Origin of the sequence: Acinetobacter sp. NIPH 1852 (assembly GCF_022549455.1) — a bacterium.
GTDB lineage: Bacteria > Pseudomonadota > Gammaproteobacteria > Pseudomonadales > Moraxellaceae > Acinetobacter.
The window spans coordinates 1-57,671 of sequence record NZ_JAKZGG010000005.1; the positions used below are offsets into that span (position 1 = coordinate 1).

53 protein-coding genes, 6 tRNA genes, 1 other RNA gene and 1 riboswitch (1 of these 61 running past the window's edge) are annotated in these 57,671 nt (G+C 40.9%); of the genes, 29 read left to right on the forward strand and 31 right to left on the reverse strand.

The window, feature by feature from the left end; translation table 11 throughout:
* From MMO38_RS05345 to MMO38_RS05365, 5 genes are all read right to left on the reverse strand, one after another.
* Window positions 1-698 (reverse strand): GTP-binding protein (locus MMO38_RS05345; protein WP_241322844.1); only part of this gene is annotated, 698 nt, incomplete at its 3' end.
* A gap of 92 nt (window positions 699-790) precedes the next feature.
* Window positions 791-2,929, reverse strand: a complete 2,139-nt coding sequence (gene fusA, locus MMO38_RS05350) for an elongation factor G (RefSeq protein WP_005198082.1) — start codon at window positions 2,927-2,929, stop codon at window positions 791-793.
* 178 nt (window positions 2,930-3,107) lie between these two features.
* Window positions 3,108-3,578 carry a 30S ribosomal protein S7 gene (rpsG, locus tag MMO38_RS05355; protein ID WP_004638185.1) on the reverse strand — a complete coding sequence of 157 codons (471 nt, stop codon included), beginning with the start codon at window positions 3,576-3,578 and terminating at the stop codon, window positions 3,108-3,110.
* Between the two features lie 160 nt (window positions 3,579-3,738).
* Entirely contained in the window at window positions 3,739-4,113 is a 375-nt protein-coding gene (gene rpsL / locus MMO38_RS05360) for a 30S ribosomal protein S12 (RefSeq protein ID WP_004648013.1), read from the reverse strand.
* Window positions 4,114-4,282: 169 nt separating this feature from the next.
* On the reverse strand, window positions 4,283-5,632 hold the full coding sequence (locus MMO38_RS05365; RefSeq protein ID WP_241322845.1) for an EcsC family protein: 1,350 nt from the start codon (window positions 5,630-5,632) through the stop codon (window positions 4,283-4,285).
* Window positions 5,633-5,922: 290 nt separating this feature from the next.
* Here MMO38_RS05365 and MMO38_RS05370 point away from each other — a divergent pair, with 290 nt between their 5' ends.
* The 3 genes from MMO38_RS05370 to MMO38_RS05380 all read left to right on the forward strand — a co-directional run bounded on the left by MMO38_RS05370 (window position 5,923) and on the right by MMO38_RS05380 (window position 8,235).
* Window positions 5,923-7,152, forward strand: coding sequence for a beta-ketoacyl-ACP synthase II (locus MMO38_RS05370; RefSeq protein WP_004670084.1), 1,230 nt, complete (start codon window positions 5,923-5,925; stop codon window positions 7,150-7,152).
* Between the two features lie 32 nt (window positions 7,153-7,184).
* Window positions 7,185-7,637, forward strand: a complete 453-nt coding sequence (locus tag MMO38_RS05375; protein WP_004670082.1) for a CopD family protein — start codon at window positions 7,185-7,187, stop codon at window positions 7,635-7,637.
* 73 nt (window positions 7,638-7,710) lie between these two features.
* On the forward strand, window positions 7,711-8,235 hold the full coding sequence (locus tag MMO38_RS05380) for a hypothetical protein (protein ID WP_004670079.1): 525 nt from the start codon (window positions 7,711-7,713) through the stop codon (window positions 8,233-8,235).
* Between the two features lie 55 nt (window positions 8,236-8,290).
* Here MMO38_RS05380 and MMO38_RS05385 read toward each other — a convergent pair whose 3' ends face one another.
* Window positions 8,291-8,455 carry a hypothetical protein gene (locus MMO38_RS05385; RefSeq protein ID WP_005198086.1) on the reverse strand — a complete coding sequence of 55 codons (165 nt, stop codon included), beginning with the start codon at window positions 8,453-8,455 and terminating at the stop codon, window positions 8,291-8,293.
* Between the two features lie 868 nt (window positions 8,456-9,323).
* Here MMO38_RS05385 and MMO38_RS05390 point away from each other — a divergent pair.
* A complete protein-coding gene (locus MMO38_RS05390; protein ID WP_004670072.1) occupies window positions 9,324-10,949 on the forward strand; it encodes an NAD+ synthase in 1,626 nt (541 codons plus the stop codon).
* Complete coding sequence (locus MMO38_RS05395) at window positions 10,942-11,973, forward strand: hypothetical protein (RefSeq protein ID WP_004670070.1); 1,032 nt, start codon at window positions 10,942-10,944, stop codon at window positions 11,971-11,973. The genes MMO38_RS05390 and MMO38_RS05395 overlap by 8 nt, the downstream gene beginning before the upstream one ends.
* 114 nt (window positions 11,974-12,087) lie before the next feature.
* On the opposite strand, the gene MMO38_RS05400 is transcribed toward MMO38_RS05395, so the two are convergent.
* From MMO38_RS05400 to coaD, 5 genes are all read right to left on the reverse strand, one after another.
* A tRNA-Met gene (locus MMO38_RS05400) sits at window positions 12,088-12,164 on the reverse strand.
* A gap of 261 nt (window positions 12,165-12,425) precedes the next feature.
* Window positions 12,426-12,502, reverse strand: a tRNA-Met gene (locus MMO38_RS05405).
* Window positions 12,503-12,564: 62 nt separating this feature from the next.
* Window positions 12,565-12,920: RNase P RNA component class A (rnpB, locus tag MMO38_RS05410), an RNA gene on the reverse strand.
* A 26-nt stretch (window positions 12,921-12,946) separates the two neighbouring features.
* The gene (locus tag MMO38_RS05415) at window positions 12,947-13,210 is read right to left on the reverse strand and encodes a YfhL family 4Fe-4S dicluster ferredoxin (protein WP_004670068.1); all 264 of its coding nucleotides are present in this window, start codon (window positions 13,208-13,210) and stop codon (window positions 12,947-12,949) included.
* Window position 13,211: 1 nt separating this feature from the next.
* Window positions 13,212-13,703: a pantetheine-phosphate adenylyltransferase gene (gene coaD, locus MMO38_RS05420; protein ID WP_004670066.1), complete on the reverse strand. Its 492-nt coding sequence runs from the start codon at window positions 13,701-13,703 to the stop codon at window positions 13,212-13,214.
* A 130-nt stretch (window positions 13,704-13,833) separates the two neighbouring features.
* Here coaD and smpB point away from each other — a divergent pair, with 130 nt between their 5' ends.
* Window positions 13,834-14,310 (forward strand): SsrA-binding protein SmpB, encoded by a 477-nt coding sequence (gene smpB / locus MMO38_RS05425; protein WP_004670064.1) that lies wholly within the window; start codon window positions 13,834-13,836, stop codon window positions 14,308-14,310.
* Window positions 14,311-14,366: 56 nt separating this feature from the next.
* On the opposite strand, the gene MMO38_RS05430 is transcribed toward smpB, so the two are convergent.
* From MMO38_RS05430 to rluD, 3 genes are all read right to left on the reverse strand, one after another.
* Entirely contained in the window at window positions 14,367-14,933 is a 567-nt protein-coding gene (locus MMO38_RS05430) for a flavodoxin family protein (protein ID WP_004670061.1), read from the reverse strand.
* An 83-nt stretch (window positions 14,934-15,016) separates the two neighbouring features.
* Complete coding sequence (gene pgeF / locus MMO38_RS05435) at window positions 15,017-15,757, reverse strand: peptidoglycan editing factor PgeF (protein ID WP_241322846.1); 741 nt, start codon at window positions 15,755-15,757, stop codon at window positions 15,017-15,019.
* 24 nt (window positions 15,758-15,781) lie between these two features.
* Window positions 15,782-16,831, reverse strand: a complete 1,050-nt coding sequence (gene rluD / locus MMO38_RS05440; protein WP_034595178.1) for a 23S rRNA pseudouridine(1911/1915/1917) synthase RluD — start codon at window positions 16,829-16,831, stop codon at window positions 15,782-15,784.
* A 71-nt stretch (window positions 16,832-16,902) separates the two neighbouring features.
* On the opposite strand from rluD, the gene MMO38_RS05445 reads away from it, so the two are divergent.
* Together MMO38_RS05445 and MMO38_RS05450 are read left to right on the forward strand one after the other, a co-directional pair.
* Window positions 16,903-17,889 (forward strand): outer membrane protein assembly factor BamD, encoded by a 987-nt coding sequence (locus MMO38_RS05445; RefSeq protein ID WP_121930182.1) that lies wholly within the window; start codon window positions 16,903-16,905, stop codon window positions 17,887-17,889.
* A 368-nt stretch (window positions 17,890-18,257) separates the two neighbouring features.
* Window positions 18,258-20,138, forward strand: a complete 1,881-nt coding sequence (locus MMO38_RS05450) for a DNA primase (protein ID WP_004670053.1) — start codon at window positions 18,258-18,260, stop codon at window positions 20,136-20,138.
* A 9-nt stretch (window positions 20,139-20,147) separates the two neighbouring features.
* On the opposite strand, the gene hemA is transcribed toward MMO38_RS05450, so the two are convergent.
* On the reverse strand, window positions 20,148-21,431 hold the full coding sequence (gene hemA, locus MMO38_RS05455) for a glutamyl-tRNA reductase (RefSeq protein ID WP_241322847.1): 1,284 nt from the start codon (window positions 21,429-21,431) through the stop codon (window positions 20,148-20,150).
* Window positions 21,432-21,510: 79 nt separating this feature from the next.
* Here hemA and MMO38_RS05460 point away from each other — a divergent pair, with 79 nt between their 5' ends.
* The 12 genes from MMO38_RS05460 (at window position 21,511) to MMO38_RS05515 (ending at window position 29,654) form a co-directional block, all read left to right on the forward strand.
* Complete coding sequence (locus MMO38_RS05460) at window positions 21,511-23,229, forward strand: tetratricopeptide repeat protein (RefSeq protein WP_004670048.1); 1,719 nt, start codon at window positions 21,511-21,513, stop codon at window positions 23,227-23,229.
* Between the two features lie 4 nt (window positions 23,230-23,233).
* Window positions 23,234-23,815, forward strand: coding sequence for a lipoprotein insertase outer membrane protein LolB (gene lolB, locus MMO38_RS05465; protein ID WP_241322848.1), 582 nt, complete (start codon window positions 23,234-23,236; stop codon window positions 23,813-23,815).
* A 16-nt stretch (window positions 23,816-23,831) separates the two neighbouring features.
* Entirely contained in the window at window positions 23,832-24,665 is an 834-nt protein-coding gene (gene ispE / locus MMO38_RS05470) for a 4-(cytidine 5'-diphospho)-2-C-methyl-D-erythritol kinase (protein WP_241322849.1), read from the forward strand.
* Window positions 24,664-24,738: transfer RNA gene (locus tag MMO38_RS05475), tRNA-Gln, on the forward strand. The genes ispE and MMO38_RS05475 overlap by 2 nt, the downstream gene beginning before the upstream one ends.
* Before the next feature lie 30 nt (window positions 24,739-24,768).
* Window positions 24,769-24,843 (forward strand) — tRNA-Gln (locus MMO38_RS05480).
* Between the two features lie 16 nt (window positions 24,844-24,859).
* Window positions 24,860-24,934: transfer RNA gene (locus tag MMO38_RS05485), tRNA-Gln, on the forward strand.
* An 84-nt stretch (window positions 24,935-25,018) separates the two neighbouring features.
* Window positions 25,019-25,093, forward strand: a tRNA-Gln gene (locus MMO38_RS05490).
* 100 nt (window positions 25,094-25,193) lie between these two features.
* Window positions 25,194-26,147, forward strand: coding sequence for a ribose-phosphate pyrophosphokinase (locus tag MMO38_RS05495; RefSeq protein ID WP_004670043.1), 954 nt, complete (start codon window positions 25,194-25,196; stop codon window positions 26,145-26,147).
* 97 nt (window positions 26,148-26,244) lie between these two features.
* Complete coding sequence (gene rplY, locus MMO38_RS05500; protein WP_004670042.1) at window positions 26,245-26,541, forward strand: 50S ribosomal protein L25; 297 nt, start codon at window positions 26,245-26,247, stop codon at window positions 26,539-26,541.
* An 18-nt stretch (window positions 26,542-26,559) separates the two neighbouring features.
* Window positions 26,560-27,141: an aminoacyl-tRNA hydrolase gene (pth, locus tag MMO38_RS05505; protein ID WP_004670040.1), complete on the forward strand. Its 582-nt coding sequence runs from the start codon at window positions 26,560-26,562 to the stop codon at window positions 27,139-27,141.
* A gap of 147 nt (window positions 27,142-27,288) precedes the next feature.
* A complete protein-coding gene (gene panD / locus MMO38_RS05510; RefSeq protein WP_241322850.1) occupies window positions 27,289-27,669 on the forward strand; it encodes an aspartate 1-decarboxylase in 381 nt (126 codons plus the stop codon).
* Window positions 27,670-27,869: 200 nt separating this feature from the next.
* A complete protein-coding gene (locus tag MMO38_RS05515) occupies window positions 27,870-29,654 on the forward strand; it encodes a patatin-like phospholipase family protein (RefSeq protein ID WP_241322851.1) in 1,785 nt (594 codons plus the stop codon).
* Between the two features lie 16 nt (window positions 29,655-29,670).
* On the opposite strand, the gene MMO38_RS05520 is transcribed toward MMO38_RS05515, so the two are convergent.
* Both MMO38_RS05520 and MMO38_RS05525 read right to left on the reverse strand, forming a co-directional pair.
* The gene (locus MMO38_RS05520; protein WP_241322852.1) at window positions 29,671-30,852 is read right to left on the reverse strand and encodes a hypothetical protein; all 1,182 of its coding nucleotides are present in this window, start codon (window positions 30,850-30,852) and stop codon (window positions 29,671-29,673) included.
* Between the two features lie 5 nt (window positions 30,853-30,857).
* Window positions 30,858-31,079: a hypothetical protein gene (locus MMO38_RS05525; RefSeq protein ID WP_241322853.1), complete on the reverse strand. Its 222-nt coding sequence runs from the start codon at window positions 31,077-31,079 to the stop codon at window positions 30,858-30,860.
* A gap of 184 nt (window positions 31,080-31,263) precedes the next feature.
* Window positions 31,264-31,441, forward strand: a riboswitch (FMN riboswitch).
* Between the two features lie 92 nt (window positions 31,442-31,533).
* Here MMO38_RS05525 and ribB point away from each other — a divergent pair.
* Window positions 31,534-32,193, forward strand: a complete 660-nt coding sequence (gene ribB / locus MMO38_RS05530) for a 3,4-dihydroxy-2-butanone-4-phosphate synthase (protein WP_241322944.1) — start codon at window positions 31,534-31,536, stop codon at window positions 32,191-32,193.
* Between the two features lie 47 nt (window positions 32,194-32,240).
* On the opposite strand, the gene MMO38_RS05535 is transcribed toward ribB, so the two are convergent.
* On the reverse strand, window positions 32,241-32,915 hold the full coding sequence (locus MMO38_RS05535; RefSeq protein ID WP_241322854.1) for an HAD-IA family hydrolase: 675 nt from the start codon (window positions 32,913-32,915) through the stop codon (window positions 32,241-32,243).
* A gap of 93 nt (window positions 32,916-33,008) precedes the next feature.
* Between MMO38_RS05535 and MMO38_RS05540 the strand changes: the two genes are divergently transcribed.
* Together MMO38_RS05540 and MMO38_RS05545 are read left to right on the forward strand one after the other, a co-directional pair.
* A complete protein-coding gene (locus tag MMO38_RS05540) occupies window positions 33,009-33,776 on the forward strand; it encodes a hydroxymethylpyrimidine/phosphomethylpyrimidine kinase (RefSeq protein ID WP_241322855.1) in 768 nt (255 codons plus the stop codon).
* 294 nt (window positions 33,777-34,070) lie between these two features.
* Window positions 34,071-36,125: a TonB-dependent receptor gene (locus MMO38_RS05545; RefSeq protein WP_241322856.1), complete on the forward strand. Its 2,055-nt coding sequence runs from the start codon at window positions 34,071-34,073 to the stop codon at window positions 36,123-36,125.
* A gap of 115 nt (window positions 36,126-36,240) precedes the next feature.
* On the opposite strand, the gene lysM is transcribed toward MMO38_RS05545, so the two are convergent.
* From lysM to MMO38_RS05575, 6 genes are all read right to left on the reverse strand, one after another.
* Complete coding sequence (gene lysM / locus MMO38_RS05550) at window positions 36,241-36,714, reverse strand: peptidoglycan-binding protein LysM (RefSeq protein WP_005198127.1); 474 nt, start codon at window positions 36,712-36,714, stop codon at window positions 36,241-36,243.
* Between the two features lie 208 nt (window positions 36,715-36,922).
* Window positions 36,923-37,159, reverse strand: coding sequence for an acyl carrier protein (gene acpP / locus MMO38_RS05555; RefSeq protein WP_004670020.1), 237 nt, complete (start codon window positions 37,157-37,159; stop codon window positions 36,923-36,925).
* Between the two features lie 86 nt (window positions 37,160-37,245).
* Entirely contained in the window at window positions 37,246-37,980 is a 735-nt protein-coding gene (fabG, locus tag MMO38_RS05560; RefSeq protein WP_004670018.1) for a 3-oxoacyl-ACP reductase FabG, read from the reverse strand.
* A complete protein-coding gene (fabD, locus tag MMO38_RS05565) occupies window positions 37,977-38,963 on the reverse strand; it encodes an ACP S-malonyltransferase (protein WP_241322857.1) in 987 nt (328 codons plus the stop codon). The genes fabG and fabD overlap by 4 nt, the downstream gene beginning before the upstream one ends.
* A 197-nt stretch (window positions 38,964-39,160) precedes the next feature.
* On the reverse strand, window positions 39,161-39,346 hold the full coding sequence (gene rpmF, locus MMO38_RS05570) for a 50S ribosomal protein L32 (protein ID WP_004670013.1): 186 nt from the start codon (window positions 39,344-39,346) through the stop codon (window positions 39,161-39,163).
* Between the two features lie 74 nt (window positions 39,347-39,420).
* Window positions 39,421-39,981 carry a YceD family protein gene (locus tag MMO38_RS05575; protein ID WP_241322858.1) on the reverse strand — a complete coding sequence of 187 codons (561 nt, stop codon included), beginning with the start codon at window positions 39,979-39,981 and terminating at the stop codon, window positions 39,421-39,423.
* A 96-nt stretch (window positions 39,982-40,077) separates the two neighbouring features.
* Here MMO38_RS05575 and MMO38_RS05580 point away from each other — a divergent pair, with 96 nt between their 5' ends.
* Together MMO38_RS05580 and MMO38_RS05585 are read left to right on the forward strand one after the other, a co-directional pair.
* Complete coding sequence (locus MMO38_RS05580) at window positions 40,078-40,740, forward strand: elongation factor P hydroxylase (RefSeq protein WP_241322859.1); 663 nt, start codon at window positions 40,078-40,080, stop codon at window positions 40,738-40,740.
* Between the two features lie 88 nt (window positions 40,741-40,828).
* The gene (locus MMO38_RS05585; protein ID WP_004670005.1) at window positions 40,829-41,446 is read left to right on the forward strand and encodes an L-threonylcarbamoyladenylate synthase; all 618 of its coding nucleotides are present in this window, start codon (window positions 40,829-40,831) and stop codon (window positions 41,444-41,446) included.
* 12 nt (window positions 41,447-41,458) lie between these two features.
* Here MMO38_RS05585 and MMO38_RS05590 read toward each other — a convergent pair whose 3' ends face one another.
* Window positions 41,459-42,178: a GNAT family protein gene (locus MMO38_RS05590; RefSeq protein WP_241322860.1), complete on the reverse strand. Its 720-nt coding sequence runs from the start codon at window positions 42,176-42,178 to the stop codon at window positions 41,459-41,461.
* Window positions 42,179-42,423: 245 nt separating this feature from the next.
* On the opposite strand from MMO38_RS05590, the gene MMO38_RS05595 reads away from it, so the two are divergent.
* From MMO38_RS05595 to rluB, 3 genes are read left to right on the forward strand one after another with little or no spacing between them, the layout of a single operon-like run.
* The gene (locus MMO38_RS05595; RefSeq protein ID WP_241322861.1) at window positions 42,424-43,218 is read left to right on the forward strand and encodes a segregation/condensation protein A; all 795 of its coding nucleotides are present in this window, start codon (window positions 42,424-42,426) and stop codon (window positions 43,216-43,218) included.
* Window positions 43,215-43,814 carry an SMC-Scp complex subunit ScpB gene (scpB, locus tag MMO38_RS05600; protein ID WP_121930164.1) on the forward strand — a complete coding sequence of 200 codons (600 nt, stop codon included), beginning with the start codon at window positions 43,215-43,217 and terminating at the stop codon, window positions 43,812-43,814. The genes MMO38_RS05595 and scpB overlap by 4 nt, the downstream gene beginning before the upstream one ends.
* 41 nt (window positions 43,815-43,855) lie before the next feature.
* The gene (gene rluB, locus MMO38_RS05605) at window positions 43,856-44,800 is read left to right on the forward strand and encodes a 23S rRNA pseudouridine(2605) synthase RluB (protein WP_121930163.1); all 945 of its coding nucleotides are present in this window, start codon (window positions 43,856-43,858) and stop codon (window positions 44,798-44,800) included.
* Between the two features lie 53 nt (window positions 44,801-44,853).
* Here the strand turns inward: rluB and MMO38_RS05610 are convergent, their stop codons facing one another.
* The 6 genes from MMO38_RS05610 to MMO38_RS05635 are packed head-to-tail and all read right to left on the reverse strand — an operon-like array spanning window position 44,854 to window position 54,346.
* Window positions 44,854-46,584, reverse strand: a complete 1,731-nt coding sequence (locus MMO38_RS05610) for an ABC transporter ATP-binding protein (RefSeq protein ID WP_241322862.1) — start codon at window positions 46,582-46,584, stop codon at window positions 44,854-44,856.
* A gap of 14 nt (window positions 46,585-46,598) precedes the next feature.
* On the reverse strand, window positions 46,599-47,741 hold the full coding sequence (locus MMO38_RS05615; protein ID WP_241322863.1) for an ABC transporter permease: 1,143 nt from the start codon (window positions 47,739-47,741) through the stop codon (window positions 46,599-46,601).
* A 7-nt stretch (window positions 47,742-47,748) separates the two neighbouring features.
* On the reverse strand, window positions 47,749-48,687 hold the full coding sequence (locus tag MMO38_RS05620) for an ABC transporter permease (RefSeq protein ID WP_004669991.1): 939 nt from the start codon (window positions 48,685-48,687) through the stop codon (window positions 47,749-47,751).
* Window positions 48,688-48,698: 11 nt separating this feature from the next.
* Window positions 48,699-50,714: a M3 family metallopeptidase gene (locus MMO38_RS05625; protein ID WP_241322864.1), complete on the reverse strand. Its 2,016-nt coding sequence runs from the start codon at window positions 50,712-50,714 to the stop codon at window positions 48,699-48,701.
* 21 nt (window positions 50,715-50,735) lie between these two features.
* Complete coding sequence (locus MMO38_RS05630; RefSeq protein WP_241322865.1) at window positions 50,736-52,547, reverse strand: ABC transporter substrate-binding protein; 1,812 nt, start codon at window positions 52,545-52,547, stop codon at window positions 50,736-50,738.
* 14 nt (window positions 52,548-52,561) lie between these two features.
* On the reverse strand, window positions 52,562-54,346 hold the full coding sequence (locus tag MMO38_RS05635; RefSeq protein ID WP_241322866.1) for an ABC transporter substrate-binding protein: 1,785 nt from the start codon (window positions 54,344-54,346) through the stop codon (window positions 52,562-52,564).
* Window positions 54,347-55,002: 656 nt separating this feature from the next.
* Here MMO38_RS05635 and MMO38_RS05640 point away from each other — a divergent pair.
* Window positions 55,003-57,671, forward strand: partial view of a TonB-dependent receptor gene (locus MMO38_RS05640; RefSeq protein WP_241322867.1) — the 5' portion only. It continues 13 nt past the right edge of the window; 2,669 of the gene's 2,682 nt are visible here — the first part of the coding sequence; it begins with the start codon at window positions 55,003-55,005; the stop codon falls past the right edge of the window.

Genomic DNA, 57,671 nt, shown 5'->3' on the forward strand with positions numbered 1-57,671 from the left:
CGGCCAGTTACAACTGTACCACGACCAGAAATCGAGAATACATCTTCGATTGGCATTAGGAATGCTTTATCGATTGCACGCTCTGGCTCTGGAATGTAAGAGTCAAGTGCAGCAACTAAGTCGATTACAGCTTGTTCGCCATAAGGACCATCGTTACCGTTTAATGCTTGAAGCGCTGAACCACGGATGATTGGAGTGTCATCACCTGGGAAGTCATAAGTAGAAAGAAGTTCACGAACTTCCATTTCTACTAATTCAAGTAATTCTTCATCATCAACAAGGTCACACTTGTTTAAGAATACGATGATGTACGGTACACCAACCTGACGTGAAAGTAGGATGTGTTCACGAGTTTGTGGCATAGGACCATCAGTCGCAGCACATACAAGGATCGCGCCGTCCATCTGAGCAGCACCAGTAATCATGTTTTTAACATAATCGGCGTGGCCCGGGCAGTCTACGTGAGCGTAGTGACGGATTGGAGAATCGTATTCTACGTGTGATGTATTAATGGTAATACCACGTGCTTTTTCTTCAGGAGCTGAGTCGATTTGTGAGTAATCTTTCGCTTCACCGCCGTAAGTTTTTGCACAAATAGTTGCAATCGCAGCAGTTAAAGTTGTTTTACCATGGTCAACGTGACCAATTGTACCCACGTTTACGTGTGGTTTATTACGTTCAAACTTGGCTTTAGCCATGATGATCTTCCTTTATAAACTGCTCATGAGGGTCACCCATGAGCACTTGGTTTTTAACTAAGTTTTAGTTGGGTAATATAATAATCGAAAGATTACTCGTCGTCACCTTTTTTACCGCCAGTCTGGAACTTAGCGATGATGCCTTCAGCCACGTTACGTGGAGTTTCAGCGTATTTAGCGAATTCCATAGAGTAAGTCGCACGACCTTGAGACATAGAACGCATTTGAGTTGCGTAACCAAACATCTCAGCAAGAGGAACTTCTGCTTTAATCGCTTTTGTTCCACCAGGAAGATCGTCCATACCCTGAACCATACCACGACGACGGTTTAAGTCACCCATGATATCGCCCATGTAGTCTTCTGGAGTTTCAACTTCAACTTTCATGATTGGTTCAAGAAGAATCGGATCTGCTTTCATGAAACCATCACGGAAAGCGTAAGAACCCGCCATTTTGAACGACAATTCATCAGAATCGACATCATGGTAAGAACCGTCGAATAATGTCGCTTTGATACCCACAACAGGGTAACCAGCCAATACACCATTCTTCATACGTTCTTGAATACCTTTATCAACTGCGCCGAAGAATTCTTTAGGTACTACACCACCAACAACTTCTTCAACGAATTGGTAATCTTTACCAGCTTCTTCAACATCAAGCGGTTCAAGACGGACATATACATGACCGAACTTACCTTTACCACCAGTTTGACGTACGAATTTACCTTCTTGTTCAACAGACTTTTTGATCGTTTCGCGGTAAGCAACCATTGGTTTACCAATGTTCGCTTCAACGTTAAATTCACGCTTCATACGATCAACAAGAATATCAAGGTGAAGCTCACCCATACCAGCAATAATCGTTTGACCAGATTCTTCATCTGTACGAACGCGGAACGATGGATCTTCCTTAGCCAAACGACCTAAAGCAATTGACATTTTTTCTTGGTCAGCTTTAGTTTTTGGTTCAACAGCCAATGAAATTACTGGCTCTGGGAATTCCATACGCTCAAGTGTAATGATGTTTTTCTCATCACATAATGTATCACCGGTGGTCACGTCTTTAAGACCTACACACGCTGCGATATCACCTGCACGGATTTCATCAAGATCTTGACGTTCGTTCGCATGCATTTGCACGATACGACCGATACGTTCACGCTTAGATTTAACTGGGTTATAAACTGGATCACCTTGTTTAAGCACACCAGAATAAACACGTACGAATGTTAAGTTACCTACGAATTTGTCGTTCATGATTTTGAACGCAAGTGCAGAGAACGGTGCTTCGTCAGATGCTTCACGAATCGCTTTAGTTTCAGCTTTATCGTCAAGGATACCTTCGATTGGCTTAACTTCAGTCGGTGATGGTAAGAATTCAATAACAGCATCCAACATACGTTGAACACCTTTGTTTTTGAATGCAGTACCACAAAGCATAACTTGGATTTCACAAGCTAATGTACGAGCACGTAAACCTGCGATGACGTCTTCTCTAGAAAGCTCACCCTCTTCGAGGTACTTGTCCATTAACTCTTCTGAAGCTTCAGCAGCAGCTTCAACCATGTTAGTACGCCATTCATTAGCAGTATCAACTAAGTCAGCTGGGATCTCACCGTATTCAAACTGCATACCTTGAGACGCTTCATCCCAAATGATTGATTTCATTTCGATCAGGTCAACAACACCTGTGAATGTATCTTCAGCACCAATTGGTATAACGATTGGTACAGGATTACCGCCCAAACGTGTTTTAACTTGTTCAACCGCACGGAAGAAGTTTGCACCAGTACGGTCCATCTTGTTCACGAATGCTAAACGAGGCACTTTATATTTGTTCGCTTGACGCCATACAGTTTCAGACTGAGGCTGTACACCACCAACTGCACAGTAAACCATGCACGCACCGTCAAGAACACGCATAGAACGTTCAACTTCAATCGTGAAGTCTACATGTCCCGGGGTGTCAATTACATTAATACGGTGTTGTGGGAATTGTTTACTCATGCCAGACCAGAAACAAGTCGTTGCAGCAGAAGTAATGGTAATACCACGCTCTTGCTCTTGTTCCATCCAGTCCATTGTTGCTGCACCGTCATGTACTTCACCAATTTTGTGAGATACACCTGTGTAGAACAAAATACGTTCAGTTGTAGTTGTTTTACCTGCGTCAATGTGCGCAGAAATACCGATGTTACGGTAACGATTAATAGGGGTTTGGCGAGCCATGATGTCTTACATTCCTAAATGTTATATTTAAAACAGGGCGCATCAATGAAATTGATGCGCACGAATATTCAAGCAGGCAACTTAAATACCCGCAAAGCCTCCACTTTGATAGAGAGCGATGTTGAATCGAGCTACGGTATGCATGAATATTCTCCTGATTAGGGACTGTTTTATCCGTTTAGAAACGGTAGTGAGAGAAGGCTTTGTTGGCTTCAGCCATACGATGCACATCTTCACGTTTTTTGATCGCAGCACCTTTACCTTCAGCTGCATCAAGCAACTCACCAGCAAGACGTAAAGCCATCGTTTTTTCAGAACGCTTAGCAGCAGCATCTACTAACCAACGCATTGCTAAGGCAGTACGACGGGATGGGCGTACTTCCATAGGTACTTGATAAGTAGCGCCACCAACACGGCGTGCTTTAACTTCGACCATAGGACGAACTTTCTCAAGAGTAGTCTCGAAAAATTCAACTGGATCTACTTTGTTTTTTTCTTGAACACGTTCTAAAGCACCGTAAACGATACCTTCAGCAACAGATTTTTTACCATCTTGCATTACGTGGTTCATGAATTTAGCGATTGTTTGGCTGCTAAATTTTGGATCTGGAAGGATCTCACGAGCAGCGACTACGCGACGTCTTGGCATTTTAATACACCTAATAATATGACACTTCAGGATAATCCAGCAGTTTGTACAAGTGTCATGTACTCTACGCTGGCCTTACTATACGTCGCTTGAATTACAAATCTATGAAGAATTCAAACAAGCGAAACGCTAAAGGATTGCTTGTGCGGGCTTCCTAGAATTACTTCTTAGGACGCTTCGTACCGTATTTAGAACGTGACTGGTTACGATCTTTAACGCCAGCACAGTCTAAAGAACCACGAACGGTATGGTAACGTACACCTGGTAAGTCTTTAACACGACCACCACGGATAAGAACAACACTGTGCTCTTGTAAGTTATGACCTTCACCACCGATGTAGCTAGATACTTCAAAACCTGAAGTCAAGCGAACACGGCAAACCTTACGCATTGCTGAGTTTGGTTTTTTAGGTGTAGTCGTGTAAACACGTGTACATACACCACGACGTTGTGGACAAGCCTTCAACGCAGGAACTTTTGATTTTTCAATCAAAGTTGTACGACCCTTACGGATCAACTGATTTGTTGTTGCCATTTGGCAATTCTCCCGTTATTAAACAACCTCAAAAAGAAAAACACCTCTTTTCAAGGGCACACAATTGTAAGCTAAGAAGTATAAATGGTCAACATTGCAATACACAGCAAATGTTGACCATTCTTAGAATTAAATAGTTTTTTGAGTTGATCGATACATCATCAAAAATTTAACTATGTTTTGTTGAAGCAGGCTCTATATCAATGGTTTTTTTCTCACTCACAGCCTCTTGATCTTCATCCGCAAACAACTCATTTTGCTCTACTTTTAAAGCGGGTTGTTGTTCAGTATGCTCATGTTCAACAACATGTTGCTCAGCAAGTTGTTGGATACCATCCTCGACTTTTTCATCACTTTGAGTTTGCGTTCTCACATCTTCTTTGAATTGGACCGTGACATTGGTAATCACATTATTTTTCACATCATCCGATACAATCGCTTGATGTGACTCAGCACTTGTAGCCCCCAATCGCTTCGGATTCGTTTTTTTCAATAAGTCTTCAGCTTTATAATAGGCCTCTAATGGCGAAATATTCTCTGATGGATGTTCATTTAAATAGAAACGTGCTGCCCCAAAAACCGATTGAGATTTATGTCCAACATCTTCCAAAAACCGCCAACTATAAAAACCACCCAATGCAGCACCTGCAACTGGTATTAATTTTCCGATCACAGAAACTTGTGGAATATGATTTAGCCAACCCCATTTAAATTGGCCATCTTCATCCACCAACCATTTTTTGACGAGCTCAATATCATTATTTGAACCCAATATTTGTTGAAACTGCTGTAAATCATGAGTTTCCAACATGGATTTAAGGGCTTTTAAAGCAAGCAACAATGTCTGTTTCTCAGCAACAATGCCTAAATCAATTTCTTTAAAAATAAAAGCAACAACGTCTTGATCAACTTCTTCGGTTAAGTCAAACCCATGAGAGCGACCTGTTTGATAGATCGTTCTCAGTGCCAAAACAATTGAAGCAGGAATGTCGATCGCGGCACCCCATATACCCGTAGCACCTGTCACTAAACCCTGAGCTGCAGCCAATAGTTTATTTTGTTCAATCAATGCTTGGCTTAAACGTTGTGAACGCCCAGTATCATTGGTTAACTCAGCGATCGCGGTTACGCCAGCTTCCTCTAGGATTTTTTCAGTCATTGAACTATTTGAACTAAATTCATTTAACCATTGAAATAAATAGTCTGAGACTTTTTCACTTAGATCAGGAGATATAAAAGTGGCCACATTATTGACTTTGGTGTAGTGACGACCCAACAGTTGGTGCGATAATTTTGGAAATTGTTGGCGCAACATCTGTTGCGGACTTTCATATTTCTCCACCTCAAACGAGCCCTTCAAACGTGCATTTCCTTCAATCACATTGGATGAATCAAGACCTGCTACACCAGAAGTCGTTGGGGCAACTTGTAATTTTTGCAATTCCGAACTGAGCTTTTTAGCCACTCCAAAGGCTTGTGCAAATAAACCCGAAGATGGTTTGTTTTTAGATTTTGTCATCAAGTACCTCTGTTCTATATTCTGTGCATTTCTAGGTAAATACTAGGTTGAATACAGATTTATCTCAATGTTTATCTGTATACTTTCATCGTGTTTCTGTTCTAGCTCACGGATCATTACGAATATTTACACAACTGAAAATAGACATAAAATTTGCCATAAGAAATAAAAAACCTTTCTGTTATCATGATGTCATTCACTCATAAGCCATTTTAATCATTATATTCTCCTCGTTATTGTTCATAGAGATGATAAACAAGGCTTAGTATTACCATAAAAGGGATCAGTAAATGAAACGTGTTGTAATCACTGGTATGGGCATCAACTCATGCATCGGTAACTCTTTAGAAGAGGTCACTCATTCGTTAAAAAATGGAATCTCTGGGACACGTTTTAACCCAACTTATGCCGAACTGAATTTTAAAAGCCATGTCAGCGCAGCCGCAGAGCAAGATTTTGATGGTATTGACCGTAAAGTAAAACGCTTTATGGGTGTTTGTGCGATGTATGCCTACAATGCGGCTGTTGCGGCTGTTGAACATGCAGGCTTAAAAGCAGAAGACTTAGGTGATAACCCACGTTATGGTATTGCAGGTGGTAGCGGCGGCGGTTCAACTGCTTCTGTTGTAGAAATGACTGAACTTTTAGAAACGAAAGGCGCACGTAAAGTAGGCCCGTTCTTTGTACCTCGCAACATGACAAATACCATTACTGCAAACGTCGGTGTTGCATTTAAACTTCAAGGTGTAGCTCACTCTATCGCAAGTGCTTGTGCAACGTCTGCTGATGCAATCGGTTATGCATATAACCTCATTGCTTTAGGTAAACAAGATCTTATGCTCGCAGGTGGTGGTGAAGAAGATCACTGGTCACAAAGCTTACTGTTTGATGCAATGGGTGCTTTGTGTTCTAAATATAACGACACACCTGAAACTGCTTCACGTCCCTACTCTAAAGACCGCGATGGTTTCGTAATCGCAGGTGGCGGTGGTTTCGTAATTCTCGAATCTCTCGAACACGCTCAAGCACGTGGTGCAAAAATCTTAGCTGAAGTTGTTGGCTACGCAGCAAATAGCGATGGTGCAGACATGGTTGCACCGAGTGGCGAAGGCGCAACTCGCTGTATCTTGATGGCACTCGAAGAAGCGAAACAACACGGCGTTGAATCAATTGACTATGTAAATACACATGGTACTTCAACTCCTGCGGGCGACATCACCGAACTTAAAGCCATGGAGCGTGCATTTGGTGAGGGTAAAGTTCCACCTGTAAGCTCAACTAAATCGATGACTGGTCACAGCTTAGGTGCTGCTGGCGTTCACGAAGCAATCTACTCTGTTTTGATGTTACAAAATGACTTTATTGCACCGAACATCAATGTCACTGAGCTTGATGAAGGCGCGCAAGGTTTCGATATTGTACTTGAAAAACGTGATGCAAAACTGAATACTGTGATGAGTAACAGTTTTGGCTTTGGCGGCGTTAATGCCTGCCTTATTTTCAAGAAGTGGGATGCCTAAATCCCACGTGAAATACACTCGTAGGATTATCGATGGATGCACCTTCTGATGCTTTCTTGTGGGTAAAAGCATTACATATAATTGCTGTGGTATGTTGGTTCGCTGCATTGTTCTATCTACCACGTCTTTATGTTTATCATGCCATGAGTGAAGATGCGATTAGTCATCAACGCTTTGAAGTCATGGAACGTAAGTTATATCGCGGCATTATGTGGCCGTCTATGATTGCCACATTAGTGACTGCCCACTTTCTCGTTGAATGGGGCGATGCAACCCGACATTACCATGAAGCATTATGGTTTTATCTTAAAGTCGGCTTAGTCGGACTATTGGTGATTTACCATTTTGTGTGTGGTTATTATCGCAAAAAGTTGATTGGCAACGCGCACTACAAATCGCATAAGTTTTGGCGCTTTTTCAATGAAATGCCAACGCTGCTTTTATTTGCTATCATCATTTTAGTTGTTGTAAAACCTCAGTTTTAACTGGGGTTTTTTCTTTAGACTCAATATTAAAAACCTAGATTTTTTTAAACACCATCCATCTTAGATTCTCAAAATGTCCAAACTTTGGTATCGATTAACTCAAAAATTAAAAGCGAGATTCATTTCAAATTTGATTGTTTTTTTTAAAATAAATGAATTTGCTTATCGCGGACTCACTCAAGCTGAGATTGAGATGGCTCGCCCCGTCTTTGGCAATCTTATCGACTATTCACAAGTTAGAATTTTTAATATTCCCTACTTACCGTGGCAGCCCGTCAATATTTTCATTGCGCCGAACGGCAACCTATTCGTACACCAGCAAAATTATTGTCCAGATTATTCAATCTGCCCAATTCACCTAAAAGCAATTTTTATCCACGAACTTGCCCACATCTTGCAGCATCAGCAACATACCAATGTCATTTTTAAAGGGGCAATTTTACAATTGGGTTATTATTTAAGCTTTAAAAAATACAATCCCTATCACTACCAATTTATATCAGGCAAAGCATTTAATGATTACAACATTGAACAACAAGGCGATATTGCCCGCGATATTTTTCTGAAGAAAATCCCTAATATTATTTTGGAAAAATAAAAAGCCCTGTCATTTTATCTACAGGGCTTTTTATTTAAGTAAATCGCAATCAGCTTTACGCAGCAGAACCTTTGCGAGTTTCAGATTTGAGTTCATGACTATCATCCATTTCAGTCGTAAAATCTACACGCATTGCATCTTTAACAATTGTACCAACACGTCCTATACCAATTGCCAATCCAAACGCAACGACAGGAAATAAAATTACTGGAACTATCATTATGCTTACCTCTCTAATTTGATTTATAGGTGACAGCTAAAATCGTATTAATTCGATTTCGATTGATCTTGCTTTTGCAACATCACTGTCCCGACACGACCAACAACAATTGCTAAAGTTGCGGCCACCACTGGAAATAATATAATTGACATATTCGTCTCCTTAAAAATTAAACAAGATCAAACTTGTTGTTCTTTATATTGCAATAAAATCGTACCTAAACGTCCGACAACGATCGCTAGAACTGATGCAATGATAAGAAAAAATAAAATTGACATATGTGTTACCTCTCTTTTGTTTATTCACCACATGCTAGGATTTTCACCACAGTGTACATGTGTTCACATTGATTAGGATAATAGCAGTGCACGAATGTACACTCAAGTGTCGCAAAGAGATTCCCGACGAACGGTATACAAAACAACCAACAAACCATAAGCTATTGAATAAAATGTAATAATAATTTTAAAAGATCATTAATAAGAACTCATTAAACTCATTTTCTGATTATTTTTTACTTTTTAAATTCATTTAAAGCTGGCTTTTCTCGTCATTGATCTGTCATTTACACCTGAGAAAATGGTATGAAAAAACTCAGGTTGCATGATTAAAGCGATTCACAATCACAGCATAAGCACGAAAACACGCCAAAATACGAAAAACCACCGACACATCTTCGTATTTTATACAGAAAAACTTGTTATTTTTACGCAGTAAAATGTGCATTTAGTATATATTAGTCAACTTATGATTTCTCTTCTAGATATAGAATGTTTGGCGCCATGATATACACATGTTTTTAAAACTATACTTATATAAATCAAAAACTTGTATATCAGCATCAGTTAAGACTTAGGATTAGGTTTGAATGAAAAATTTTAAAATTGCCCTTGCTCAATTCTCTCCGCATATTGGCAATATTGACGCAAATACTCAAAAGATGGTTGAACAAGCTAATTTAGCGAAACAACAAAAGGCCGATTTAATCATCTTTCCTGAACTATCAACACTCGGTTACCCCGCCGAAGATTTGATAATTCGCCCAAATCTACAAAAACGTACTCAGAAAGCATTTGCTCAATTAAGTGAAGTCAAAGATATCGTTATGGTATTCGGTTTTGTAAATCAAACTGAAGATGGCCAGCGTTACAACTCTGCTGCGGTAATGAAGAATGGACAAGTTTTAGGAATCTACAATAAACACAACTTGCCTAATTACGGTGTGTTTGATGAGCGTCGTTACTTCCAAGAAGGTCATCAACATCTGGTATTTGAATATCAAGGTCACAAATTTGGTGTGCTGATTTGCGAAGATGTATGGTCATTGAACACAGTAAAACAACTCAGCCAGCTCAATGTTGAAACTGTACTCATCCTCAATGCTTCTCCTTATGAAGTTGGCAAGCCACAGCATCGTATTCAAAGCTTGAATGAACTTGCAAAACAATTAAGCTTGAATATTGTGTATGTGAACCAAGTCGGCGGACAAGATGACTTAATTTTTGATGGTTCTAGTTTTGTAAGTAATAACAACGGGCAAGTTGCGCTACAAGCACCAAGTTTCCAAGAATCTGTTTATTTTGCAGAATATGATGCAGAACAAAAACAATTTAAAACCGCAGAAACAACACCAACTTTAGATACTTTTGCTGAGATTTATCAAGCACTGGTCATGGCAACCCGTGATTACGTTCAACGCTCAGGCTTCCCTGGTGTTATCTTAGGTCTGTCTGGCGGTATTGATTCAGCTTTGACACTTGCAATTGCTGTTGATGCGATTGGAGCAGATAAAGTACAAGCGGTGATGATGCCTTATACCTACACCTCTCAAATGAGTGTAGAAGATGCGACAGAACAAGCTCGTCGCATGGGTGTGACATTTGGTATCGCTGAAATTCATCCGATCGTAAATAGCTTCATGCAAACCTTATTTCCATTCTTTGGCAATAGTCCTGCGGATGCAACTGAAGAGAACCTACAAGCGCGTACGCGTGGCACACTGTTGATGGGACTCTCCAATAAATTTGGTAATTTAGTTCTGTCTACAGGTAACAAATCTGAAATCTCTGTCGGTTATTGTACGTTGTATGGCGATATGGTTGGTGGCTTCTCTGTACTGAAAGATGTCTACAAAACGATTGTATTTGAACTCGCAAAATACCGTAATACACTGAGTGAAACACCTGTGATTCCTGAACGTGTGATCACTCGACCACCATCAGCAGAGTTACGTCCTGATCAAAAAGATCAAGACTCATTGCCAGCCTATGATGTACTTGATGCAATCTTATATGCTTATATAGAAGAAGATCTCAGCCAAGCAGACATTATCGCAAAAGGCTACCAAGCCGAAGTGGTAGAAAAAGTGATTCGCTTGGTCGATCGTAATGAATATAAACGTCGTCAAGGCGCAATTGGACCACGTATTAGTTCACGTGCTTTCAATCGCGAACGACGCTACCCTATCGTCAACGGATGGACCGCGAATGACTGAACAAATTGTTTCTGAAAAGTCACAATTACTTGCTCAAGCACTTTTGCTTGAGCAAGTTTCATTTTATAAAACTCAACTCACCACGCAACTTTCTGCTGATTTTTTTCAGCAATTCATTCAATTATTTTTACAACACGCACCCAACATTCAACTCAAAGAAGTCATTGAGTTAGAACAAATCCAAGCCGTTGTTAAACGTTATGCCTTTGAAATGCAGTTAGGCGCAGGTTTATTAGAGTTTATTGGTGAAATCGCACAAAAACTTCATGTCTTTTCTTTGCAGTCATCAGCACAATTACAGGATGTATTTTCAGATCAACAATTTGAAATATGGCTGTCTAAATTTTTAGAACTTGAAAATATTCGCCATTACCTGAATCATTTCTTAAAAGAAAGCCCATCGATTCAACAGCTCTGCCAATATATCGCAACAACCACTCTGCAAAATAAATTACCAAAACTATTTTCACAAACAGATGAAGAACGTATTTCTGACAGCAAATATGAGTGGCAACAAAAACTAAAAACCTTTTCCCACCGTCAACAACAGCGTATCGAACATAAAATAGAAGAAAGTATTGCTCGCTTTATTCAAGAACAACTCGTCGATTTAAGCCTACTTTCAAATGATGATTTAGAAAGCCTTGCACGTAATATTTGGGATGACAACAAAGCCAAACCGCTATCAGAGTATACCAAGCAAGTCACCCCACTCGATGTCGAAGAATTCTTTGTCATGATCTACGAATATTGGAAAGAATTACGCCAATCCTCATTCCTTCAAGATCTTATTTTATATGGCGTAAAAGTCTTTTATGACTTTTATAAAGACGAAAGCTTAGAAGATGTTTTCACTGCAATTGGACTAGAAGAAAGCGACCTTCAAAATGAAGCTGTTCGTTTTTATCCAAAGGTTGTGGCGGCTTTAGATGAACACGGTGTTTTGGAACCGATCATCACCATGATTTTAAAACCTTTCTATGAAAATCCCCAGACTTTAGCCTGCATCGAAAAACACTTATAAAAAATAACAGCCTGTCCATAAATGACTTATTGACGGGCTTTTTTAGTGCTCCAATTTATCATCCATATACAAATAACAGATAAAAAAAACCACGCAGGAGCGTGGTTTATAAAATGGTGGCTATGACGAGACTTGAACTTGTGACCCCCGCATTATGAGTGCGGTGCTCTAACCAACTGAGCTACATAGCCGTAAACTGTGAGCGCATTATCTAGGGTTCTACTGAGCAGGTCAAGCCTATGACTTTGAAAATACAAAACATATGCACATTTTTTACGCGCTTAATTTGCGATTGTTCATTTTTCAACACAAGCAACAACACATATTAAAATTCAATCAATATTTACAATAGATTGAATTTAAAAATCCAAAAATCAACGATTAAAATAATTTTTTAAGTTTGACAAAAACAACAGATAAAAAGAGACCACGCAGGAGCGTGGTCTATAAAATGGTGGCTATGACGAGACTTGAACTTGTGACCCCCGCATTATGAGTGCGGTGCTCTAACCAACTGAGCTACATAGCCGAAAACTGTGCGCGCATTATCTAAACTTTTACTACACACGTCAAGCACAATTTTTAAAAAATCTGGGAAGTGGGCCTGTAAGCCGGGTTCTGTCGAGGACGATCATTCCTCTAGGCGTACAATCACTCGTACGCTCAAGCGACCTACCCGAATCCAGCACGGGCCGTGCCTCAGGATTCCTATTTGGTCTTGCTTCTGGTGGGGTTTACCTTGCCGTGAACTGTTACCAGACACGCGGTGCGCTCTTACCGCACCCTTTCACCCTTACCTCACGAATGAGGCGGTCTACTCTCTGCTGCACTTGCCGTCGGTTTACACCGCCCAGGCGTTACCTGGCACCCTGCCCTATGAAGCCCGGACTTTCCTCCCCTGTTTCAGTCACGGAGACCTCCACAGCAGCGACCGTCCAGCCCACTTCGTCGCGCATATTAGCAAAGTTCGAACTTAATTGCTCGATTTTTTTTGCGCTGTTAATTTTTTATATTTCTGCATGAGTTCATCATGTGATTCGGCATGCTGAGGATCCAGTGGAATACAATCCACTGGACAAAACAACTGACACTGTGGCTGATCAAAGTGCCCGATACACTCTGTACAAAGTGCAGGATCAATCTCATAAATCAGCTCGCCCATATAAATCGCTTCATTGGGGCACACAGGTTCACAGACGTCACAGTTAATACATTCATCTGTAATATATAAGGACACGTTACCAGCCTTGTTGATGTTTACGTTCAAAAGCCTCAACCACTACGGGAGGCACAAATTTAGCTACATCACCTTTTAAACGCGCAATCTCTCTGACCAAAGTCGATGAAATAAATGAATATTGCTCAGATGGCGTTAAAAATACCGATTCAAATTGTGGATCAAGTTGGCGATTCATATTTGCCAACTGAAACTCATACTCAAAATCTGAAATTGCTCTTAAACCACGCAGTACCGCTGTCGCACGTTGTTCACGGAAGAAGTTGACTAACAAACCATCAAACCCCACAAATTCTACATTATTTAGGTGGCTTAATGATGTTTTGGCTAATGCTACACGCTCTTCTAAGCTAAACACTGGATTTTTATGGTGACCAATCGCAATCGCAACAACCACTTCATCAAACATTTTTGATGCTCTTGCAACCAAGTCGACATGTCCATTGGTAATTGGATCAAAAGTCCCTGGATAAATCACACGTGTTTTAGACATGCGTTGTACTCTGCGTAAATGAGATAAGTTGGGTATTTTAACAAAAGTTAAGCATAAACGCGAAATTCCTAAATGATGGAAAAAGATTACGTTTTACGGCACAATAAGCACAATTGTGGAAGTTTGAATTATGGCGAAAGCAACAGTAGTAAAAAAACATAATGGTGGCACGATTGCTCAAAACAAAAGAGCGCGTCACGATTACTTTATTGAAGAAAAATTCGAAGCTGGCATGTCGTTGCAAGGCTGGGAAGTTAAATCCCTACGCGCTGGTCGGATGAGCTTAACTGAAAGTTATGTGACTTTTAAAAATAATGAAGCATTTTTATTTGGTGCACAAATTCAGCCTTTGTTGTCTGCCTCAACGCACGTCGTTCCAGAAGCAACCCGCACGCGTAAGTTGCTCCTTTCTCGTCGTCAATTAGAACACCTATTGGGTGCAGTCAACCAAAAAGGTTATACCTGTGTTCCTTTAGCCTGTTATTGGAAAGGTCATTTGGTCAAGCTAGAAATTGCACTGGTAAAAGGTAAGCAATTGCATGACAAACGTGCCACGGAAAAAGACCGTGACTGGCAACGTGACAAATCAAGAATGCTGCATAAGTAATAAAAAACCTCCAAATCATGATGATTGGAGGTTTTTTTATGGCTGAAAAATTCATTTTATAAATGCTTTAACTTTAGCTCAGCCAAATATTTCCCAAATTTTCGTGCCGTTTCCAAGTCACCTTCGGGTGGTGTGATTTCTACGCTGGCATTATCAGACTGTGTCATTAAACCTAAAAAGCTCGACATACGGTTAATATCCTGTGGACTGCGCCCTGTCGGCATAAATGGTAATCCTGCCCATAACATGCCATGTTGCATCGCAAATAAATTAATTTGCTGCAATACCGCGAGCTTATCACCACTCAGCCCACCGCCATTGGTAAAACCCGCAGCCAATTTCCCTTGCCATGACCGTGCTAACCAACGCTTAGAAGAATCTTCCATAAACTGTTTTAATGCAGACGTCAGACTCCCCATATACGTTGGGCAGCCCATGACTAAAACATCCGCTTGATCAAGCAATTCCCATAGCGGTGCTGCAACAGAAATCAGGTGAACTTCTGCACCAGCTTGCTCTGCACCTTGCGCTATATGTTGCGCGACTTTAGCTGTATGACCATAAGGACTATGATAAATCACACAAACTTTAACTTTGGGAGTGTCTTGATCAATAACGAACATGGAAAATTTAAAAACCAATGAATTGAATCAAGTTTAACATTTTTCTCAGATACAAGGCGAATCAAGCGCATAAAGAATGCAATTTATTGCATAAAAACAAAGGTCGCCATGCGGCCTGTTTTCGCATCACGGCGATGAGAAAAAAAGTCTTGCGCCTGTTGATAAGAGCATTGATCTCCACCCACAATCGTCTCAACACCTAAACGATTGAGGATAAATCGAGCAATCGCATATAAGTCAGCTTGATATTTCCCTTCAATCTGACCAGCAATAAAAGCACTTTCTAGTTCGGGATATTTCTCACAAAAAGCCGCTTTTACTTCTGCTCCGACTTCAAAACAAGGCTGGCTAATCGCCGCACCTAACCATGCCCAAGTCGGCTGTGATCGCATTTCATTGACTGTATTTTCAACAATACCACTGGCCAAGCCACGCCAACCTGCATGTAGATTGGCAACTTCATTTCCTTCGGCATTGCCCAATACCACAGCCAAACAATCAGCTGTCATCATCATTAAGGCATGACCTGTACGCTGCGTGACTAAGCCATCACCTTCAAGCGCAGTAAATGGAATTTGCTCATTGATGGTATGACAAATGGTGCTATGCGTTTGAGTCATCCATGTCAGTTTATCCACTCCGAACTGAGACAACTCACGCAACAACACCATACGATGCTGTTGAACACGTTGCACATCATCATTGACATGCAATGCCAAATTAAATCCATAAAGATTTTTATTTTCAGTTGCAATCATTTGAGGATGTTCAATTCGTGTTTGTCCAACATATACACCTTTAGGCAAACCTTGTACAAATTCCATGCCTTAATTCCTTAACATCTTTGCTTAATAAGCCTCATTTTCACTACGAAGCACTTCAAGTAATTTAATAAAGTCTTCAGGCCACGGCGCTTCAAACATCATTTCTTCACCTGTGCGTGGGTGAACGAGTCCAAGTTTCGCGGCATGTAAGGCTTGACGCTTAAAATTACGCAACATATCAGTTAAGGTTGCTGAAGCCCCAGCTGGAAAGCGCACACGGTTGACATACACAGGATCTCCAACGAGTCCGTGACCAAGATAGCTAAAGTGCACACGGATTTGATGCGTACGCCCTGTTTCTAATTGCGCTTGTACACGGGTAAAGTCTCGGAAACGCTCTTTTACATTATAGTGGGTCACAGCATCGCGCCCGCCCGGCAGGATCGCCATTTTGACACGATCAACAGGATGACGTTTGATCGGTTCATCAATCGTTCCGCCCGCGATGATATTGCCGTATGTAACAAGATCATAAACACGATAAACCGTTTTCTTTGCCAGTTGTTTACTGAGTGAAAATTGCGCTTCTAATGTTTTCGCAACCACCAATAAGCCACTGGTATCTTTATCGATACGATGCACCAAACCTGCACGAGAAAGTTCCGCAAGTTTAGGACAGTGATAAAGTAAAGCATTGACCAGTGTTCCTGAGGGATTACCCGCACCCGGATGAACCACCATGCCAATCTCTTTATTAATCACGATAATATCGTCATCTTCATAGACAATATTGAGTGGAATATTTTCAGGTTGGCTCGAGGTTTGCGCTTCAAGCTCAACGTCGAGTGTGAGTAACTCATTGCCTTCACAGCGGTACTTGGGCTTAACAATGTTACCATTTACCAACAGATGGCCGTCTTTCATCCACTGTTTAAGTTTTTCACGAGAAAACTCACTCCAAACCAATGCCGCTACTTGATCAATACGTTGACCTAAATAGTCTTCATCGAGTTGAATTTGCAACGATAAACGTGTTGCAGTTGAGTCAGAAGTATGATTATCTGCATCGACAGATTCTTCGAGTAAGAAATCTGTTTCAGATACGTTTGAATTGGAAGATTGTGCTGAAGTCATTTGATGATCGGTACAAAAATGGTTTAATACAACCATTGTAGCTCATTGCCCAGAATAACAGAGGAGTTTTTATGTCGCTACCACGTTATAAAATTACGATGCTTGCACTATCTTTAGGTGTGGCATCTGCATTTGTGGGCTGTAGCAGCAATCCAAGCAAGAAAGAAGTGGTTGATAAAGGACCACAATCGAGTGAACAAATTTATTTTGAAAAAGCGCAAAAATCGCTAGAGCGCAATCAATACACTGATGCCGTAAAGTCACTGGAAGCCTTGGATACCTACTATCCAACTGGGCAATACACGCAGCAAGCGCAACTCGAACTTCTCTACGCCAAATTTAAACAGAAGGATTATGAAGGGACAATCGCGCTTGCAGATCGTTTCATTCGTTTAAATCCTCAACATCCAAATGTTGATTATGCCTACTATGTTCGCGGTGTTGCGAATATGGAAATGAATTACGATAGCTTGATTCGCTATACATCATTACAACAATCACACCGTGATGTGAGCTATGTCAAAGTTGCTTATCAAAACTTTGTTGATTTAATCCGTCGTTTTCCTAGCAGCCAGTATTCGGTTGATGCTGCGCAACGGATGAAATTTATTGGTCAAGAACTTGCTGAAAATGAAATGAATGCAGCACGTTTTAATATCAAGCGTAAAGCATGGCTTGCTGCTGCTGAGCGTGCACAATGGGTCATTGAGCATTATCCTCAAACGCCTCAAACGCCGGAAGCATTAGCAACACTTGCTTATAGTTATGACAAACTGGGTGATAAAGCAACATCACAACAATACGTTGAAATATTAAAACTGAACTATCCAAATTTGGTCAAATCAAATGGTGACGTGAATTTACGTGCAGCACGTAAAGAAGGCAGTTGGGTCAATCGCGCTACCTTGGGTTTATTAGGTCGTGAGACTCAGACTGTTGATACTGAAGAAAATGATGTTAAAACTGAGCAACAACGCAGTTTAACCAATCGCTTAAGTTTCGGTTTATTCGACAAACCAGAAACTGAACAAACCAGCGAAGAAGATGCCGCAAATTAATTCTGCGATCACAATCTGATTCAGCAAACAGGCAAGTCACCCCTTGCCTGTTTTTCATTTTCTAGTTACTAAATCACAGATACAATTTCCCCTGCAATACGATACTCGGAAACGTCACCCACAACCTGCGTGGTATCAAAAGAGTAACAAGGCTTGTATACTAAATACTGTATTTAAAGAAATACATAAAGTGAACAGGTTTTGTGGTGAGCTGCGATTATAGCAGCGCAAGATGCCTTTCTTGCGAAGCGTTGCTTCTCATTTGGGCAAAACCAAAGTAGGTCGAACCGAAGGTTTATCCTAAAATTGGATGAGCGCTAAACAAGACTCCGCTAAAGACATTTAATTCTTCTTATTGGTTAAACCTTATGGCTATTCCACAACATACGATTGATCAAATTTTAGATCGAACCGACATTGTCGATTTGATCGGTCAGCGTGTGAAGTTAAAAAAAACAGGAAGAACCTATTCAGGCTGTTGCCCATTCCATCAAGAAAAAACACCGTCTTTTCATGTGTATCGAGACAAACAGTATTTCCATTGCTTCGGCTGTCAGGCCAATGGCAATGCAATTCGATTCTTGATGGATATTGATAGTCGGAACTTCGTCGATGTGATGCAGGACTTATCAAATAAAACGGGCGTCGAGCTACCCAAAGACAACCATGACAATAAAAAACTTTCTTATAAGCGTAGTACCCAAGTAGCGGTGAATCCACCAACACAAACAACTCATAGTCCAACGCCAAATCCAGCCGTCATTGATGAACCAATTGATGGTCATTTTGTTGATATGGATCGCTACATGGATGATCCTTTTGCCCAATTTGATCCATCATTTAACAGGGATGAATATGTGCAGGAAGGAAATCTATATGACCTTTTGGAAAATGTAGCGCAATTTTATGAACGCCAATTACCCAATAATCAAAAGGCACAAAATTATTTTAAACAGCGCGGTTTATCTGCTCAAACCATTCAATTTTGGCGTTTAGGGTATGCACCCGAAGATTGGCAACATCTCGAAAAAGCCTTTCCTCAAGATATTGAAGGCTTGAAACAACTGGGGCTGATTCGCTCAAGTGATAGCGGTCGAGATTTTGATTTATTACGTGAAAGGGTAATTTTTCCGATTCGTGACCATAAGGGTCGAGTGGTCGGTTTTGGTGGTCGTGCACTCAACAATGAGATCAAACCTAAATATATCAACTCCCCAGATTCTGAAGTCTTTCATAAAAATCAATTGCTTTATGGGCTATACGAAGGGCGTAAACAAAAAGCCAATGACTGGCTAATGGTTGAAGGTTATATGGATGTGATTGCCCTACAGCAGTATGGCATCAATGGCGCAGTGGCGACGCTTGGAACTGCAAGTAATGCAGATCATTTAAATACCTTGTTTAAACAAAACTCACGAATCACTATCGCCTTTGATGGTGATGCTGCGGGACAAAAAGCAGCACGTCGAACTTTGGAAATCGCACTCCCCTTACTCAACGATGGACGTGAGTTAAAGTTTTTCGTACTTCCAAATGAACATGACCCAGACTCTTTAATTCGTCGTGAAGGTTTAGAAAGTTTCCAGAAATTATTACAACAAGCGCCTCTACTCTCTGACTTTGTATTTGCCCATCTGACTGGACAGCATGACATCAGTTCACCTGAAGGTAAAAGCTTAGTGATGGGAGAACTGCGTGAATTGACAGAATTATTGCCGAAGCATGGTTCATTTCGTTATTTGCTGACACAATCTTTCCGTGAAAAATTAGGTCTAGGCAAACGTTTTACTCCTCAAGTCAGCCATGATGCATCTTTATCTTTCAATATTCACACCAAAGATGAAGACTTTGCGATTGCAATATTAATGCATCACCCTTATCTGTATATTCACTTTGAAGAACTTCGTGCGGTCATTGATCCAACTGAACTCTTAGCCAAAATATTGGCAGTACTGAATACTGTGTTTGATGATTTACCTGATGATCAAGAGTTAGCAACCTATTATGTACTTGGTGCATGTAGCAGCTATGCTCATGAGCTTGCCGATATTATGCAGCGTACCAATATTCAGTCACTCACTGAAGCGCCTGAAATTGCAGATAAACTGGCAAAAGAATATGCTTTGGGACTACAAGAAAAATATTTAAGATTAAAACTTAAATCACCAATTTCTTTAATTGAATCACGTAATTTACGTCAGCAACTCAATGAACTAACGAAACAAATTAGTCTACGCTTATTGTCTTAGTCACAAGCTTTACTGTTTCGGCTTACGTTCATGCTCAAATACGTCGTGCAGATGTTGTTGTAACCATTCGAAGTAGTCAGGATTTTCAGCTTTGGCAGCCTCTCTTAATAAAATCGAAGTAGGATGCATTAACTTTTGACTTAAACGGTGGGCAAATTCTTGTAAAACCTGTTCAGGTGCATGACCATGTTGTAATGACTCTAAAGCATGTGCCAACTCATGCTGACTCATTTCTTCGCTATGTTGTCGATAGGCTTGAATCGTGCCACTTGCTTCTTTGACTTTTTGTTGGGTCATCAATTGAGTCGCCAATTGATTGACCATGATCTCAGCTTCAACAGCAGCCTGACGTCGTTGCGCTAAATTCTCTTCAATGACGCTTTGTAAATCATCCACACCATATAAATAAACGTTATCCAATGATTCTACTTTCGGATTTATATCGCGTGGAACAGCCAAATCAACCATCAGCATTTGTTGATAACGGCGTCTTTTTAATGCGACTTTAACGTCATTATATTCAATCACTTGATGCAAACTACCTGTACAGCTTGAAATCACATCAGCTCTATGTAAATTTTGTGCTAACTCTGAGAAAGAAATAATTTCAACATCAGCTTGATGTGCAAGTTCTTGTGCCAATTGATCAGCTCGTTCACGACTACGATTGCAAATAATGATTTTAGCCACTCCCATTTCAGCCAAATGTTTGGCAACAAGAGTATTCATCTCACCTGCCGCAACCACCATCACTGTTAATTTTTCTGGATGACTAAAGACCTGAGAAGCGAGCTGGGCAACAGCATATCCCATAGATACGGCATGGCTGCCAACAGAGGTTTCTGAGCGAACGCGTTTCGCCGCATAAAAAGCATATTCAAAAATGCCATTTAACTCTGGAGAAATGGTTTCGGCATCTTTAGACAGGGCTAATGCACTTTTCACTTGCCCTAAGATTTGTGGCTCACCCAGCATGAGTGAATCCAAACCACTTGCCACGCGCATCAAATGTGTAACAGCTTGGGCATTTTCGTAACGATAAACATGATGAATCAATTGTTTAACATCAATATTATTCACTTGGGCGAGCCAATGCAGGACGCTATCCACATCCTCAGTCATGGCATACACTTCCGTCCGATTACATGTAGACACCACCACCATATCTTTAAGCGCTGGGTGTTGGTGTCGATCAAGCAATAGCGTGGTCAATCGCTCTGCATTGAAAGCAATTTGCTCACGGAGTTCGACAGAAGCTGTCTGATGGTTGACACCCAGTGCAAAGAAAGACATATCAGATCATCATTCCGCTAAATTTATGCTATTGTGCAACATCGGTGTCATAAAAAGCATTACTTTGGATCAATAAAAATTGCGTCAACTATATCGCCGTATCCATTTTCACGGCAAGACGATTAGACGGTATTCTACCACAATCTTATTGTTAGGTAGTATGAGCGCTTACGCCTCCGCACAAGCAATACACGACATGTATGCAGATCAGAGCTTTGAATACGCACTGAAACAAAGCATGGTTGCAGAGTTTTCTCTCGCCTACGATGATATTCCAACAGCATTGCACAATTATACTGTGCTTGCGATTCGCAGCAATTCAACCACCATCAAACAGCGCGCGCTAGACATTGCACTTGAATATGACGATTTGCAAGCCGCTTTAGATATTGCCACCCATTGGGTTGAACAAGAGCCAGAAGATGTTCCAGCATTATTCTATTTGTCACATATTTCGCTCAAAACCCATGAATATGACCTTGCCGCAAAAACACTGGATAAGATTTTAAATATTGATCCAACTGCTGATCTAGAACAAATTTTAGCTGGGATCGCACCTGAACAAGCGCAAGATCGCAAGATCTTATTAAATGCACTCAGTGCAAGTAAAGAAAAAAACAACCCATCCATTTTGGCATTAATCGCAGGATTAGAAGCACAAGATGGCTTATATGAACAAGCACTCACAAATATTAATCGTGCACTGCGCAAACGCTCAAAATCCACGAGTTTCGTTTTAATGAAAGCCAATTTACTTATGGCTTTAGGTGATGAAACCGCAACTCAAAAATGGCTGGCTCAAGCCAGTCGCAAAAACAAGAATAATATTGATATCCGTTTAGCAGAGGCGCGCTACTATATTCAGCTCAATCAACAGCAACAAGCTTTTGATAAACTGAAAGCGATTATTAAAGATCATCCCCAAGCCGAAGACGCCTTATTTATTGCTGGTTTGACCAGTATTGACCTCAAACAATACGAACATGCTGAACAATATCTGGTTGAGTTACGTCATTCTGAAAAATACCAAAATGAAGCGTATTATTACCTCGCGATTAATGCGCAACGTAAGCAACATTTTGAGACAGCAAAGGCCTATTACCGTCTGGTCGATGGCAGTCTATATATTGTTTCTCGACGCAACATGATTTCTATTTTTGAACAACAACAACAACTCAATGATGCGCTGCGTTTTTTAACACAAGAGCGAGTGAATTATCCGCAACACGCCAGTTTCTTATATCAAGCCCAAGCGGATATTTTAAAGAAAATGGACAATAAAAAGGCAGCTTTGGCATTGCTTGATGAAGCCATCAAAAATATTCCAGATGATCCTGAATTGATTTATGCCGAAGTTTTATTACTCGATCCATTTACTGACCGAGATAAGCTCGATAAAACCTTAAAACAATTGTTATTGATTGAGCCGAATAGCCCAACCTATCTAAATGCTTATGCCTATACACTCGCCTTACAAAATCGCCGTTTGAAAGAAGCACGAAAATATGCAGAACTAGCGCTTGAATACGCGCCTGAACAAGCATCTATTTTAGATACACTCGGTTATATTGCCTTTTTGCAAAATGATTTTGATACTGCCGTTGCGGTTCTTGAACAAGCGTATGGTCTGAGTCAGAACATCAATATCGGGGTTCGCTATGCCAAAGCACTGTATATGCAAGGTTCACTCACGCAATTTAGCGATGTGTTACAGCAATTGAAACAAAAACATGCGAATGCCCCACAATTACAACAACTTGATAGCTTAATCTTACCTGTCACTGTAAAAAAGAGTTAAATCCATGCGTTTTTTTCCAAAACTATGCGTCGCAATATGTAGCATTAGCGCGCTGTTTTTAACGGGCTGCCAACATTTAAGCCAACCCAAAAAAGTTCTTACATCGCCCCAAGTACAGGATGAAAACAACTTCAGTTTGCAAGGAAAAATTGGCGTACGCACACCACAACAGTCTGGTAGTGCATTCTTCACATGGATACAACAGCAAGAACAATTTGATATTGAACTGACAGGCATCCTTGGTGTCGGAAAAACACAGATTCAGGGTAGATCGGGTGAGGTCACGCTCAATAGTGCTAAAACTGGTTTAATTACGGCAACATCACCTGAGGAATTATTAGAAAAAGCCACAGGTTGGCAAGCGCCTATTATGCATTTAACACATTGGGTACAGGCCAAACCTGCGACCCTACACGCGCAAGCAACCCGAGATGAAAACCAACGTTTAAAACAACTGATTGAAGATGGCTGGACCGTCGACTTTAGTTATAACGATGCCCAAACGCTACCCAATAAGCTGTTATTGAAACAAGCGCTTGCCGAAGATCAAGAAAACCGTATTACAATGGTCATTCAAAACCGATAGTTTAGATTATTCTATTATGATTAGAGTCCCTTCCCCCGCTAAATTGAATTTATTTCTTCATATCACAGGTCGTCGAGAAAATGGTTATCATGAATTACAAACGATTTTTCAACTGATTGACTTGTATGACTGGATGACTTTTGAAGAAACTAATGAAGAAATCATTCAAATTCAAGGCTTAGCAGAAGTACAACTCGAACAGAATTTAATCTATCGAGCAGCTCAGTTACTCCGCCCCCATGCCAAAAAACCCTGTGGTCTCAAGATCCAAATTGAAAAAAATATTCCAATGGGCGCGGGGCTAGGTGGCGGTTCTTCCAATGCAGCGACCACCCTGATTGTACTCAATCAACTTTGGCAATGCGGTTTAAAAGATCAACAACTCGCTGAGTATGGCGTACAACTTGGTGCCGATGTTCCCATCTTCGTTTATGGACGAAATGCATGGGCAGAAGGGATCGGTGAACATTTATCATTCATAGACTTAGCGCAAAAAAAGTTCATAATTTTAAAACCTGACTGTTTTATCAGCACTCAACAGCTATTTTCACAAAAATCATTGACAAGAGATTCTAAGATCACTACATTTTGCGCCTATCAGTTACAACCTTCTCTTTTTAGAAATAACTTTGAACCTTTGGCTCGACAGTTATATCCTGAAGTTGAAGAAGCAATGCAATATTTAGATCAGTTTGGTCTAGCAAAGCTTACAGGTACAGGTGCTTGTGTTTTTACTGAAATAACCGAAGAGATGGACATCGCGTTGATCTTGCAAAACGCACCATGTAAAGCTTACGTGGTCAATAGTTTAGCAGAATCACCTTTACGAAATTTCGAAGTTATGCGTTAGGGGCGTCGCCAAGTGGTAAGGCACCGGGTTTTGATCTCGGCATCCGTTGGTTCGAATCCAGCCGCCCCTGCCAATTTTCATCTGTAGATATATGTAATACATTAGGGGCGTCGCCAAGTGGTAAGGCACCGGGTTTTGATCTCGGCATCCGTTGGTTCGAATCCAGCCGCCCCTGCCATTACATTATCAAATTTAGGGGCGTCGCCAAGTGGTAAGGCACCGGGTTTTGATCTCGGCATCCGTTGGTTCGAATCCAGCCGCCCCTGCCATTTCTTTAGACAGGCTTGTTTTATATTGATATTGATCAAACATATTGACAATACCGTATAAAACCATTAAAGTTCTGCCGCATTAGGGGCGTCGCCAAGTGGTAAGGCACCGGGTTTTGATCTCGGCATCCGTTGGTTCGAATCCAGCCGCCCCTGCCATATAATAGATTGTTTCTAAACTACCCGTTGGAAAAATTTAAAACTTTTCCCTTGCGCTCGGGTGAAGCGTTGCTTCACTTAATCCTCGCTCAGGTGCTTCATGCCCAATCTTGTCGTTTTTAGTGGAAGTGCTCATCCACAGTTCGCCCAAAAAGTCGTAAGTCATTTACATATTCCATTAGGAGCTGCTTCAGTTAGCAAGTTCTCTGATGGTGAGATTTCAGTTGAAATTACTGAAAATGTACGTGGCAAAGACGTTTTTATCGTCCAATCTACTTGTGCGCCAACCAATGATAACCTTATGGAAATCTTGGTTATGGCAGATGCTTTGCGTCGCGCAAGTGCAGGTCGTATCACAGCAGTCATTCCGTACTTTGGTTACGCACGTCAAGATCGACGTCCGCGTTCTGCCCGTGTACCGATTACTGCTAAAGTTGTTGCAGATATGCTAACAACTGTAGGTATTGACCGTGTTGTGATGATCGATCTGCACGCAGACCAAATTCAAGGTTTCTTCGATATTCCTGTTGATAACATCTACGGTACGCCTGCCTTGTTAGCTGATTTACATCAGCAACAACATCACAACTTAATGGTGGTTTCACCTGACGTTGGCGGTGTAGTGCGTGCTCGTGCTGTTGCAAAACAACTGGGTGATATTGATTTAGCGATCATTGATAAGCGTCGTCAAAAAGCAAATGAATCTCAAGTGATGCATTTGATTGGTGATGTCAAAGATCGTGACTGTGTCATCGTAGATGATATGGTTGATACAGCAGGTACGCTTTGCAAAGCGGCTGATGCACTAAAACAATTTGGTGCGCGTCGAGTTATTGCTTATGCAACTCACCCTGTTTTATCTGGCAAAGCCATTGAAAACCTTCAAAACTCTGTTATTGATGAACTTGTTGTAACCGACACGATTCCTCTTTCAGATGAAGCAGCAAACATTGGCAAAGTTCGCCAAGTATCTGTTGCTAGCATGGTTGCTGAAACAATTCGTCGTATCAATAACGAAGAATCTATTAGCGCGATGTTTGATAGTTATCTATAATAGCCCAGCTTTTTTCTTAAACCCTAGCTTAGCTAGGGTTTTCTATCACTAAACTGGTCGCAAGTTTAGTCTCTTAAAACTCAATGAGGATATGCCCATGGCAAACTTCGTATTAAATGCTCAAGCACGTGAAGCTGCACTACAAGGGAAAGGTTCGAGCCGCCGCCTTCGTCACGCAGGAAAAATTCCAGCAATCGTCTATGGCGGTAGCGCTGAGCCTGTAACAATCACTTTAGAGCTTCGTCAAATCGTTAAAGCTTTAGAAAACAATGCTTTCTTTGAAGAAGTGATTGAAATCCAAATCGGTGATCAAGTTGAAAACGTTAAAATCAAAGCGTTACAACGCCACCCAGCAAAAAACACACCTATGCACGCTGACTTCATCCGCGCATAAGTGTTAAAGGCTTAATTAGTGTCAAATATTTCGCTAATTGTTGGTTTGGGCAATCCTGGAAAGGAATATGCCCAAACTCGCCATAATGCAGGTTTTTGGTTTGTAGAACAGCTTGCAGATCGTTATGGTATTCAGTTAAAAGCTGATCCGAAATTTCATGGATTCAGTGGTCGTGGTCAAATTGAAGGTCATGACGTACGTCTATTACTCCCCACAACCTTTATGAACCGTTCTGGTCAAAGTGTTGCCCCTTTCGCTAAGTTTTATCATATTTCTCCTGAATCGATTTTAATCGCTCATGATGAACTAGATATGGATCCTGGCGTTATTCGTTTGAAAACAGGTGGCGGACACGGCGGACACAATGGTCTACGTGATATCGTTCCTCATCTTGGTGCTAATTTCCACCGCTTACGGATTGGAATTGGACATCCTGGCTCTAAAGAGCGTGTCGCAGGTCATGTACTAAACAAAGCCCCAAGCAGTGAACAAGATTTAATGGATGCAGCACTTGATCATGCCTTATCTAAAGTGAAAATACTTGTTGATGGACAAGTTGCACTGGCGATGAATCAAATCAATGCTTACAAACCCACTTAAACTTACGACTGTATTGTTGAACAATCATACTTGCCATATTGCATTTTTAAGCGCAAAATGCGCATCGAACCGCCAAATAGCCCGCGGAAAACGTGACAAGTCAACCATAAGATATTCATCTTAGGTCTTACTCAGGAGACGCTAGCCATGCTATCTCGTTTATTAAAATGTAAAATTCACCGTGCAGTTGTGACACATGCTGAACTTCATTATGAAGGTTCTTGCGCAATTGATGGTGTATTAATGGACTTAGCAGGGATTCGTGAATACGAAGAAATCCACGTATGGAACGTCACTAACGGCAAACGTTTCACAACCTATGCAATTCGTGGTGAAGATGATTCAGGCATTATTTCAGTCAATGGTGGCGCAGCACACCAAGCTGATGTAGGCGATTTAGTGATTATTGCTACTTTTGGTGACTTCACTGAAATAGAAGCAGATCTACACAAACCGCGTTTAGTCTATGCGAACCCAAACAATACGGTCAGCCACACCGCAAACTGTATTCCTGTACAAATCGCATAAGCGTTAAAGATTCCAAAAGAGCCAGTCAAAAATGAACTGGCTTTTTTATGCCTCAGCTTTTTCTACCGCAATAGCAGTATTTTCCCAAAAACCATAAATACAAAAAAAGCCTAAACAGAAGCCCTCTTTTACTCAACCGCACTTGTAAAACAGCTCAATGCTTTATTAAATGAGTAGATAATAAAGATAATTTGAAAAATATGGATATTATAAAAACGCTGAGTAAAGTCACAGTCTTTGCAGAGTTGGATGCTGACCAACTAAACACCATCGCCAGCTATGCTCATATTCTGCATTTACAAACAGGACAAATGCTTTATCAGCTCAATGACAGTGCCGATCATGTTTATATTATTGCCTATGGTCGCGTTAAACTCACTACCGCTTCAGGTTTATCAACCTATTTGGGCCGTCATGACATCGTGGGGGAAATGGGTACCATTTCCAAACAACCTCATCACGGCACAGTTCATGCCATCCGAGATACCACCCTATTCGCGATTCCGCAGCAGCCATTTTTAGACTTCATTCACCAATATCCAAACGTTTTACTGGCCTTGTCTCGGCTGATCATCGCACGCTCGCAACCCGAACTACAGCATACCCATGCCATGAGTCATAACCGCACGTTATCTATTGTTCCTGTCACATCACAAATTCCAGCTATTCATCTCGCAGAACAATTGACTGAGCATTTACAACGTTGGCCACAAGTTCGCTTAGTCACAGCCGCACATGTGGATGCACTATTTGGCATTGGGTTTAGTCAAACGCCTCTCGACTACGGTGCAGATGACTTAAGATTACGTCAATGGTTAGCAAGCTTAGAAGAAAAGCATTGTTACGTCCTTTATGCTGCACATACCCATGACGATGAGTGGGCAAAACGCTGTCTACATCAGGCAGATCGCATCTTAATTTTAGCCGAAGCCAATCAGTCACCTGTTGAAACCCAACTTGTTGATGTATTAAATCAATATGATTGGCAAAGCCCGATTGAATTAGTGTTATTGCGCTCAGAGGCTGATCCCTCCCCCCATACATTACGTTGGAAACAACTCTATCGCGCCCGTGCCCATTATTTTATTCATCCTTGGGCACAAGCGGATATCAGCGCTGTCGCTCGGCAAATCTCCAGTCGAGGTCTAGGCTTGGTGCTGGGTGGTGGCGGTGCGCGTGGATTTGCACACATTGGTTTAATTCGCGCATTGGAACAACTACATATCCCCATTGATATTGTCGGTGGAACCAGTATGGGTGCATTCGTTGCTGCTTTGGTTGCGTGTGGTTTTGATAGTGTTGAAATGACTCATATTGCTTATGAAACTTTCGTTGCCCGAAACTATCTAAATGACTACACCATGCCTCGAGTATCTTTAATACGTGGACAACGATTCCATAGTCGGCTTCAAGCAATTTTTGGGCATCGGCGAATAGAAGAGTTGAAACGAACCTATTACTGCATTTCAACCAATCTGTCGACGGGTCAAGCCGTGATTCACGATCAAGGCGAACTGGCAACGTGGGTCGGTACTAGCATGAGTGTGCCCGGTGTAGCACCGCCTGTAGCATGGCATGAGAATTTATTGTGCGATGGCGGGATTATTAATAACCTCCCGACAGACGTAATGCAAAATTTGGAAAGAGGTGCAATTATTGCCAGTAATGTCAGCTTAAACGATGATATCCGCATCCCCGGTATCGGTTTAAATGAACCCGATCAAAGTGCCCTGCTCAACTGGAACAAATTGATTAAAGATAAACTGTTACCTGCGCCACGACTGGCTGAAATTTTAATGCGCACCGCGACACTTGCCAGTGATACCATGATTCAAGCGGCTGCGATTGAACGGGCAAATTTACATATCCGTATGCCAATTGAGGGCATCGGTATGTTTGATTGGCATAAGCTAGATGAGTTAGTAGAACGCGGTTATGAACATGCTTTGGCAACATTACTGCCTATTCGAGATACGTTGCCATAATCTTAATACTTCATACTCAATGTACTGCAGGCACATCAATCTGATAATGATCTAATAAAGCGTCTAAATATTGATAAGTTTCAGCATCCAATTGCTGCATATAAACATTGAGAATTTTTCGACATTGTCGCTGCTTTTCTATCGGCATACGCCCAACGATATCGAAAGTCACTTCCCATTGCGAACGTAACAAAGAGGCGTAGGCAATGTGATGTAAAACCTGTTCATCAATTTGTGCAATTGCTGTTGCAACCACTTCTCTTGCTTGATCTTGCATATAGTTCACGACCACCAACATGTCCGTCCATAAATGACAATGATCTGCGGCAGCCACGATGCTTTGAATAATGTCGACTTGGCGCAATGCAGGTAAATTTGCAACATAATGCTGAGCCTGAGCAGATAGGCCTGCGACAACGGGCAACATATCCTCCCAAAGTTGATCTTCTTGAGCCGCCTGAATAATGGCATTGATGACCGTTTCACCCTGCTGTACAGCCAAATCACCAAGTTCTTGTTTTAATTCATAACCAATATGACTCATTAATGCCAAAAGTTTGGGCCAGACCAAACGTTGCGCTGGATCACAGATAATCAATAATGCCTTTTCTATACGTGCTTTCGGTAATACATGAACCAAATGATCAATACGCTCTCTAGATTCAATATAAAAAGCGATTTCTAAAAGATCACTTTCTTGCTCAACTATTTGAGCCACATCTTGCACCACCTCATCCGACAACATACTCACGAAGCGTCCCATGGTCACAAAGTCACGTTGTTGCAAAAGAACCTGTGCAATATCCATAATCTGATGCGTCGTTAGAAATACCAATAATTCTCGTGCTAATCGTGGGTCAAGATGAACTGAGATTTCAGCAAGCGTTTCGGCGGATAATTTTTTAGCAATCCGATATAAGTTTTCAGTGGATAGATGCACGGCAATTTGTGCCACAATCAACGGATCTAAAAATCGTTTAACCATGAAAACATTTAACCCATTTGGCAACCAATTGACCCAAGTTGCCAAGTGCCGAAACCGTGCTTTTTGCTGATCTTGTAATAATTCAATGATTGCAAAGCGAAACTGTCTGAGACTTTCTGGTGATATTTTTTGCAAGAAAAGCAATTGTTGTTCCGAAACCTTTAGGATTCGTGCAAGTTTTATAATCTCAGCATGTACAGCTAATCGCGTCATTGCACTTACCTCTCTATTTTACTTTTGAGCAGGAAGCGTAGAAAAAAAGGGACTTGAAATAAACGCTGATTAATTTTTCGATTTTCTTCTAACACAGTGTGCTGCAATTGCTGATTTAACCAAGCTAACTCTTGTGTGGATAAATGGGAAAACTCTTTTAGATTAATCACGGGTCGATGTATTTGCTGCGCAAGTTGCTCGAGATCTGTTTGAACTGCCTTTTCCATTGGCGATCGCCTCACTTTCTTGTTGTTCTATATTTTGAGTTTATGCTCAATTTAGTTCTATTACCAATTTCACTGATTAATGGAAAATCTTGAAGCATGTCTCAGCATTATTCTTGATTGTTATAGAACGATTCATTCTATAAAAGTTATATTTTTCACGCAAAATATGACTATAATCAAAGCACATCGCTTCAGGGCGGGGTGAAATTCCCCACCGGTGGTAAGTTAGACTTTGATCATCAATGACCTAATCAGCCCACGAGCTGGTATCGTGAGGGTCAGTGACATATTGCCCCTTATGTACTCGCAGATTTGGTGAAATGCCAAAGCCGACGGTATAGTCCGGATGAAAGAAGACGAAACCACCAAAACAACTTTGGTTTTTTGGTGTGCGCTTATTTTTACATCAGTCCTGAAATGTTCAACCGTAACCTATTTACGAGAGCGTTTCATTATGTCGAGTTTAATTCAACCCGAACTTTTCTTTTCAGCCCTTTCCCCTGCTGAACAACGTATTCAACAAGCTTTAGATGATATCCGCCAAGGCAAACCTGTGTTGGTGATGGATGATTTTGACCGTGAAAATGAAGCGGATCTGATTGTTGCATCCGAAACATTGACTACCGAAACCATGGCACAAATGATCCGTGATGGTTCAGGGATTGTCTGTCTTTGCTTAACTGAAGAATTGGCAGATCATTTGCAACTTCCACCGATGGTTGTGGACAATTCAAGCCAGTTCAAAACAGCCTTTACGGTGACGATAGAAGCGGCACAAGGTGTGACCACAGGTGTTTCTGCGAAAGACCGTGTTACCACAGTTTTAGCAGCGACTAAAGCTGGTGCTGTTGCCAGTGATCTCAGTCGTCCCGGTCATGTTTTTCCTTTACGTGCACGTGATGGTGGTGTTTTGACACGTCGTGGGCATACCGAAGGAACGATTGATCTAGCCCGTTTAGCTGGCTTGAAACCTTCAGGTGTCTTGTGTGAATTAACCAATCCAGATGGTTCGATGGCTTCAGGTATTCAAGTGTTAGCGTATGCACAAACACATGACTTAACCGTGATTAGTATTGATGAACTGGTGCAATATCGCTTAAAGCATAATGTTTAATTAAAAAAATAGCCTCGAATCATCGAGGCTATTTACCTATTCAATGCTTATGAAACTTTTCGTTCAACATTGATCTCATTTACACACTCAAGCAATTCATTAAATTGTGCAATCTGCGTTACTGGCTGTGCTTGGATCAATTCTTCTACCGTACCATAACCATAATTCACCGCAATGGTTTCAATCTGATTTGCACGTGCACCAATCACATCATATTGACGATCACCCACCATGATACATTGCTGAGCATTCAACTGTTCTTTCTCAAGAATATAAGCAATTAAATCTGCTTTATTGGTACGTTCACCTGTCAGCTCACTCCCATAAATCCCAGTAAAATATTGATCTAACTGGAAATGAACCAAAATTTGTTTGGCATAAACTGTTGGCTTCGCTGTTGCAAGAAATAAGCGATATCCCTGTGCCTGTAGCTGTCGCAAAGTGACTTCTACAGTTGGATAGACTTCATTTTCAAATAAACCTGTAACCGAAAAACGCTCACGATAGGCAGCTAACGCTTGCTCAGCCAAGTCATCATCTTGTGTGTCTAATAATTTTGCCAAAGATGCTTTCAGTGGTGGACCAATGGTCCAATCTAAATCAACGTCATTCGCCAAAGGTTGATTGAGCTTTTCTAGCGCATAACGAATTGAACCATGAATCCCAGTTTTCGGGTCAGTCAAAGTCCCATCTAAATCAATCAGTATATTTTTGATCGTCATTCGTCCAATCTCTTAAAGCCTTACACAACGGAGTCGAGAGTTTCTCGAAACTTCCCTATACTAACGTAAATGAAAACATAAAAGGAAATTGCAGTGCGTCCGACCGTACTTTGTTTTTCAGGTTTAGATCCATCTGGCGGTGCTGGTTTACAAGCCGATATTGAAGCAATTGGGCAAAGCGGTGCACATGCTGCGATTGCATGTACTGCGCTGACCATTCAAAACTCTCAACAAGTTTTTGGTTTTGAAGCGACATCAAAAGAACTATTGCTTGCACAAGCAAATGCCGTGGTTGGTGATTTACCAATTAAATGCGTTAAATCTGGAATGCTCGGTACCACCGATAATATTGCGGCTTTAGCTGAATTTTTACGTGAACATACCGACTACCAATACGTACTCGATCCAGTGCTCGTCGCCAATAGTGGCGGTTCACTAGGCGATCAAGCCACGCTAGTCAAAGCCTTTGTTGAGCTGATTCCTTTAGCCACAGTGATTACCCCAAATACGGTTGAATTAACTGCCTTAACGGGTATAAATGACATTGAGCAAGCCACTCAAAAATTATTTGAAATGGGTGCAAAAGCAGTGCTGGTCAAAGGTGGGCATGAAGACACACCCGATCATATCCGAAATGTCCTGTATGCCGATGGTAAAATGATTGCAGAAAGCCATTGCCCTCGCCTAGAAGGACAATATCATGGTTCAGGTTGTTCTTTGGCAAGTTTTATTGCGGGACGATTAGCTTTAGGTGATTCACTCAAAATCGCAGTTCAACATGCAGAAACATGGTTATTTGGTGTGTTAAAACATGCCGAAACACCTGTTCCGAATGGGCAAAAGATTCCAAAGCGGTTTTAAACCGCTTTGCTTATCCATAAAAATTAAGCCAAGACTTTTACAAAAATCGATAACGGGTTCAATATCTTGCAGATCAGTAGTATCGTATTTTCAGAAAATACTAAGTATGCCCTACTATTTTAGGCATATCTAAGACGCTATATGAAAATTTATCATTAACTCCTATAAACATATGCAAAATATTCAAGAACCTTAACTTGCTTATAAAATATAATAATTATCATTTTAATTTTCACTATATCCCTCATGCTGAAATACCGCCTCCTACCTAGCCTATTACCGCTTAGCTGTGCCATGACTGTCTTTGCAAATGATCAAGTGAATACACTGCCAACCATCACGATTCAAGCCTCAACAGCAGTCGAAAATTCTGAAAAAGAATATAAGGTCAATTCTGCAAGTTCTGCGACACGCACATCCACTTTGCTTAAAGATACGCCACAAGCTGTAACTGTGGTCAATAAAGCAGTACTTGAAGATATCCAAGCAACCCGCTTATCCGAAGCACTTGATGTCGCGGGACTTGGACGAGCAAATAACTTTGGTGGACAAGGGCTAACCACTTTCACATCTCGAGGCTTTACTAGCGGCGAATATTATAGAAATGGCTTTCCAATTAACCGCGGTTATCCCAATGCACCTGATAGCTCAACCATCGAGCGCGTAGAAGTTTTAAGAGGTGCTTCATCAAGCCTGTATGGTCGTGGTGATCCAGGAGGTACTTTTAACGTGGTGAGTAAAGTACCCCTCGCCGAACGAAAAACAGTACTCGGTTTGAGTATCGATGATGAAGGACTCTATCGTAGTACAGTGGATACCACTGGCTCTTTGACTCCAGATAACAGTGTCAGCTACCGTTTAAATTTAATGGGTGAAAATGGAGATACTTTTCGGGAACATGTTGACTCAAAACGCTGGAACATTGCACCCGTTATTCAATGGACGCCTTCAGAGAATACCAAGGTTATCTTTGAAGCAGATTTCCTACGCAACCAACATGCTTTAGATCGTGGTTTCACTCGCTATGACGGTCAACAAAAACAATCTTTTGATCCCAAAGAATATTGGTGGGAATCTGGAAAAAATCGAAATCGACTCTATAACGACAATGATATGTTCCAATTACGCGTTGAACATCGTCTCAATGATGCATGGAAGTTGAATGTTGGTACGCAATATTTAGATGGAAATTTGCATGGTTATGCCGTTGAAGCAAATGGTGTAAAAGCCAATAGTCATGGCGAAATCATTACTCGAAATTATAATTGGCGAAATTTAGATTGGAATGACAAAAATATTCAAGCAAGCCTTGTCGGTGAGTTTAATCTGTTTAACCTAGAACATACGCTAGTATCTGGAATAGAATTTGAAGATTATGACTACCGTTCCTATATTATTCGCTCCACTGCACCATTTGACTTAAATATTCATCATCCCGATCGTACTCAGCCACTACCTGAATTAGTCAACGTCACCACACATGATCATGAACAACTGCGTAGCAAAGCTTTCTATGTTCAAGATCAAATTCGCTTAACAGATCGACTCAATACTTTGATTGGTTTACGTTTTGAACATTACGAACAGGATTATACCAATTTTATAAATCATTCTTCATGGTCAACTGATCACAATACCGTCATACCTCGTATTGGATTTACCTATGATTTGACCGATCAATTCACGCTTTATAGCAACATCAGTAAATCATTTAAACCAAACGCAGGCGCAGATCGAAACAATCAAGGCTTTAATCCTGAAGAAGGTATTTCTTATGAAATTGGTTCAAAATACGCTCTTCTTGATCATAAACTTTCATTTGAAAATGCAATTTATTATGTCAAAAAAGAGAATGTGCTGACATTAGATCCAGTGGATTCAACAAAAAGCGTTGCCGCAGGCGAAGTCACAAGTAAAGGCTTTGATCTCAGTTTGGTCGGAAATCTCACCCCAGAATGGAAAATTATTGGAAATTATGCCTATACCGATGCTGCGGTGAGCAAAGATAATAGCTTAACCAAAGGAACACGTTTAGCTAATATTCCTAAAGATTCATTCAATCTATTAAGTATTTATGAGTTTCAATCAGATGCATTAAATGGTTTAGGTTTAGGCTTAAACCAACGCTATATTGCCAGCCGAAAAGGACAAACTGCAAATAACACATACAGCATGGGAAGTTATGCGACTACGGACTTTATTTCTTATTACAATCTGTCATCGGACATACGTTTCAGTTTCGATATTAAAAATATCTTTAATAAAAAATATGATGATAGTGCATTCAACCGCTATGTTTATCCAGGTCAACCTCGAACAGTTAAACTCGGAATGACCTATAGTTTTTAAGTGTGTATATCAGTCCACGTCGAGTCTGTGCGAAGTGAACTAAACATATATTTTTAACACTTTCTATTCACCATCAAAAAAGGCGCTTAATGCGCCTTTTTTAGGATCAAGTAAATTATTGTGGAATACGTAACACCTGACCTGGGAAAATATCATCTGCATTTTTCAACAATGGTTTATTCGCTTCAAAAATTTTATTGTACTGGTTTGGATCACCATAATACTCTTTAGAAATCTTAGACAAGTTATCGCCTGATTTTACCGTATAGAACTTGCTTTCTGGTTCTGCTGTTTCAACCGTCATTTGATCATCAACTTGTGCAACATGATCAATATTCCCTACAGCAAGTACAATTTTTTCTTTATCCGCTTGGCTCTTTACCTGCCCTTTAATCACAGCGGTATCTGTCGCACCATTATAAGTAACTGATAGACCATCAACACCTAAACCTAAGCTTTTAATCAAACCCAATAATTTATTTGCTACTTCCTGAGCTGACGGCTCAGCTGGTGATGCTGGCGCAGCTTGTGGTTCTGCTGGCGCAGTATTTTTCTTGCCAATACCTTTAACAAAATCAAAAAGACCCATTGTTATTTCCTCTGTAATTATTAATGATGCTTGGTCAAAGTTGACCTAATTTCTAGTTATACAGAAAAAAAGAATTGCTCGAGTTTCAATTTAAATAGGTCTTGTAAATATATGTATATTCTCTAAAACAACACTCAGTATATTTGGAATTTCTTATTTTCACCCATAAAAAAGCCACCTTACGGTGGCTTTCGATCATGCAAGATGATTAAGCAAGTTTTTTGCTTACATAATCAATTGCAGATTGAACTGTTGTGATTTCATTTGAATCTTCATCTGGAATGGTGATGTCAAAGTCATTTTCAAAAGACATAACAAGTTCAACCAAATCCAAAGAATCAGCACCTAAGTCATCCATGAAAGATGCTTCGTTTTTGATTTCTTCAGCACGCATACCTAATTGTTCAGCTACAGCTTGCTTGATGCGTTGTTCGATATCGCTCACAGGAATTCTCCTCATTGCTTGTGGCGTTTTAATTTGCCACTAGTTTAATTGAATATTAAAATTTTTAAAAGTTTATACGTCGCCACTTAGGCCATGTATAAACCACCATTTACGTGTAAAACTGTACCAGTAATGTAACTAGCATTATCGCTTGCAAGGAAACTCACTGCATTTGCAATATCTTGGGGTTGACCTAGACGATTTAAAGCTACTTGATCGATCATTTTTTTACGAACATCTTCGCTTAACTGATCAGTCATTTCAGTTGCGATAAAACCAGGTGCTACACTGTTTACCGTAATCTGACGACTCCCCATCTCTTTCGCTAAGCTACGACTGAATGCTTCAATCCCTGCTTTCGCGGCTGAGTAATTGGCTTGTCCTGGGTTAGCAAAATGTGCAACCACAGAACTGATGTTAATAATGCGTCCAAAGCGTGCTTTGGTCATGCCTTTCAATACTCGCTTAGATAAACGGTAAACCGCTTTCAAGTGAATATTGAGAATGTCATCCCAATCATCTTCAGACATACGCAATAACAAATTATCTTTGGTAATCCCAGCATTGTTGACCAATACCAGAACCGAACCATATTGCTGCTCGATATGCGAAACAAGTGTATCAATTGCCTCGCCATTACGAACATCAAGTACCGCACCTGTTCCATGCTCAGCAAAACTGTCTGTCAGTTTTTGCGCGCCTGATTCAGAAGTCGCGGTACCAACGACAAAAAAACCGTCTTGAATGAGTTGCTGTGCAATTGCTGCGCCAATACCTCGGCTTGCTCCTGTCACTAACGCAACTTTTCGTTGTTGTGTCATGCAATTTTTCCTTCTGCCACTAACACTGCGTTTAGGGCATCTTCCATACGTGCTTTGCTATCAATGGCAAATGCTTTTTCTATGTTCGGTAATCGCTTGGCAAGATTACTAAGTACTGTACCCGGCCCACATTCGACCACATACTGAATACCCTGATCTTGTAGATATTGCATGGTACGTGTCCATTGTACCGATTGGTACAATTGGGCAGTGAGTGCCTGACGCAATTGAGCAACATCCGTAGCGATTTCCGCGTTGACATTTTGTATTACAGGAAGGTGGGGTAGCTCAATGGCAGTTTGTTCCAAAGCGTCAGCAAACTGTTCTGCTGCTGATCTCATCAATGAACAATGTGAAGGGACAGAAACAGGCAATGCGATGGCTTTACCAGACTGCGCTTTTGCCTCAGCCATGACTTGCTGAACCAACGCAGTACTCCCCGCAATCACGACTTGACCTTGCGCATTGTAATTTGCAGCTTCAACTGAACCTTGACCTGCCGCAGAGACTTGCTGGCAAAGCTCAACAACTTTGTCATCAGCCAAACCAAGGATTGCAGCCATTGCGCCTTCACCTTGAGGAACAGCACTTTGCATCAATTTACCGCGTAAATTGACCAATTTCACTGCATCGCCCAGCGTCATTGCTTCAGCTGCAACTAACGCGCTGTATTCTCCTAAAGAGTGTCCAGCCAAGTATTTCGGTACGATACCACCTAACTCTAACCAGACACGCCACAACGCAATACTTGCAGTGAGTAACACAGGCTGAGTATTTTCAGTTTGATCTAAACCTTCACCACTTTGAGCAATCTGCCAAAGGTCAAAACCAAGCGCTTCCGATGCCTCAGCAAAGGTGTCCTGAACAACACTGAACTGCTCTGCAAGTTCAGCCAACATACCTACTTTTTGCGAGCCTTGACCCGGAAAAACAAATGCTGTTTTTGTTGCTTGAGCTGCCTGCTCAAGTCGTTTAGTCGACATATAAAAATCCTTAAATTAGTCTATTGCCAATTTCATCAACACTCATGATTCTACATGAGAATGACGATAGACTCTTTAGCGATGCGGCAATTTAACATTGATTAAATCTTTTTATAATTGCGAAAAACAACAAAAAAGGGAGCTTTCGCTCCCATTTTTTTTATACTTTAAGCTATCGCTTAATGCATATGATTCAATTATTCAGCATCAGCTGCTTTAGCGAATAATTGACGACCACGGTAAACACCATCTTTAGTCACGTGGTGACGACGATGAGTTTCACCCGTAGTTTGGTCTACAGATAATGCATTCTCGGTTAAAGCGTCATGTGAACGGCGCATGTCACGGCGAGAGCGACTTTTACGGTTTTGCTGAACGGCCATGATGGCTCCTTACAAAGATCGAAAAAATGGATCAGAACAAATTCGGTTGTCTTAACTCAACATTATAACATAAATTATGAGCTAAGTTTACCCTTCAGGCCAGCCAAAACATCAAACGGGTTATCCCGCTTTTCTTCGACATCATCCTGAGTGGCAGGTCGATGCTTATGCTCACAAACATCATGTTTAGGAGATAAAGGCATCAACAGTAACAGTTCATCTTCTAGTAATGCGAGTAAATTGATCGATGCAGGTGTATCAAAATCACCTTTTTTCGAAGATTCACTTTCACCTAAAACGATGAAATCAGCATCCTCATCCAATCGCTCTATCAGTGACTCATCATCAATCAAAGCTAAATGAAAGTCTGAAACCAATTCAATTTCAACAGTTCCCAAACAACGTTGGCATTCCATTGGAACTTTGGTTTCAATATTTCCATCTAACCATATAATACGATGATAGATATCCATTGATAGCTTACAGTCTATGTTGATCAATTGATCATCAATTGAACCAACAGCTTCTCGAGCAATACGAGCAAAGCGAGACAATGGCAGTGTTCCTGACCATGTAAAGCCCTGTTCAGCCCATTTAAATGGCTCGATTTGGCTTGGAAAAGTATTTGCTGACATAATTAAGAGCGCGATTTTACAAATTCATCGGTACTCTGTCAAAGATTAAGATACAATTTTGCACTTCTTTTGACAGAACTTAGGGTAAATCAAGCAATGCACCTGTTGCAGCCGCAACTTGAAGTAACAACTTCATTACTCATTCGCACCCATTCAACCACTACTGCTGCGTTAATGCCAGATCAAGTGCAACATTTATCTTGGCAAAAGTTAACGACAGAATCAGAGCAGGTCGATTGGCTTATTTTACACTTTAATTCTTGGTTTTCCCACCATAATGTCACTTTAGTCAAAGGTGATTTTGAACCAGAGTATTTCCCAGCAACTTTGCAACAAGCTGCAAGAATCCAATTTGCGCATGGTTTCTTTAATAGTGCCCTGCATGAAATCAGCCATTGGACGATCGCAGGTGAAAAACGCCGTTTACTTCCAGACCTTGGATATTGGTATGCACCTGATGGTCGAAGTGCTGAACAACAAAGCTTATTTGAACAAGTTGAAATCAAACCACAAGCGATTGAATGGTTATTTGCAACTGCCTTTGGTCGAAAATTTCGTGTGTCTTTAGATAACTTAACGGGCGACAGCGGAAATGGACGACAGTTTAAAGATCATGTGTTTGCTCAAGTACAACGGTATTTTTCTGGTGAAGCAAAGCTACCTCGTGATGCTGCGCATTTTATTTATTGCATATGTCTTTGCACACGCAATGGATCACCATTACAACTCAATGAATTTAAACGTGAATACCTTGATTAAATGACAAAATTATCACATCAAACTCTTGCAACATGCCCACAACAAGTTTCATACTAAATTCAGCCACATAGATCAGGGAGTTATAATAATGTTGCATTTACATATTCATCCTGAAAATCCACAGGCTCGCTTAATCACTCAAGCCGTTGACCGTATTCGTGCTGGTGACGTTGTGGTCTATCCAACTGATGCGGCCTATGCCATTGGTTGCCAGATTGGTAATAAAAGTGCGATGGAACGTATTGCTCAAATTCGTGGTTTAGGTCCAAAACATCAATATGCCATCATGTGCTGTGATTTATCGGACATTGCAACTTATGCCAAAGTTGATAATGCAATGTATCGTTTGCTTAAAAATAATACACCTGCTGTCACCACTTTTATTTTGCCAGCAACAAGTGAAGTACCTAAACGTTTAATGCACCCGAAGAAAAAAACCATTGGTCTGCGTATTCCAAGTAATCCAATTGCTCAAGCATTATTAAAAGAGTTAGATGAACCTTTACTCACCAGTACCTTGATCTTACCGAATCAAACAGATCCTTTAGATGACCCATTTGATATTGAAAATCAGCTCGGCAAACGTATTGATGTGTTTATCGATGGCGGTTTTGGAATGTTAGCAACCACAAGTATTGTGGATTTATCAGGTGAAAATCCAGAAGTTATCCGTCGTGGGATTGGGGATGTGAGTGCTTTTGAGTAAGCACTTACATTTTTAGTCAATCATAAAATCAGACAATCGCTGTTTCTGAAAACCCTGGTCATCAAAATTTTCAGGGCTTAACCATTGTTGATAAACTTGTTCCAAAGCTGACCATTCTTCATCAAGAATCGAAAACCAAGCTGTGTTGCGATTTCGACCTTTTACAATCCGATCCTGACGAAATAGACCTTCATACTGGAACCCAAAACGCAATGCAGCTGCTTTTGATGGTGCATTGAAATCGTCACATTTCCATTCCACACGTCTAAAACCCTGTTTAAAACATTGTTGTAATAATAAAAATATGGTTTCTGTCGATGCTTTTGATTTTTTCATCTTATGTGAAAAGTAAACATTACCGATTTCAATCGCGCCATGTTCAAGTCTTGGATTTAATAACGCGATCCAGCCCTGTACATCGCCATCGATTTCGATCAAAAAATGGATGGAATCCTTAAAATTAAATGAATTGTGCAAAGCATCTTTTATAACGTCTTGGCTCTGTGGTGCCGAATAAGGCAGGTAAGTCCAACATCCATCATTCGGTTCTGTTGAAACACACGTCCACATTTGACTGAGGGCTTGGTCGGACACGCCACCAGCAATATCGATCAAGTTAACGTATTGTCCATTTAAATCACCGACAATTGACCGAGCAGGTACATAATTTTCAATTGAAAGGCCAATTTTTTGCCCAAGTTGATTTTGTTGCGTGCTAAAATAACGTTTCATAATAATTTATCATTTAAAGAAAATGAGGTTTTCGTCGCTAATTTAAGCATAATTTTTTACTGCCTCTCTATAATTTTGCATAAATCTAGAAAATACCCTGAGAACTTTAAGGTTTTTGTAAGTGAGTAATTTATTAAATTTGCTATTTCGATTAGAATAGCCGTGCTCTTAGTAGTATGTGTCATCCCTTGATCACAAAAACGATCCCTTCATGCTTTTGAAAATTCGCGTGGCTTATAACGGTAATGAATCAAATCCTATCTTCCTCTCTGGAGTTAACTCCTTCCATTCGTGTGCTTGACGAGTGGCATGACACCATACCTGAAGATTTGTATATACCGCCTGCTGCATTCGAAATCTTATTGGAACAATTTGAAGGGCCTTTGGACTTTCTCATTTATCTGATTCAAAAAAATGGCTTTGATCTGTTACACATAGATATTGCACCGATTGCGACTCAGTATCTTAGCTATATGGATAGCATGAAGTCGTTGAATATTGAACTGACGGCAGATTATATGGTGATGGCGGCTCTGCTTGCTGATTTAAAATCACGTTTATTATTGCCGAAAGCCACGGTTGTTGATCAATTTGAAAAAGATCCTAAACAAGAGCTGATCGATCGTTTAGAAACCTATTTACGCATAAAACAAGCTGCTGAAAGATTAGGTCAAATGCCGATCTTTGAACGCGATACCTTTAGCGCAAATGTCAGTATTGGTCATATTGCACCCATTTACGAAGGTTATGATGTCGAGGCTTTACGCGATGCGATATTCTGTGTGTTTAACCGTCCTGAGCCAATAACGCATGTTGTGGCTCAAGAACCTGTTTTACTCGAAGAACGTATTGCCTTTATCCAAAACCAACTTGCATCTGGTGAGGCATTGAGTTTTATTGAATTACTCAACCCACAACAAGGTCGCATGGGGATGGTTGTGACCTTTATGGCGGTGCTTGAACTCACGCGTCAGCAAAAAATTCACATTATTCATAGTGGAATTGAAGCTCCGTTAACTGTTCAAGGCGTTGCAGCATGAGTTTAGATCAATTGGACTCAAATGAAGGTATGTCGCTTGAAGACATTCATCATGATGTTTTATTGCAAATTGAAGCAATTTTATTCGCCAGTGACTCTCCAGTCTCACTTGCACGACTAAAAGAAGCATTTCAAAACCAATATAATAAGCAACAGTTACGTCAGTTTTTGCAACAATTGGCTATGTTACAACATGGTCGCTCCATTGAGTTGATTGAAACGGTACAAGGGTTTCGTTTTCAAGTCCGAGCCAAATATCGGAATATTATTGCGCAGGTTTGGCCAGAACGCCCAACCAAATTGTCACCCTCACTACTCGAAACAGTAGCAGTGATTGCGTATCATCAACCCGTCACACGTGCCGATATTGAACAAATTCGTGGCGTATCAAATAATAGTCAGATTTTAAGAACGCTTTTTGACTGGAACTGGATCAAAGAAGCTGGTTTCAGAGATTTACCTGGAAGACCTGCGTTGTTAGTTACAACGCCCCAATTTTTAAATGCATTTGGTCTAGCCTCGCTAGGTCAACTGCCTCCCCTACAGAACGCCAAGGAAGCATTCATGACACTCGACGCACATGCGCCGAAGTCTTGATAAGGTGAACTGTTGATCATTATGTCTAAGGTTGTGCTGTCATGAGTGAAAAATTACAAAAGGTGTTAGCGAGGGTTGGGCTAGGCTCACGTCGCTATATGGAAGAAGTTATTGCTGCTGGTCGTGTCAGCATCAATGGTCGTATTGCACAGGTCGGTGAACGAATTGAACCGACGGATGAACTGCGTATTGATGGTCGTAAAGTCCAATTCCAAATTGAAGATGAAATCCGTCGTCGTGTTTTGGTTTACTACAAACCTGAAGGCGAAATTTGTTCACGCAATGATCCTGAGAATCGCCCAACTGTTTTTGAACAGTTACCACAAATTGCCAATGATCGTTGGGTCATGGTCGGTCGTCTGGATATTAACAGTACTGGTTTATTGTTATTTACCAATGATGGTGAGCTTGCCAATCGTTTAATGCATCCATCCAATGAAATTGAGCGTGAATATGCGGTACGTGTCATGGGTGAAGTGACACCGCAGATTCGCAACAATATGCTCAAAGGTGTAGAGCTTGAAGATGGCCCTGCCAAATTTGAATCATTCACTGACATTGGTGGTGATGGGATCAACCGTTGGTATCAAGTTGTGGTCAAAGAAGGTCGTAACCGTGAAGTGCGCCGTATTTTTGAAACACAAAGTTTAAAAGTTAGTCGCCTACTGCGTACCCGTTACGGCACAGTGATTTTACCGCGCGAATTGCGTACAGGTCGCTGGATGGAATTGGATAAAGGCGATATCGATAATCTTGCAAAATCTGTTGAATTGAAACCACGTCAAGGCACTGGTTTATTTGGTATGGCCAAACGTCGTAGTGACAGAATGATTGAAAAACCAATGGCTGCACGTCGTGGTGGTTATTTACGTCAACAACGTCGTGATGATGAACAACCAGAACAACGCCCGAACAGCAATTCTAAAAATCAAAATACCAGTGACCGCAAACCTCTTGGTATCAGTAAAGGCTTTAAGAAGTTTTAAGACTTTACCTTGATAAAAAAACGCTCAAATTTGAGCGTTTTTTTATATCACTGCTAGCGATTAGATATGATGCCTTGTGGAATTGCATTCAGCAGTTTTTGAGTGTATTCATGTTGAGGATGTAAATACAGCTCATCTGAATCCGCAATTTCAACGATCTCTCCATGATTCATCACCATCACTTGATCCGAAATATATTTTACAACCGATAAATCGTGTGAAATAAAAATATAACTCAAACCAAACTCATCCTGTAAATCTTGCAATAAGTTCAACACCTGTGCCTGCACTGATACATCAAGCGCAGATACCGACTCATCACAGATCAAAATCTCAGGTTTTAATGTCAAACAACGTGCAATCGCAATGCGTTGACGCTGACCACCTGAAAACTCATGTGGATAACGATCATAAGCTTGATCAGGCAAACTGACTTTCTCTAAAAGTGCTAATGCGATTTTTTTACGTTCCGCATCATTTTCACCGATCCCATGAATACGCATTGGCTCAAGTAAAATCTGCCCAATGGTAAAGCGCGGATTAAGCGAGGCGTATGGATTTTGAAAGATGATTTGTATCTTCCTCTGGTAGAGCGAAAATTCTTTCTCCGTCATAGAAAGAATATCTTTCCCATCAATCAATACTTGCCCGCCCGTGGCTTCATGTAAACGCATCAACAATAAGCCAATCGTGGTTTTTCCTGAACCAGACTCTCCCACCAATCCCAAAGTTTTACCTTTTGCTAGTTGGAAAGAGACACCTTTTACCGCCTGAAACTCCTCATGTCCCCATAAACCTTTACGGCTATAAAAAGACTTCTTCAAGTCTTTAACCTCCAGCACGATTTTCTCTAGACCTGTAAGCCCTCTTGTTCGTTCTTGAAGATGAAGGGTGGACAGATTAATCGCTTCAACCAGTTGTCCATTTTCCTGTTTCATAAAATCGCTGGTGACAGGTAAGCGATATGGACGCGATGAAAGTTGAGGACGACAATGCAAAAGCGCACGTGTATAAACATCATTAGGTTGTTCAAGCACTTGTTTCACATCACCACTTTCTCGAATTTCACCATGTCGCATCACAATCACTTCATCAGCAATTTCACCGACCAAAGCTAAGTCATGGGTGATAAATAACATCGACATTTCATGACGCTGACGTAAAGATTCGAGCAAATCAATAATTTGCTTTTGAATCGTTACATCCAAAGCAGTCGTCGGTTCATCGGCAATCAAGAGCTTTGGTTCACAAGCGATCGCCATCGCGATCATAATACGTTGTTGCTGACCTCCCGAAAGCTGACTTGGATAGGCATCAATTTTGCTCTCAGGTGAAGGAATCCCAACCTCATTCAATAATTCCAAAACACGGATTCTTGCCTGCTTTCTCCCCATGCCAAGGTGAATACGAAGCACTTCAGCAATTTGATCCCCTACTGTAAACACAGGATTCAACGATGACATTGGCTCTTGGAAAATCATGGCAATGTCTTTGCCACAAATACCCCGAATCTCTTTCGCAGAGAGATTGAGTAAATCTTTACCTTCAAAGATAATTTTACTTTGCTCAGCGACTTGGCTTTGTCCTTTGGGTAGCAAGCCCATGACTGCAAGCGAAGTGACTGACTTACCACTTCCAGACTCACCCACCAAGGCAACAGTCTTATTTTTAGGAATCGAAAATGAAATCCCTTTGACTGTTTCAATCCACTGTTTATCCTCACCTTTAAAACTAACGCGAAGATTTTCTACATTTAATAGCAGTGTTTCATTATTAGGTATCATCTCATTTCACTCCGCTATTTCAGTTTCGGGTCTAATGCATCACGCAATGCATCGGTGAACATTGAAAATGCCGTGACTAACACTGCCATGGCGATCGATGCCGCTGCCAATTGCCACCATTTGCCTAGAATTAACTCAGTTTGTGCTTCATTCAACATGCTTCCCCAAGACACCACACCCACTGGAACGCCAAAACCAAGGAAGCTCAGAATCACTTCAGATTTGATAAATGCCACCACAAGAATAGAAATTTGCACTAAAGCAATATGACTGACATTGGGAAAAATATGCACAAACATACGGCGCGAATGGCTGACACCAATCGCCTTAGCAGCCAGTACATATTCACGAGATTTGTGCTTCATATATTCAGCACGAATCAAGCGAAACACGCCTGTCCAGCCCGTTAAACCTAAAATGAGTACAATCGAAAGTACCCCTTTTTGTTGAAGAACCGCCGCAACGGCTAATACCAATAACAGATAAGGAATTGAGGTAAAAATATTGTAAAACCAGTTCAGTACATCATCGACCCAACCACCAAAATAGCCTGCAATCGCCCCTAAACCCGTACCAATCACCACTGCCAATAAAGCAGATAGCAATCCAACGAGGATCGATGTTTCGGCACCTTTAATGGTTTTGAGTAATATATCTTGCCCCCACTTATCAGCACCAAAAGCGAGCGTGGTTTTTAATTCTTGATTGTGATCGAGTAAATGCTCACCCAATTGCTGATCAATGGCTTGCATATCTGCTGCTAAAGGATCTGTCACCCCATAGTAATCAATTGCAGTTTCGGTGATCTGCTCATTCGCAATTTGAATATTCAATTCACGAATAATCTCTTTTAAAGGATCAACAGGGTTTTCAGGTAAAGCTTGCAATGGTTCTGATTTTTTCTCAGTAATCCGTTCCTCAACATCAGCACCGATAAAAGTAGGTGGTGCATAACTCACCGCAACCTCTTTATTCCAATTCGATGCAACCACACCTGTTACCGACAAAACCAAGACGATGAGATAACTCAGCACGACCAATAGCGAAACCATTGCAATACGATCTGCTTTTAAGCGCTGTACAGCCAACTGCCATAGCCCAGACGAAGTTGCGTCAGACTGAGCAGATGCCTTTCTTTTGAATAATATATTCAGCATATTGCACCTACTTCAACTGTACGCGCGGATCGATTAATTTATAAATCAGATCAGCTATTAAGTTAAAACACATGGTCGCAGCAGCGATGTACACAGTAATCGCTTTAATGACGGGAAAATCACTCCGCTCCACCGCAATAATGACTTCGCGACCAATACCTGGAATACCAAAAAAGCGTTCAATTAAAAATGCACCGATCAGTAATGCAGGCAAGGTTGCCATCACATCGGTCACGATCGGGATGGATGCATTTCGTAATACATGCACACCAAAGATGCGATGTTCACCCACGCCTTTGGCGCGTGCGGTACGGACATAATCCTGATTGACTTCATCCAAAATAAAGCTGCGATAGAGTCTGAGTGTTGGTGCAATACTCACCACCAGCATGATCAAAATTGGCAGTAGCGCATATTTAAATAAGTTTTCACTAAAACTATCGCTCCAGCCTTGCACTGGAAACCAACCCAATTGATAAGCAAAGAAATATTGGAAAACAATGATATAAACCAAAATACTGATCGACATACCGATGGTGCATAACATCATCACCATCCGATCAGTCAAACTGCCTCGTACTGAGGCAACCGCCAAAGCCAAAATGATCGAAATAATCGTTTGTAAAATGGTCAGTGGAATCAAGATGGTCAGCGATGGCCCTAAACGTGTCGTAATAATCTGGGAGACGGACTCACCGGTACTCCAACTCACGCCATAATCAAAGGTTAAAATTTGCTGAATAAAAATCCAGAGTTGCACATAGTAAGGCTGATCAACCCCGAGCTGCTGACGAATATTTTCAATTTGCTCTGGATTCGACATTTTGCCTGCCAAGATATAAGCAGGATCCCCACCCACCCAATTGAACAAGAAAAAGATCAGCAGCACGACACCCAGCATGGTTGGGATCATCTGCCATATGCGACGTACAATATATGCCAGCATAAAGATGCCCCTTATTTAATTCGTTGACCTGAAATTTCATTGAAAAATGCAGTGTTATTGGGTTTACGTCCAAGAAACGTTTCAACCAATGTTTGTGCAGGTTTTTGGCTACCTTGAGATAAAATGGTTTCGCGATAACGCTGTCCAACCTCGGCATTGTTCAAGTTATTGCCAAAGGCTGACAACATATCCAAGGCCATGACCTCAGACCACATATAGCCATAATAGCTGCTTTGATAACCGCCCATAATGTGCCCAAACTGACCTGGAAATTGTGTCGTGGGTACATAACCCAATGCCGTTGCACCTTCCATTTTTCCCCATAGATCAAGCGGTTGTACCTTCAAAGCATCAACACCATGTAGTGCCATATCGTACTGGGCGTATAATGTTTGACGCGCATAATGCAGACCACGCCCATAACCATGCACAGCATTTAATTTTTCGATCAAGGCATCATCGACACGTGGACAAGCTGGTTTGCAATAATCTGCGACTTTTGACAGGGTTTCTTTACGTCTCGCCCACTCTTCATACATTTGTGACGGCGCTTCAACAAAGTCACGCTCTACACTCGTCCCAGCTTGTGATGCATAACGCGTATCTGACAAAATGCCATGCAAAGCATGTCCAAACTCATGTACGAAGGTTTCCAACTCGTCACTGTTCAGCCCCTTGCGATTAAAATTGGTGACCAATGCTGAGATTGGCTTACGTTCAGTTAAACGACTCCGTCCGAAAACACTCCAAACCGCAGCATGACCATACTTGCCTTCGCGTGGAAATTTATCCATGTACAAGCCGCCAATTAATTGCTTTGTTTTCGCGTCGACCACATCGTAATACTCAACTTCGTCTTGCCAAACTTCTACATTTACTGGCTTAAATTCAATCCCATATAAATCAGATGAAATAGCAAATAACCAATCTTGCGTTGCTTGTGTAGGAAAAAATTCCCGCAACTTTTCCTGATCAATTTGATATTTGCCTTGACGGAGTTTTTCACTCCAATATTCCTCGCTCCAACGCTCGATCTTGGCTTGTTGTAATGGAATATTTAAGCTTTTTGCTTTGAACTCGCCTAAGGTTTGAACTTCTTTTTGTTCTAAGGGCGCGACTGTTGCATGAACTTCTGCTAGAAATTGATTGACTGCCTCTGGTGTCTTTGCCATCCGCTTTTGTAAAGCCCATTCAGCATAACTCGATTTTCCAAAAAGCTGCGCTAAGGCATAGCGTAAATCGATCGCTTGCTTCAGCAATGCTAAATTCTTTTCTCCACCACGACGACTAAAAGCAATTTGGTAGCGCTTACGTGCATCATCATTCTCCGCAAGCTGCATAAAAGGACGGTATTCAGGGTATTCAAAACCCAATAAATAATGACCTTTATCATTTTTGCTTAAAGCATCAATATAGCTTTGCGGTAAACCTTTTAACTCAGCGGCACTAAACTCTAATTTCTGCGGATTTTCACGTACATTTCTGGCATAGACCTGCTCAACCGTTGCGAGTTCATCCAAAATCTCTTTCAAACGTTTTTGCTTGTTGGTGGTCAGCAGAATGCCTTTTTCTTCAAAATTATCCAAAATGTCTTGCTGAAATTTGCTGTCTATTGCATCAGATGGCTTTAGTTTTTTAAACTGCTGATAGAGCTTGGGATTTTGGAAAATATCGGTTTGGAACTGCGTAATTTTAACCTCACAATCCTCTGCCGCGTTGCGTACAGTTTCATCGGGATAAACGTTGCCATATAAACCAATCGGCCCATAAAAATCTTCAAATTCTGCAAAGATGCGATCCCATTTCGCTAAAACGGGGGCTGCAGGTGCATCTTGTTTTAAGCGCAACATTTCTACAGACTTTAGCTGTTTTTTCACCTCATTCATTTTGGCATCGCACATTGTTGCAATGTCTTGGGCCTGAAATGTTGGCAATGTCTGACGCTTTGTCGTTTCAGCGATTGCCAACTGGCTGACGCCCATCATCAATAAACATAAGGTGGTTGATTTAAAGGTATTGAATTTCATGATGACTCCAGTTCTTTATTTCTATTTCTTCATATCAATGTCGATGTACATCCATTCCGCAGGAAGAATCGGATGCTTTTTAAAACCAATCACACGAGGTTGGGCCAAGATGTTTCGATAACGAGCACCGATCACCTGTACGGGCATATAGACTTCCAAGACACGTGACATTTTTCGGTATAAGGCATCACGTTCTGGACTAGGTGGCAGCTTCTGGGTTTGTTCGTATAGGCGGTCAAATTCAGGAATTTCGGCACAACTGTTGTTACTCACATGAACGTTCTTGCCATAAAAAAGCTGCATAAAATTATCTGCATCAGGATAGTCCGCAATCCAAGCAGATGTTTTGAACATGGTTTTGCATTGTTTTTCTAACTTCAGTGCTTCTGAAAATGGCAAAGATTTGGTGGTCATTTGGATCTTGAGACTATCCAGAATTTTTTTCCAAAACTCCGCTTGTTGCTGACTTCTTAGGCTATTTCCAGAGATCGTCATATCAATTACAAGCGGCTTTCCATTCGGCAGCGTTCGCCAACCATTTGCACTCACCTTGTAGTTATAACGATCAAGCAATAGATTGGCGGCTTTGACTGAATATGGAATACTACTTCTATAATCAGGGTCGTAGCCGACTACACCATCGGGGATCAGTGCTTGTAATTTTTGGGCATCCCCTTTTTGCAAAATATTGATATAACTGTCGGCAGAAAAAGCCATCGCCATGGCACGGCGGAGTGCAATTTTTTCTTTACTCAACCCACCCACAATTGGGTTTTTCATATTCCAATAGTGATAGTCAATGGATGGATCAACGATACGAGATAGTTGCACACCTTTTTTTACCAATTCAGGTTTCAACTCACCATTCTGCAAAGCTTGAACGGTCAACTCACCATCGAGCTGAAATAAGTCCACCTCATCCTTACTAAAGGACAGCCAACGTGACTGTCCTTCTTCCATCACTTGGATATCGATGACACCAATTTGCGGCATTTGTTTGCCTTGCATGGCTTGAACTATTTTCTGGTCTTCAGCAGAACTCGCTTTAAAGTTCCAAACAAAACTTCGGAAGTCGGGATTGGCTTTTAAAATAATGCGTGACCCCGGTGTCCAACGAGCCAACATATAAGGACCTGTGCCCACAGGATGTCCCATGGCAAAACCAGCTTTGTTTCGATACTTTTCGATCACCTCTCTAGCAACTGCACCAGCAGGTTGATGCGCCAAGATCATCGGGAAGTTTTGATCAGGACTGGTCAGTTGAATCACCAAGGTATAGCGATCTGGTGTCTGTAAGCCGACAACAGGTAGATCGTAATTAAATTTTCCTGTTTTTTGTGCTTGCTTCAGCACTGCATCCATTCCCGCAATACGCCCATCCAGCAACCAACTGTTGGGTGAACGCAAGTTTGGATCGAGCAAGCGCTTAAAGGTATAAGCATAATCAGCCGAGCTTAGTTCACGCTTTTTTCCCTTAAATGCTGGGTCATCAACAAAATAAATACCTTTCTGGATTCGAATGGTATAGGTCAAACCATCTGCACTAACCTCTGGTAAACCAATTGCTGTTCGAGGCACTAATTTTGCAGGTGAAGCCAAATAATCATAGGTAAATAAGGTCTCAAAAATAGAACCATTCACATGCGCAGAATATAAGTCGTGTACACCTGCAGGATCAAAACCTGTTTCTGCGACGGGAAAGACATAACGCAATACTTTATTGGGATCGGCTGGGCTTTTGGCAGCAAGCAGTGAAGTTGAAAGCGTTGCCGTGAGTCCAACACAAATTGCCAAACCATAGCGTGTTAACGAAAGTTTAAAATTTTGCTTCATCTTGAACTCATCACTTATTTTTGACGCGGTGAAGCAATATCTAGATATTGCCAGTTGGTATTCATGATTGGATGGGCTTTGAAGCCTTGCACATGGGGCTGAATGACCCAGTTTCTTATGCGGGTGTCTTGAAGAATAAAAGGATGATCTGCTTCGATTTGTCGGCTCATTTTTTCATAAAAAGGCATACGCTGTTCTGGCGCGTGCTGCATCGCTTGTTTATATAAACGATCATAAGCTGCTGACTGATAACAAGATTGATTCGCGCGCCCAACGTTAGGTCCATAAAGCAATTGGGTGAAATTCTCTCCTTCTGGATAATCGGCATGCCATGCACCGCCCCATATCATGTATTGACATTGAGTTGCCGCCTTTAAATTATCGGCAAAATTACTGACTTTAAATTCTGCTCGGATGCCAATCGCATCTAAGTTTTTCTTCCACAACTCAGAATACATAACTGAAGCAGAGCCGCTTTCTGTATTAATTTTTAAAGTTAAAGCGTTGCCATTGGGTAAAGTACGATAACCATCCGCAGCTTTTTTATATCCAAAATAATCCAGCAGTTTATTTGCGAGAACAGGGTTGTAACCAATGCTGCTACGATAATTTGGGTTATGCCCATTTACACCTGCGGGAACCAACATTTCGGCTTTGACTGCCTGCCCTTTTCGTAAAATGCGGATATATTCATCCAAATTAAAAGACATCGCTATGGCACGTCTTAATGCGACTTTATCTAAGCTCTTTCCACCTATGATCGGATCACGCATATTCAGCATGGTATAAGTGATTTCAGCTTCTTTATTTGGATAAAGGAGAATACCTTGCTGTTTCACCTCAGCTTTTAATTGATTATTTTGATCCAATACTTTGGGAACTGAGCTTGAAGTTAACTTATCAAAATCAAGTTGCTTGGATTTAAAGGCTAACCAACGTGACTGTTCTTCTTCGATAATACTGATGTTCACCTTGCCAATTTGTGGCATTTTTTTGCCCGTCATTTCTTTGACAAGCTGATTATCCCAAGCCGTTCCCGTTGATTTATAATTCCAGACAAAACCACGATAATCAGGATTTGCGACCAACTCTATTTTGCTACGAGGAACATACTTGCTGAGCATATATGGACCTGTACCAACAGGATGCATACCCAAACGGTCTTTATAATATTCAACCACTTCACGAGCAACTGCACCAAAAGTGCTATATGCCAAAATATAAGGAAAGTTATAATCAGGTTGTGTCAGTGTGAATTGAATCGTATAACGATCTAATGCCTTGATTCCCTCAATCGGTGCATCATAATCAAATCGACCAGACTTCCTCGCTTGATCAACCAACACATTTGCACCGACAATTTTATGATCGATAAAAGCAAATGATGAGGAGTGATTTTTAGGATCTAAAATACGTTTAATCGAATAAACATAATCCTCTGCAACCAACTCTCTGCGCTTGCCTTTGAATGCAGGATCATTGGTAAAATAAATCTCTGGTTTTATTTTAAAAATATAAACTTTGCCATTTTCTTGAATAATGGGCATGCCTTCTGCCGTTGATGGCACAAGTTTTACTGGACTAGCCAAATAATCATATTGGAGTAACCTTTCAAAAATAACATCAGCAACATTCCCACTATAGAAATTGAAAGTTTTAACCATATCAAAACCATCATCGGGGGCTTCAAAAGCAATTCGCAGGACTTTGTCCGCTTGTGCTGGTGTTTTGGCATATCCAATTGAGGCAAATGCAATAATGGTTGAAAACAAAGCAACGCTAGAAAATTTAGACTTCAACTCAGTGCTCACATCATCGTTTTTCAGTAAACGCTAATCTTTCGAATAGCACCCAATCACTCAACGATTCGAGCATCTTTGTTTAATCAAATGATATTTCTAATAAAATTTAAAAATTGATTATTTTTTACCATTCATAAAAATAACAAAGATGGAAGAATCATTTCCATGACGGAAAAACCACTGCCAAATTCATGCCACTTTTCAAATAAAACACTTAACTAGAATCAATAATTTTTAATAAGTAGTCTAAAAATATGGATTTCTGCATGTTAATTAAAAGTAATATTATGCAAAGATCATTTTTTGATATTAATTCACGCTTCAGAAAACAAAAAAATACAAATGCATAATTTTAAATAAATAAATATTGTTCCGCACCAAATAAAAGCAACCCCTAAACATCCTGATTCATTTTAATGCGATATAAAAAATCATGATTGTTGTAGAAAAATGACAATAAAAATATTTTTTGTATATTCATTGTTTTTTAATAATTAGTAAAAATATGAAACGCTTATTAGATAAAACTAGAACGCTTTTACACAATTTAATCTAGACCAATTGAGACCTAAAAACAGTATTTGGCACATGTCTTGCTAAAACGATTTTGTTCATTCTTTAGAGTGACCGTCTATTTAGGGGTTATAAATTCAATGAAAAATACCAATTTCGTTCAATCTAGTGCTCTGCCAAAAGCGAGCAAAAGCATACTAAAACTCAGTACCCTGAGCCTAAGTATGTTGTGTTTAACAATGACCCATGCGGCCGAAACAGAGTCACCCACAGATGAGAAAGCGACCAAAGTCGTAAAAGTTGCAGTCACGGGTTCATCGATCAAAGGTGTTGCAGCGCAGAGTGCTTCTCCCATCACGATCGTAAAAGTCGATGAAATTCTGAAGCAAGGGATCACCACCACTGAGGAGGCCTTATCTAAAATCACAGCCAACCAATCCAACTTTGTTACAGCATCTAATGTAGGCTCGAGCGGAACATCGGGATCTGCAGCAAATATGCGTGGCTTAGGTGCAAATAAAACTTTAGTGTTATTGAATGGACGACGTCTTGCAGCAAATGCCTATGATAGTGGCGTCACAAATTTAAATATTATCCCCCTTGCGATGCTAGATCGGATTGAGGTTTTAAGAGATGGTGCTTCAGCAGTTTATGGAACTGATGCGATCGGTGGGGTGATTAACTTCATTACTAAAAAGCAGTTTAATGGCTTGAATTTTAGTACTGACTATCAAAAGCCCGAACAAAAAGGCGGTGAGAAACAAAGCTATTCAATTTTTGGTGGTTTTGGTGATCTCGATGAAAATGGATTCAACGCGTTCGGTGTGATTGATTATCGCCGTGGTGAAGATGTCATGGCAAAAGACCGTAAGGTCAGTCGTCGTGGCGGTGTATTGCCAGAACTCGGTGTGGACAGAACCAGCAGTGGCTCATTCCCAGCGAACTTATATGATCCTGAATCACAAGTTTTTGGTAATCCCTATGCAAATATCGGTTGTGGCGATAACCCACTGGTAACAGCCAAAGGTGAAACCTGTCGTTATAACAGTCAAGCCGTCATTGGCATCGTTCCTAAAACAGAAGATATCTCTGTCATGGGACGAGTCACCGCAAAGTTAAATGATAACTTTAATGCCATTGGCGAATATGTATATGCACGGAATGAAGTCACCACGTCTGTTGCACCAGATGTGTTTTTTGATTTACCTCTAGATCCTTCAAGCAAATATTATCCAGGCAAAGGCATAACCCCAGCAATGGATGGCGTGAATGGTCCATTAGAACTTTATCTTCGTTCTCAAGCAGGGAATCGTGTCAGTAATAGCGTCAATGATTCACATCGTATCTTTGCAGGTATTGAAGGTGATGCTTATGGCTGGGATATCAATACCGGCGTAACCTATGCACGTAGTAACGCAGCAGATAATATTGTAAATGGATATCTAAATTATGATAAAACAGCGGAAGCTTTACTCAATGGCACGTTGAACCCATTTGGACCACAAGCCGCTGAAGATGGAGATGTATGGAGTAGCTTAGGGGTAAAAGGTAAATATTTAGACGCAAAATTAGATTCAACAACGATCGATTTTACTGCAAGTCGCCCCATTTACACTTTGCCAGCAGGTGATGTAGGACTTGCGATTGGTGCAAGTTATCGCAAAGATGATTGGCAATCAAAAACCATTTCTGAGATTGCGAGTGTTGCACCAAGTACAGGTGTAGATCCAAATGAACCAATAAATGAAGGTTCTCGAAATATTAAAGCGGTTTTTACAGAACTACATGTTCCATTGCACAAAACTTTAGAAGCACAACTTGCTGCTCGTTATGACGACTACAGTGATTTTGGAAGTACCTTTAATCCTAAGTTTTCCCTTCGCTGGGAGCCAATTCAACAATTGATGTTCAGAACAAGCTATACCAAAGGCTTTAGAGCACCAACACTCGCAGAAATGCATTCACCCAATTCGCTAACCAATACGCAAGCAACTTACAACGATCCTGTTCTATGCCCGAATGGTGTTCCCGCCGCTGGTGCTCTCCCTGCCCGCGATTGTGGTATGCAGTTTGATCGTCAAGATGGTGGTAACAAAGACTTAGAGCCAGAAAAATCAGATTCGATTACAGCAGGTCTGGTCTTTCAGCCAACCAAAAACCTAGTCTTCACATTAGACTATTTTGATATCAAGGTTAAAAATCAGATTACAGCGATTTCCGAGACGGCCATTTTCGGCGACCCAGAAAAATATGCAGATAAATTTGTCCGCAATGCAGATGGCTCACTCCACCACATCATTACAACCAAACAAAACTTAGGCGGTATCAAAACTTCAGGATTTGATGTCGGTATGGCGTGGCGCTCTCCAATGACCAGCACAGGTCAGCTCGGTTTTAATATTGATGGTACCTATATAACAGATTACCAATATCAAGAAGATAAAGGGATGCCATGGGTAGGTGTTGCAGGTAGTTATGCAGGTCTGGATTATCAAGCCATTGTTTTGCGTTGGAAGCACACCGCAAATCTAGATTGGCGCTATGAAAATTGGGCACTGAACTTACAGCAAAGTTTCTCTAAAGGTTACAAAGATCAAAATGCCAGTGGTCAAAACCATAAAGTCAGTGACTACACCACCTATAACCTATCAGGAACGTATAAAGGCTTTAAAAATTTAGAGCTTACGCTAGGTGTCAAAAATATGTTTGATGAAGCTCCCCCTGCATCAAATGTACTGGATAACTTCCAAATGGGTTATGACCCTCGATACGCAGATGTACTGGGTCGAACTTACTTCGTTCGTAGCAC

Excerpts from the sequence above, each read along its gene's own strand:
- lolB (WP_241322848.1), top strand. The coding sequence starts at position 23,234 with ATGCGTTTTTTTCCAAAACTATGCGTCGCAATATGTAGCATTAGCGCG.
- pgeF (WP_241322846.1), bottom strand. The coding sequence starts at position 15,757 with ATGGAATTTGTACAAGGTTTGCCTAAAGGTGTATATGTTGGACAAACA.
- MMO38_RS05620 (WP_004669991.1), bottom strand. The coding sequence starts at position 48,687 with ATGCTGGCATATATTGTACGTCGCATATGGCAGATGATCCCAACCATG.
- lysM (WP_005198127.1), bottom strand. The coding sequence starts at position 36,714 with ATGGGTCTTTTTGATTTTGTTAAAGGTATTGGCAAGAAAAATACTGCG.
- scpB (WP_121930164.1), top strand. The coding sequence starts at position 43,215 with ATGAGTTTAGATCAATTGGACTCAAATGAAGGTATGTCGCTTGAAGAC.
- MMO38_RS05380 (WP_004670079.1), top strand. The coding sequence starts at position 7,711 with ATGTCCAAACTTTGGTATCGATTAACTCAAAAATTAAAAGCGAGATTC.
- panD (WP_241322850.1), top strand. The coding sequence starts at position 27,289 with ATGCTATCTCGTTTATTAAAATGTAAAATTCACCGTGCAGTTGTGACA.
- ribB (WP_241322944.1), top strand. The coding sequence starts at position 31,534 with ATGTCGAGTTTAATTCAACCCGAACTTTTCTTTTCAGCCCTTTCCCCT.
- rpsG (WP_004638185.1), bottom strand. The coding sequence starts at position 3,578 with ATGCCAAGACGTCGCGTAGTCGCTGCTCGTGAGATCCTTCCAGATCCA.
- fabG (WP_004670018.1), bottom strand. The coding sequence starts at position 37,980 with ATGACACAACAACGAAAAGTTGCGTTAGTGACAGGAGCAAGCCGAGGT.
- MMO38_RS05445 (WP_121930182.1), top strand. The coding sequence starts at position 16,903 with ATGTCGCTACCACGTTATAAAATTACGATGCTTGCACTATCTTTAGGT.
- MMO38_RS05625 (WP_241322864.1), bottom strand. The coding sequence starts at position 50,714 with ATGAAATTCAATACCTTTAAATCAACCACCTTATGTTTATTGATGATG.
- MMO38_RS05370 (WP_004670084.1), top strand. The coding sequence starts at position 5,923 with ATGAAACGTGTTGTAATCACTGGTATGGGCATCAACTCATGCATCGGT.
- MMO38_RS05385 (WP_005198086.1), bottom strand. The coding sequence starts at position 8,455 with ATGATAGTTCCAGTAATTTTATTTCCTGTCGTTGCGTTTGGATTGGCA.
- MMO38_RS05450 (WP_004670053.1), top strand. The coding sequence starts at position 18,258 with ATGGCTATTCCACAACATACGATTGATCAAATTTTAGATCGAACCGAC.
- MMO38_RS05545 (WP_241322856.1), top strand. The coding sequence starts at position 34,071 with ATGACTGTCTTTGCAAATGATCAAGTGAATACACTGCCAACCATCACG.
- MMO38_RS05365 (WP_241322845.1), bottom strand. The coding sequence starts at position 5,632 with ATGACAAAATCTAAAAACAAACCATCTTCGGGTTTATTTGCACAAGCC.
- MMO38_RS05595 (WP_241322861.1), top strand. The coding sequence starts at position 42,424 with ATGAATCAAATCCTATCTTCCTCTCTGGAGTTAACTCCTTCCATTCGT.
- MMO38_RS05495 (WP_004670043.1), top strand. The coding sequence starts at position 25,194 with ATGCCCAATCTTGTCGTTTTTAGTGGAAGTGCTCATCCACAGTTCGCC.
- fusA (WP_005198082.1), bottom strand. The coding sequence starts at position 2,929 with ATGGCTCGCCAAACCCCTATTAATCGTTACCGTAACATCGGTATTTCT.
- MMO38_RS05535 (WP_241322854.1), bottom strand. The coding sequence starts at position 32,915 with ATGACGATCAAAAATATACTGATTGATTTAGATGGGACTTTGACTGAC.
- MMO38_RS05590 (WP_241322860.1), bottom strand. The coding sequence starts at position 42,178 with ATGAAACGTTATTTTAGCACGCAACAAAATCAACTTGGGCAAAAAATT.
- coaD (WP_004670066.1), bottom strand. The coding sequence starts at position 13,703 with ATGTCTAAAACACGTGTGATTTATCCAGGGACTTTTGATCCAATTACC.
- rpsL (WP_004648013.1), bottom strand. The coding sequence starts at position 4,113 with ATGGCAACAACAAATCAGTTGATCCGTAAGGGTCGTACAACTTTGATT.
- MMO38_RS05585 (WP_004670005.1), top strand. The coding sequence starts at position 40,829 with ATGTTGCATTTACATATTCATCCTGAAAATCCACAGGCTCGCTTAATC.
- MMO38_RS05390 (WP_004670072.1), top strand. The coding sequence starts at position 9,324 with ATGAAAAATTTTAAAATTGCCCTTGCTCAATTCTCTCCGCATATTGGC.
- rluB (WP_121930163.1), top strand. The coding sequence starts at position 43,856 with ATGAGTGAAAAATTACAAAAGGTGTTAGCGAGGGTTGGGCTAGGCTCA.
- MMO38_RS05515 (WP_241322851.1), top strand. The coding sequence starts at position 27,870 with ATGGATATTATAAAAACGCTGAGTAAAGTCACAGTCTTTGCAGAGTTG.
- smpB (WP_004670064.1), top strand. The coding sequence starts at position 13,834 with ATGGCGAAAGCAACAGTAGTAAAAAAACATAATGGTGGCACGATTGCT.
- MMO38_RS05375 (WP_004670082.1), top strand. The coding sequence starts at position 7,185 with ATGGATGCACCTTCTGATGCTTTCTTGTGGGTAAAAGCATTACATATA.
- ispE (WP_241322849.1), top strand. The coding sequence starts at position 23,832 with ATGATTAGAGTCCCTTCCCCCGCTAAATTGAATTTATTTCTTCATATC.
- fabD (WP_241322857.1), bottom strand. The coding sequence starts at position 38,963 with ATGTCGACTAAACGACTTGAGCAGGCAGCTCAAGCAACAAAAACAGCA.
- MMO38_RS05580 (WP_241322859.1), top strand. The coding sequence starts at position 40,078 with ATGCACCTGTTGCAGCCGCAACTTGAAGTAACAACTTCATTACTCATT.
- MMO38_RS05395 (WP_004670070.1), top strand. The coding sequence starts at position 10,942 with ATGACTGAACAAATTGTTTCTGAAAAGTCACAATTACTTGCTCAAGCA.
- hemA (WP_241322847.1), bottom strand. The coding sequence starts at position 21,431 with ATGTCTTTCTTTGCACTGGGTGTCAACCATCAGACAGCTTCTGTCGAA.
- MMO38_RS05630 (WP_241322865.1), bottom strand. The coding sequence starts at position 52,547 with ATGAAGCAAAATTTTAAACTTTCGTTAACACGCTATGGTTTGGCAATT.
- rplY (WP_004670042.1), top strand. The coding sequence starts at position 26,245 with ATGGCAAACTTCGTATTAAATGCTCAAGCACGTGAAGCTGCACTACAA.
- MMO38_RS05430 (WP_004670061.1), bottom strand. The coding sequence starts at position 14,933 with ATGTTCGTTATTGATCAAGACACTCCCAAAGTTAAAGTTTGTGTGATT.
- MMO38_RS05525 (WP_241322853.1), bottom strand. The coding sequence starts at position 31,079 with ATGGAAAAGGCAGTTCAAACAGATCTCGAGCAACTTGCGCAGCAAATA.
- rluD (WP_034595178.1), bottom strand. The coding sequence starts at position 16,831 with ATGACTTCAGCACAATCTTCCAATTCAAACGTATCTGAAACAGATTTC.
- MMO38_RS05575 (WP_241322858.1), bottom strand. The coding sequence starts at position 39,981 with ATGTCAGCAAATACTTTTCCAAGCCAAATCGAGCCATTTAAATGGGCT.
- MMO38_RS05520 (WP_241322852.1), bottom strand. The coding sequence starts at position 30,852 with ATGACGCGATTAGCTGTACATGCTGAGATTATAAAACTTGCACGAATC.
- MMO38_RS05610 (WP_241322862.1), bottom strand. The coding sequence starts at position 46,584 with ATGATACCTAATAATGAAACACTGCTATTAAATGTAGAAAATCTTCGC.
- MMO38_RS05615 (WP_241322863.1), bottom strand. The coding sequence starts at position 47,741 with ATGCTGAATATATTATTCAAAAGAAAGGCATCTGCTCAGTCTGACGCA.
- rpmF (WP_004670013.1), bottom strand. The coding sequence starts at position 39,346 with ATGGCCGTTCAGCAAAACCGTAAAAGTCGCTCTCGCCGTGACATGCGC.